Here is a 57,671-nt window from a genome sequence, read left to right on the forward strand (position 1 = left end):
CGACTTTTCTTCCTTGAGAATTTCCAGGACAATGCGCGCCTTTTCTTCGGGTGTAAACTTGCGTCTGCTGGTCGACATACAACTAAGAAACTCCTTTTTTGCTGTCTAGTTTCTATGTAGCATTATACCACTTCAATCCAGAAGTCGGAACAACAGACCCTAATGCCTTACAACATGCAATACCATCATTGACATTTCACTTTCCTCGCGGATGCTACCGCTATACAAACCCGCTGCGTCTACCGTGTAAAGGCACTATAACCTGTGAAGGTAACTTGAATTATTTTGCAAGACCAGAGGTAGTTACTCAAAAAAATAGAGCCACATTATTCTACGATGGCGATAACTTAGAGGTAGCTGCACTGTACACACCGATGTTCAAGTATGTAAACAATAGTTGGGTGTTGATTTCAGACAGTACAGAGTTCTTCGACTACTCAGCAAATATTAACACGCACTCTATGGTGCGTGGCTGTGAGTACAGATTTAACTTAGTTACCAGACGCAAAACAAGGATCGGCCTTAACGCATTTGGTACTGAGTCTGGAAATATTAATGTAGCGATCGGAACGCTTGGTTCATGGGCTAGGCCTCAGAATCAAGCGTCGTGGGGTGACTATAATCCAGACGATCTGTCTCCTAAAGTAGGCATTACTTGCTGCACAGCTTGGAATTTAGTATTCAACAGACCACGTATCTTAGCGCACAATCAAGGACTTTACTTGGGTGGATCAACTGGTTCAGTAGTTATTAGAGAAGGTTATATTAATAGACAAGTATCTACAGCAGCTAGTTCTGTAACAGACGGTTTAGTTTACAGTCATAGTGCATTACCGGTATCTAAGCAGGGTTTAACTTCAGCGCTCACAGCAGTAAATGCTGACGTATCTATCTATGACACAGTAACAGAGGGGTGGGGTGCACCGTATATGCTATTTGGCGGCCGCATTTCGATATTTACACCACATATCGAAGGCCCGAATGATATTATGATGCATGATTGGATTGTCTACAACTGCAAGTTAGATGTATACAACTGGGGTAACATCCGCAGCATGCAATTACGTTCAGGTACGTCAGTTATTTACAGTTGCGGTATGTCTAGCGATAAGGGTCATTATGTACACTTACAGGGTTCATCGTACTATAGAGATAATTCACTGTTTAATCTATTAGATGGTGTTCCTTACGACCAGTACACTAACACAGCGTTTCTCAAAATATCTAATGTGCCAACATATAAAGCAATAAATGGATTCTATGTGTCTGACTTACGAAATATTAAACAAGTAGGATTGCAAGGTGAGAATGTTGTTAAGCTACCAATCTATATGGACACATCACGTCCAGGAAATAAGGGTATAGGTTTGGGTGCCAGTAACGCTTTTGGTGCCAATAACGCTGTGCAGAGTATATCTGATTTGGTAGAGGCTATTCGGATACTTGGTTCTAACTGGAATGGTGTAATTAACTTAACCAGCAACTTAACTATTTCAGCAAGTTATGATTTCTCGGTACTGAATCATATTCAGAACATTATTTTCACTATTAACGCCGGTGTCACTTTAACTATAAGCAATAGATTTATGGTTGGTTGCAATAACATTACCTTTAACGGTGGCGGCAGTATAGTAGTTAATTCACCTTTAGTTGAGCCAAAGTTCGCAACATATTCGCCAGCTGTAAATATTAGATTGTCGAATGTAACTGTGTCTGGGTCATCGGCCATTGTTCGGGGCGACTCCATGTTTGGCAATGTAAATCTATTTGTTGAGTCTAGCGTCAATATGGCGTCTTGGACGGGCAAATATTTATACTCTACTAGCAGCTACGGGTTCTTTAATGTTGCAGTATTAACAACGAACAGAAGTGCGACTGTTAAAAGCAATGAAGCTTCTAACAACAACGTTGATGCTGCAAACTTCATAGTAGCTAACAAGATTTTTATTGCTTAATCAGGATTAGTAAAATGCATAATTTGCAATACAATTTTATTAAATGAATGGTTGGTTATATATGTAAAACATTTTTAACTTAACGCTTGATATTAGCAAGCGTATTGTCAACATCTTAAAGGCTCATGGTATTGATGCCCATTTAACACGTGAGAGCGACAAATTTGTTGAATTATCAACTCGTACAAGCTGGACAAATAAGCAAGGCGCAGCAGGGCTTAACGCTTTGCATGGCCGCTTCAATCTGCTTCAAACCGCATCTGTATTTAGTCTGTACAATATGTGTGGGTAAGGAACACCACCACCGATAAAGCGAGGTTACGATCCATGATTATCGACTGCCATAATCATCCGGACTGGTATGGGTATGATATCGAACGGTATTTGGACAATATGAAGCAATACAACATCGACAAAACCTGGCTGCTTAGCTGGGAATGCCCGGATGACGAATACAGCCCGACATACAAAAAACAGGTCCCCGACGCATCGCTGCCAGACGGCCCGATATCGTTCCGCCGCTGCGTCCGGTATGCGGAGCAGTATCCGGACAAATTCATTTTAGGCTACGCGCCCGATCCGCGCCGTCCTGATGCGATCGACAAACTCGATCATGCGATTCGGCTGTACGGCGTCCGCGTATATGGCGAGATCAAGCTGCGCATGATGTACGACAATCCGGACGCGATCCGGCTATTCCGTTTCTGCGGGGAGAAAGGGCTGCCGGTTACGGTACATATCGACTACGAGTTCGCTGCAGGGCCAGCGTATCCCCGTCCGAACTGGTGGTACGGCGGCGGCATCGACACCTTCGAGCGTGCTGTCAAGGCTTGTCCGGACACGTATTTCCTTGGCCATGCTCCCGGTTTCTGGGCACACATATCCGGCGACGACCAGTACGACAAAGTCGCCTATCCGACGGGAAAAGTCCAGCCGGGCGGCAAGGTTGGCGAAATGCTGCGCAAATACCCGAACCTGTACTGCGATATATCTGCAGGCTCGGGAGCGAGAGCGTTCAGCCGTGATCCGGAATTCGCGAGAGAGTTTATACTTGAATTCCAGGACCGCATCTTGTACGGCCGCGACTATTTCGATAACGTTCATCAGGAAGTGCTTGGGTCGCTCAATCTGCCGGATGACGTTCTTGCCAAAATATACTCAGGCAACGCCTTGAAGCTCGTTCCGTTATCCTGATGCGATACGGGTAAACGCCTCATCAGGTTAAAGGAGCCGAAAGCCCGACGCCAACATCTGCACTCATTTTTTGTTCGGCCGCGAACTGGCGGACCGGATCGGCCTCGAAGAAGCGTCGGCTATGTCGGAGCTGTTTCGGGTGTACCAATTCGGCTGCCAGGGGCCGGACTTTTTATTTTACCACTGCTTTCAACCGTGGCATTCCCGGCGCCTGAGGCCATAGCGTCTTGCATCTCTTTCATTGTTACTTCTTCATGCTGGAAGGCTGGCATGGATATCTCCTTTGTGAGCACGTTTTTACAATTTACAAATCACAAGTTGACCCTATGCAATGGGTGTTTTAATTAAAGACCGGAACGAACTCCGGCCTCGTGGTCGTATACATTAGTGTTCATTGCTTCGCTTTTTGCAAAGGGACTGGATCAGTCTGCTTGTTGCGGCGGTATTCGCTCGGAGAGATGCCGTAATACTTTTTGAACGTGCTCGTAAACGTGGAGGAGTTCAGATAGCCGGTTTTCTCTCCAATGTCGGCTACGGGCAGATCGGTGTGCTTCAACATCTCTTTCGCATGGGACAGGCGAACTTTGTTTACGTATTCGACAAAATTGATGCCGAACGTTTTTTTGAAGTAGTTGGAAAAATATTTCGGGGTCGTCTCCAGCTTCTCCGCCATATGGTCGAGATGGAGGTTTTCGCTGTAATGCTGCTCGATATATTGGGCGACGGATGCGGCGTCGAGTTTGCTTTTGGGGCCGTGGTTCGCTTTGGACGCTATGAATTTAACCGCTCCGATTAGCGCCTTTTGGATGTCTTCCTGCCGATAGGAGTATTGCAGCTTGCGGTTAAAGTCGGCCTCCAGGGCGATGATCTCGGACGTTTCCGCCTCCCCCGTCTCCATCAATTTTAGCATCCTGTAAAACATCGTTTTGGCAACGGGCACGAGCTGATGGTAGTGGATTTCCTTTTCCGCGTTGCACGCAAAAATGTCGCTCAGCATCCGGCAGCATTCGGTCTCATTTCCTGTCACAAGATAATGCGCCGCCTTCTCGATATCGTATAACGGGACGTGCACCCTCCACGTATAACGAATCGTCTGAACGTCAATTACCGGACGGTCCAAATGGACGTTGCGGTATAAAAAGCCATCCTCCGCTTCGCGATACGCTTTATGCACGTTGCCTGCCTCCGAAACGTACAAGCGGCTGACACAACAAACCGCCGCCTCGGCTGTATCTTCCCCCAACCAATCCGGCTGCGCCTTCGTAGCGAAGCTGGACAACTGCCTCACCGCTGCATCGCGGGATGCTCCGTCTGCGAGTCCGATTACCGCCACCAGCCTGCGTCCAGTCATCGGGAATACGCAAACGCTCCTCCGTAAAGCTAAGCGCAGCCCGTTTTCCAAACGTTTCGCTTTCTCCTCCAGCCTCATCGATTCCGCCTGCCCCCGCTCTCCTATCCTCCGAAGATCGATAACGGCAAGCACAAAACTCGGCTCCTTATAAAACTCCGCAAAATATTGCTGCATTCTCAGCTCGGTTTCCCGGGAAGGAGAATCGTCCAGAAGCGCGCTGTAAAAGGCGGATTTGCGCATTTCTGCAAGAAACACATCCATCTGCGATTTGATCAGGACGTTTTCCTCCTGAATTTTCGCTATACCAGTGCGGATAATCCGATAATCGGCGCCTGCTTCGCGCTGGTCCCTCAGACCGACCAGCTTGACGATGCTGCGCACCGGCCGGTACAAATAAAAGCTGAGCAGCACCGACAGCACAATCGCGCAGGCGATTGCCACGGCCATAATGTTCCGGTTCACTTCCGTGACCGCTTCCATATTGGCAAACCGGTACGGCGATTTATTAATGTACAAAAACCCGTTATAGTCGGACTTGAACAAGTTGTACTCGTAATCTTTATTTGTCAGCGTCTCCTCCGGCTTGGTTCCGCTGCTAAGCTCGCCCAGCATGTCGACCAGATCCCAATTGTCCTCTGTATTCAGCACGATATTGCGGTCCTGATCCATTACGATCAGCGACGTGCCCTGCATCATCGCCTGCTGGTTGACATGCTGCATCAGCTTCTCGTTGTTCAGAAAAATCAGGACGTTCATATTGGACGTCTGATTGCTGCCGAGCACCGGAATGAGCTTCTGCCGCATTCCTCCGAATTGTCCGGAATCCTCGTACCAGCCGGCCGGATATACCCGCAGCGGATGTTTGGCGTTCGCCTGGAGCTTCCAGTAGTCGGCGCTGTAAGTCGAATTGCCGTAGGCGTTGCGGATCAACTCCGACAGCCGGATCGTGCCGGCGGCCGTGATCGCGAGATCCGAGCTTGGATGGTAAACGATCACTTCCTCGATATATTCGATCGGGGAGAGCAGCAGCCTAATATTCGTATAGGTCATATACGCATCCGGCATGGACAGCGCGCCTTCGCCTTCCGCCTCCCAGGCGTTGTACGGGAGCAGTTGGATCGCATATATAAGTTCGTTAATATCTTTGAAGCTGTCGTCGAACACGCGGATCATATTTTTAACAACCAGCTTGTTGTTTTCACTGACCTGATTGTAGATTCCGGAGAGCGAATTTTTGTATACCAGATAGTTGGATACGAACATGATCGTCCCTACAAGCAGCAGCGCTAAGAAGATTTGTAGAAGCCCTTTGTTGACTCTCATCATCCTGAGCTTGGTCAAAGCGCCACCCCATTCCTACGCGGGGATAACCCGAGTCGTCGTCTTCTCCGCTATATTCGACAGCAGCTCGGTTATCCCTTCTCCGAGCCGAGCATGATCCCTTTGGCAAAATATCGCTGGGCGAACGGATAGATGAGGAGCACCGGAATCATGGAGATAAAAATCGTCGCGTTTTTTAACGCCTGGGGCGTGAGCGTCGCCTGGTCGATCAACCCCGTCTCGCGTGCCGTATCGAAAAACAGCATGTCGCGCAGCACAACCTGGAGCGGATACAGCGACGTGTCGTTCAAATAAATCATCGGGATAAAGAAGCTGTTCCAGTGACCCATAAAATAAAACAAACCGATGGAAGCAAGCGCCGGCTTCGAAAGCGGAATCATAATGCTGCCCAAAATGCGGTATTCCGAGGCTCCGTCGATAACCGCCGATTCCCGCAAGCTCGGAGACATCGATTCGAAGAAGCTTTTGAGGATCAACAGCTCGATCGTCCAAATGGCGTTCGGCAGCAGGATCGCCCACATCGTATCGATCAGATGCAGCTTCTGCACGATCAGATAAGTCGGAATAATCCCCCCGGTCAAAAACATCGTCAACACGATCGCGATCATAAACCATTTTCTGCCGAAAAAGGTGGGTCTCGATAAAGGATATGCCGCGATGGCTGTCATTAGCAAATTGATCAGCGTCCCGAGCCCCGTATACACGATCGTATTCCAATACGCGCGAGGAATTTTCGGGTTTTCCAGTATTTGCCTATACGCCTCGATATTAAACCCTTTCGGCCACAAAAACACTTTGTTTTGCACGATGTACGCCGTATCGCTAAAGGAGACGGCCACGATGAACAGCACCGGGTATACCGTAACGATCGCCACAAGACTTAATACAACGACCAGCACCGCATCAAACGGCGTAAACCGCTGCCTTAGCGCTCCCCCTTTTACCATAATCCCCGACCTCCCGCCCGCTTGCTGATCCGATTCGACAGCAGCAGCATGATCAGGGCGATCACCGATTCGAACAGCCCTACCGCCGCCGCGTAGCTGTAGTTCGTCTCGAGCAGCCCTTTGCGGTAGACGTAGGTAGAGAATACGTCCGCCACCTCGTAGGTCATCGGATTATACAGCAGCAGCACCTTCTCGTAGCCGATCCGGAACATCGAGCCCGATTTGATAATGAACATGATCAGTATGGTCGGCATGATGCTCGGAATCGTAATGTAGCGCATCATCTGGAACCGGCTTGCTCCATCCACCCGCGCCGCTTCGTACAGCGTCGGATCGATGCTGGCGATGGCCGCGAGGTAGATGATCGCTTCGTAGCCCATATGCTGCCAGATTTCGGACGAGACGTAGATGCTCCGGAACCATTCGGGAGCGGCGAGGAAATATTTCGCTTCCAGTCCCAGCGCCTTTAGTGCTTCGTTAACGAGGCCGTGCGTCGGGGACAAAAAGTCGATAATCATCGAGCTGACAATGACGACGGACAGAAACGCCGGCAAATAGCTGAACGTTTGCACTGTCTTTTTGAATTTGACGCTCCGCACCTCGTTCAGCATCACCGCGAACAGGATCGGGAACGGAAATGCCCAGAAAAGCGTGAACACGCCAAGCAGGAACGTGTTTTTGAACAAGAGCCAGAAGTCGGGGCTGTGAAAAAACTTCTGGAAATGCTCCAGTCCCACCCACTCGCTGCCGAGTATGCCCTGATAGACGTTGTAATCTTTAAAAGCGATGATAAGTCCGTACAGCGGGCCGTACCGGAACAACGCGTAAAACACGATGCAAGGAATAAATAAGATCAGGAGCTGCCGGTCCCGTTTCATATGCCGCCAAGCCGAAACGAGCCGGGAGTGCCGGGCGCTCTGCTTCCGCCCTCTAGCCAGCTCGGGCTGTGTCGTTTGCATGGGCTTCCTCCCAGGTCAAGAACAGGACACCCGGATTCGTACAAAGTCAGAGCATGGAAAGAAACATGATCGAAGTCTGACCTTATAACCGGCGATTGCCGCCATCCGGGTGCCGCTGACCGACTGTATCTGATTTCATTGAAAAGCATGCCGTTCTGCTAAGCGCAAGCCGCCGCTTCGGACCGAAACGTCTCGACTTGAAATCCTTCGAACGGTCAGCGCAGCAGAATTGCTCTTACTTCGTCTCGTCGTACCGTTTCTGCGCGGCATTGTAGGCGTCGATAAACTTTTTCGCGCCGAGCTTTTCCGCCGTTTGCAGCCATTCGTTCCACTGCGCTTCGCCGAATTCTTTTTTCATGACATACTTCGTGCTGAACTCGTTTGCCGCCTTGTCGAGAGCAACCCGGAGCTCCGCGAGCGTTTTCGTTTCCTCGTCCGTAAACTTCAGCTCCGGATCGGCCGCTTCGAATTTTTTCGCCTTGACGATTTTGTCCTGCGCTTCCTGCTCCTTCTCCGTGAAGTTGTAGTATACGCTCCGTTTGTCCGGACGCAGGTACATCCCTTCCAGCCACATGCCGTATTTCGATTCGAGCGCCTTGATGTCGACATTGGCCACATCTTTCAGCTCGGGATATACCGGCTTGCCGTTCGCCAGATTAAACGTTTGGCCCTCGATGCCCATTGTGACAAGCGACGATCCCGACGGGCTGGTCAAATAGTCGAGCAGCTTCAGGGCGATTTCTTTGTTTTTGCCGTTTGGCACGACGATGCCGAAGTTGCTTATTTTCGGCAGGCTGCGGATATTGCCAGTAGGTCCGACCGGATTACCGTAACGCAGGTTGTATTCCGGAATTTGCGACTTGACCTGGTTCGCGAACGCATCCAGACGTCCGATCCAGTCGAACGTTACGAACGACTTGTTATTCGTCGTCATTTTGGCCGTCCAGGAAGCGTCGGTATCGGTTATAAATTCAGGGTCCATCAGTCCTTCGTCATACAGCTTCTTCATGAAGTCGATCATATTTTTGTATTCGGGCGACGTGAACGCAAGCTTCCATGTTTTCGCCTTCTCGTCGTAATAGGCCGGGCTGCCCGAGCCGCCGATGCCCCAGCCGTAGGCCCAGTCGCGGAATATGTTTTCCTTCGTCTTCGAGGCGTACGGGTAAGACTGCGGATAAGCCGCCTTCAACTGCTTAAGCGCTGCGTAAAACTCGTCCGTATTCGTCCACTCTTTAATGTTGATCTTGTCGAAAATATCTTTGCGGTACAGGAAGCCGTGGTTGACGTCACGGTTGAGCCCGTAGATCGGCCAAGAATACATATTGTTTTTCTCGTCCGACCACGATTTCATGATCCAGTTGTTCTCCGCCGTATCGACATACAGCTTCTTGAAGTTAGGCAGCTGATTCAAGTAGGAGTTGATCGGCGTCAGCGCTCCCTGACCGCCCATCTTATTAATTTCCGCCTGCGTCTGTCCGTGGAAAATATCCGGAAGCTTGCCGGAAGCGACCACGACCTTCAGCTTGTCTTTAAACGTCTGGGCTGAATACGCCTGAATATCCAATTTAATGCCCGTACGTTTCTCGATTTCTTTCACGACCATCGAATCGCCCAAGTTCGGATTATCGCTGACCAGCATCCACGTCAGCGTAGTTGGCGTACTGACGATCGGCAGCTTGATTCCCCCGGTATCCCCGTAATCGGCTGCCGCCGCGTTTGGCTTCGGCTCCGCCGTTCCCCCTGCCGCCGGCTGCTTAACTTCCTCGGTTTTGCCTCCACACCCCGCTACGATCGATGCGGCCAGCGACATCGCCAGCACAAGCGGAGCTTTTTTCATTCCCGCCATATACCCGACTCCTCCTTTTTAACATGGCTTCGGAACCCGTTATCGGTAGTTCCTGCTTCCCCCTGTATGCAACTTCGGTCGCATATCCCCCATTATAGAGCGCTTTCGCCGGTAGTAAATAAAGCGTTTTCAACATCGTTCGTTTTTTCGCCACTCTCCTTGCGAAAACCTCAAAACCGTTTCAGCAGTAGGCATTTCAGGAAGTGGAAAATGCTAAAAAGGTAGAAAATAAGCAAATGCCGCAAGCAAAACCGGCCGGGCAGGCTCGCTTTTTTCTTTTCACAATTTCCCACAATCTTTTCATTTTTCTCCCTCAATTTGCCTGTATGCTGTAAGTGTAGTCTACGGAACACCTATACGAACTACAAGGAGGAACGACAATGAAACTGTTGACAAACTGGAAAAAGACGATACTTCCCGCTACACTGGCACTAGCCTTGCTTATTCCGGCAGCCGCATACGCCGCCGAGCAGAACGGCCAATCCGATTCTTCCGGTTCAACGCCCGGGACGAACAGCACGGCTCCGGCCAAGCCGCGCGGTAAGGACTCGATGAACTTCGGCAAAGGACGCGGCGGCTTCGGTCACGAAGGCTTCGCGATCCAGAAAGGCGGCAAACATTTGATCGGCGGCGATTCTGTGAATCAGCATAAATATATGGAGCTGCTGGCAGAGAAATATGCGCCGGATACGCTGGACAGCTGGAAGGCGGCTTTGACGGAGCAGGGAACGCTCAATCAGGAGCTGAAAACTCTGCTTCAGGATCAAGGCGTACACGACGCTTTGCAAGCGCAACGAGACGAACTGAAAGAGCAGATGAAAGCCAAACAGGACGAGCTGAAGGAGCAAATCAAGGCCAAACAGGACGAGCTCAAACAAAAGCTCGAAAGCGGCGAATTAACCAAGGAGCAGCTTCGCGAGCAGATGAAGGACGGAGCGATGTCTTTGGGCAAAGACATCAAAAAAATCGTTCCGGGCACGGTGCTTGAGGGAGACCCCGCCGCTGCGCAAGCTTCGCGGGCTAACCGCCAGGAGCTGACCGACGCGATCAAGGCGGATAATGCCGACGGCATCCGTACGGCGCTGGCGAAGCTGCTTGAAGATTTGAAGCAGTCCAATACACAGCTTGCCGCCAAGGTGGCGGAGTTGAAAACGAAAGCAACCGGCCAGCAGGTTCAGCCGCAAGCGCCAAAAATGAAGGAACGCAGCAAAGCCGGCTCGCAAAACGGCAGCGGCAGCCAAAGCGAAGCTCAGACACAAAGCTGGAAAGCGCCTAAATCCGGCGGGGCGTCGGTCTCATTGCTGTAAGTCCGATTAGGAGTGGGGACGCCCGAAAGCGTCCCTTTTCCATGTTATAATGAAAGCAGCCAACGCCCGGAAGGAGAAGGTTCCCCATGTCGTTCCGCATCCATCTCGTAGAGGACGAACAGAACTTGAACCAGGTGCTCACCACCTATTTGCAAAAGGAAGGCTGGCACGTACACAGCTTCTACAACGGGGAAGACGCTCTTGCCGCCATTCCCCTGAGACCTCACCTGTGGATTTTGGATATCATGCTCCCCGATCTGGACGGGTTCCAGCTTATACGCGCGATTAAGGCCGATTCCCCGGGTATTCCCGTTATTTTCATATCGGCGAGGGACGCGGATCTCGATCGGGTCATCGGGCTGGAGATGGGCAGTGACGACTATTTGGCAAAGCCGTTTTTGCCGAGGGAACTGGTGATCCGGACGCGTAAGCTGCTTGAGCGCATTTACAGTCTGCCTCTGCCCCAATCCCGTGCGCAGCCGGTTATCGGAAGCGCAATCGAGATCGCCCCTTACCGGATCGACGAGAGCAGAAGACTGGTCTACCTCCGGGACGAAAATATCGAGTTGACGTCCAAAGAGTTCGACTTCGTCCTGTTCATGGCCCGCAACCCGGGACAAGCGTTCGCCCGCGAACAGCTGCTGAACCAGGTTTGGGGCGAGGACTATTTTGGCACCGACCGGGTCGTCGACGACCTCGTCCGCCGAATCCGCAAAAAGCTGCCCGAGCTTCGTCTCGAGACGATATACGGATACGGGTACAGGATGGTGCAGCTGTGAACTTGAAAAACAAGCCGCTGTTTGTACAAATCTGGCTCGTCATCGCCGGCATTACGTCGGGAATTACGCTGCTCATTCTGGTCGTGATCCCGCTGTTCCTCGGCGATTTTTTTACAAGAGAAATTTACAATACGATCGAAGACGCTCAAAACTCTTTATTTGCGGGAAGGCAGCAGGACCGCTTGGCGGACCGGTGGCTCGAAGGCTCGAATACGGTCGAGCGCGACCAGCAGCAGCTCAATATCCGCACCGTCCGGCATGTGCTAATCACCGACGACGGCAAAATGGCGCCGAACCTCGCGACGCTGACCGCCGATTTCCGCCAGCAGCTGATTGCCGAAGCCCGGTCGCAGACGTCGCAGATCCAGCGTTACTCGCATGCGCTGAATAACGAGAATTTGTTTTATGTCATCCGTTCCGAATCGTACAGGGGAACGAAGCTATACGTCATGTCGTACATGTGGGACGCTCACCGCAACAAGCTTGTCCGCGAGCTGTCGTTCCGGCTTTTCCTCATCCTTGGGCTGATTATGCTGTTCAGCTGGATTCCGGCGTTGTGGCTGGCCAAATATTTGTCGCGCCCGCTCGTAAAGCTCGAAAGCTACGTCAAACATATCGCCGACCGGAACTGGAAAGAGCCGATCGAACTGGACCGCAAAGACGAAATCGGCCGGCTCGCGGTCTCCATGGAGCAAACCCGCCGGCAGCTTCTCCGGCAGGACGAGACGAAGCAGTCGTTTTTACAGCATATTTCTCATGAGCTGAAAACGCCGGTCATGGTCATTCGCAGCTATGCGCAGTCGATTCAGGACGGCATCTACCCGAAGGGCGACCTGCAGACGTCGGTCGACGTGATCGATCAGGAGGCGGAACGGCTGGAGAAGCGGATTCGCTCACTGCTTTATCTGACCAAGCTGGACTACTTGTCGACTCAGAAACAGGTGCGGCTGGAAACGGTCCGTCTCGACCGTTTGGCGGAGGAGGTCGTCGACCGTCTTCGCTGGAAGCGGCCGGAGCTGGAATGGTCGTTGCAGCTTGATCCGCTTACCGTGCGGGGGGACAGGGAGCAGTGGACGATCGCGCTGGAAAATATGCTGGATAATCAGATCCGCTATGCCGCTTCCGGCATCTCGGTATCGACCGAAGCCGTCGGACCGGGGGGCGGGGGAGGATTGTTCAAGGTCCGCAACGACGGCCCTCCAATCGAGCCGGACTTGCTGGCCGGATTGTTCGGAGAATTCCGCAAGGGCCAACACGGCGAATTCGGACTCGGACTCGCCATCGTGAAAAGGATCGCCGATCTGCATCAAGCTTCCGTTACGGCCGTTAATACGGCGGAAGGCGTGGAGTTCCGGGTCACTTTCGGTTAGACGGGCCGTCATGTGGCGAGCTTCGGTTGGCAAGCTTCGTGTTAGCGTGTCAAACCACCCTTATTTGTTACTTTCCCACCACCTTTATGCAGAGGATGCAATTATATTACGAAAAAACCCGGGGGACACATGTCCCGCGGGCTTCTTCGTCTTTGGTCTTTCGTCTTTGTCGTCTTCCGTCAGTCATCTTTCGCCGTCTAGCATCCTCCGTCTGATCGACGTCAAACCGCCTCGGCGGTCAGATCTGGCTTTCGATCGACTGGCAGCATTGCTTGATTTTCGATAATTCGTTGCGTATCGCTTCATCGGTCGTCATATTTTGCAGCTTGCCGCAGCTCTCGACAATTTTCTGCGCCTGCTGCTTGACATGTTCGCTCGCCAATGGAATTCACCTCCTGCCGTTCCACCCGTTAGGATGCACTGCCGGAGGCGGTGCTATACACAGTCGGGTCAGGGCTGAACGTCCAGGGCATAAATCACTTTAAAGCCGCATAACCATCATTTCATAGATCGGACATAAAGTTGTCTTTAATTCGCCATACCGGGAATCGTTCGGACGGCAGCCGGCGGGTTATAATGAAATCAACCGCGGAAGTTCTTATGTGTATGAGGAGGGATCCGGATGGAAGCCTTAACCGATCTTCAATATCAACCGCAGCGTACCGCCGATACGAACGATTTCGATCCATTTTATACCGAATGCAAAAATGCCTGCGATTTTCCGCTATGGCTGAAGCTGCAGCATGACATTCGCGCCGGACTGGAGCAACTGCTGGCCGAGACCGCACACGCGCTCCCCGAAGATTTCGCCGAACGGCTCAACACGATTAATAACCGGATCAGCGATTATAACAAGCATGTGCCGAGCGTATTTCTTCGCAAGCCTGTCCTGACCCCCGGCAATTGGACCGAGGAATGCGAGGACTGGCTGTAAGATTGCAAGACGCAATCGTTTCGCTACTGCGCTGTACCATGGAGTGTTAACCATTTGCATACACAAAAAAGGAGCACCATTCTCGCCGGTGCTCCTTTTGCTTGTCCGCCGCTTACGCCAAAAATCCGAGCGTCTCGTACGACTTGCCAAGCGTGCTTTTCGCATCTCCCTGCAGCCAGCGGTCTACGAGCGTATAATACACTGAGCGGAAATCGACCTCGTGCTTCAAATCCCCGTGGGCATCGAGTCGTTCCAGGCTCGGATATACGCCGTACATCCCGCCCTTCACCCCGCCTCCCATGACGAATACCGGTCCCGCCGTGCCATGATCGGTGCCGCCGCTTCCGTTCTCCTTCACCCGGCGTCCGAACTCGGAGAACGCGAGTGTAACCACCTTGCCCGCGAGACCTTGCTCCTCCAGATCGGAGTAAAAGCTGGTAACCGCCTCGTCCAGCTCCTGGAGCAGCTTAGCATGCTGCTCCTTCTCGTCCGCGTGATCATCGAAGCCGCCTAGCTGCGTGTAGAAAACGCGGGTGCCGGACCCTCCGGCGAGCAGTTGGGCGGCCACCTTCAAATCTTTGGCGATTGCCGTTTTCGGATACTCCACTTTGTGTTTGTAAGCCGATGCGAGTTCTTGGATCGCCACTACGCTTTCGTAAGCTTCCGCGCCTCTCCGGCAGGCGACCTGCAGATGAACCCCTTGGCGCTTCGGATCGTACATATCGAGAAACGACTGGGCGAGCCGGTTAAATTCAATCTTCGGCGCTTTGGGGTCGAGCAGCAATTGGTATGATTCGATCGATTGGATGACCGGCGCGTTAACGGTAGCCGACTCGAACGCCTTATTGGCGATATTTCCGATCTGAATCGCCTTTAGCGGATTGCGGTTGCCGCCGAGCGACGATTCGACGTAACGGCCGAGCCAGCCTTCCTTAATGAACTTGTCCGGCTCAGCCGTTTGCCAGATATCCATCGAACGGAAATGGGATCGGTCGGGATTCGGATATCCGACGCCCTGGACGATCGCCAGCTTCCCGGCCTCGTACATCCGGTGCAGTCCTTGCAGACTCGGATGAAGCCCGGACTTCCCGTCGAGATGCAGCACCTCGCTCTCCTTCAGAGCGAGCGTCGAGCGGGAATCGTAGTATACGCCCTGACCGTACGGGATAAGCGTATTGATACCGTCGTTGCCGCCGGACAACTGAATAACGACCAGCACGGTAGATTCTGCCGTTCCGCCGCCCCCCTCTTTACTTTCATCCTGGACCTGCGCTTCGCCGGACGGGGAGAACAGCAGCGGTCCTCCCAGTCCGAGCGTGGCGAACAGAGCCGATCCTCTCACGATAAATTCCCTTCTGGACATTTTCATGATTATCGCCTCCTTCTTAGGCTCCCCTTTGGATTTGCAACATGCTAACCGCCCGTTTCACTTCATCTGGGCTTCCGGACAAACCAGTATCAATTGAAGCAGTCCGCGCATTCCGTTTATATTGGAGGAAGCATGTACGAATGTATCGTCTGCATATTTGGCCAGCACGCTCCGGCTTCGTTCCCCGAGCCCCCACAGTCCGGTATTGCGGCTCCACAGGTCTACCCAAGCCTGAGCCCTGTCTTTACGTACGGGCGTATATGCTTCCGATTGATACATGACGTTTTTGACGCGACTGGCGATCGATTCGGCAAATTGGGAACGCGCCAGCAGCGAACTCGCGATCAGCCAGTCCGCGCCGCCTTCCCAACCGTTCACATCAGGCGGCATATACAGCTCCTGCCCCATTTTGCGCATCGTATTAATGAAACTTTTGGAGATCGGGAGATCAAGCGCCTTGATAATACCTGCTACGTACTCCGCGGGCGACTTTACGATCGTGAGCCGATATTCCGGTTTGTAGAACTCGTCCGACAGAAAGAGCGATTGAAGCACTTCTCCGATCGTTTCCTTCGCGGCAAAGTCGGCTGCCACCTCGTTCACCCATGCTTCGGGCGGGCTCGCGGTGCCGAAATATTCGAGCAGCTTACGCGCCATATAAGGAGCCAGCGCCTCCTGCCGGAACAAAACATCTACAACCGTTTGTTCATTAAAGTTGCCCGTTTCGCCGAGAACCAGCTTCAAACCGTCGTCATGATTTTTTTTGTAAAATTGCACTTTCGCCTCCTTCCGATCATAATGCCAGCCGGTAAAAGCGCGTGCCGCTTCCTGAACGTCTTCTTCGGTATAATTGCCGATCCCGAGCGTGAACAACTCCATCACTTCGCGGGCGTAATTTTCGTTCGGCGTACCCTTCCTATTATTGTTGGAATCGAGCCAAAGCATCATCGCCGGGTCTTGTCCGATCTGAAGCACCAATTTGCGGAAGTTGCCCAGCGCCATCGAGCGGAACAGATCGTTTTGGTTTCGTATAAGCTCCGTGTAGCCCACCTTCCGGTACGACGTGGCAAAATGGTTGTGCCAAAACAGCGTCATTTTTTCCGCGAGCGGCTCTCCGCTTACCGTCATCCGGTACAGCCAGTATGTCTGCTGATCCGTGATGTTGTCCGCCTTCAGTTCTTTACCGTCCGCCATAACTTCTTCGATCGGCGGCAGTTGAACCTTCTCACCGTGAATGGGCTCCCCTGCGATCAGCCGACGCACCGTTTCTTCTTTTCCGAGAGCAAGTGCCGCCTGCACATCTTCCGACGATACGTGGAAGGTTGTCCTGCTCAGCAAGTGCACCGCCTCGTTTTCCGCCCAAAGTTCTCCCATAAGCTCCCTCCTCCACACACTTACCCTTTAGATTACAACCAAGTTGTTACAAAAAAATGACTTTAGGCAAAGAGGAACCGAAAAAGGCGTTCCCCCGTAAGGAACCGCCCTTTCTATATAAATCGTACGCACAACGTCCGCCGCCCGGAGCCGCCGCCGTAATTCGGTTCACTCCCGCCAGCCTTACTCCGCCTTCAAATGGCTGTCAAAAAAACGGACCATCGCGCTGTAAAAATCAATTTTGTTTTCCTCGTTGTAGAAGCCGTGGCCTTCGTTTTCCTTCACCATGTATTCCACTTCCACGCCCCGGTTCCGGATTGCCTCCACGATCTGGTCGGACTCGGCTTTATTGACGCGAGGGTCGTTAGCGCCTTGGGCCACGAACAGCGGAGTGACGATACGGTCGGCGTGAAATACCGGCGATGCGGCCTCAAGCAGCTCCTTGTCCTTCTCCGGATGCCCGACTCTTTCGTAAAACATATTACGCATCGACTCCCAGTAAGGAGGCAGCGTCTCCAGCAGCGTGAAAATGTTGGATACGCCCACATAATCTACAGCCGCCGCATACAGGTCCGGCGTAAACGTAATTCCCGCCAACGTTGCATATCCGCCAAAGGAAGCGCCATATATTCCGATACGCTCCGGATCGGCAATTCCTTGTTGAATCGCCCATTGTACGCCGTCGGTGATATCGTCCTGAATTTTCAGGCCCCATTCTTTATCTCCCGCATCCAAAAACGCTTTGCCATACCCGGTCGACGATCTGAAGTTCACTTGAAGCACGGCATATCCGCGGTTGGCCAGCAGCTGTACTTCCGGATTGTAGCCCCATACGTCGCGCAGCCACGGTCCTCCGTGCGGATTGACGATCAATGGAAGGTTCTCCGCCGTTTTGTTGCGGGGCAGCGTCAAATAGCCGTTAATCGTCAGCCCGTCCCGGCTGGTATACGAGATCGGGTGCATGTCGGCAAGCTGGTCCGGCTTGAGCCATGGACTCAGGTTCGCAAGTTCGGTCAACTGATCCGTAACGGAATCGTAGTAATAATAAGTTCCATATGTTTTGTCGTTCGACATCGCCACGATAAACTTGGTCATATCCTCGTTGTAATCCGTTATTCCAACTTCGCTTTCGCTAACTTTCAGCTTCGATTGAACCTTCCTGAATTGCGCTTCGAACGCCTCATCAAAAAATTGATAGATCAGCTTATCCGTCATATAAGCGGCATAGAGGAGTTGATCGCGCTTCGAGTCATAGTAAGCGCCCGTAATATCGACATCCGGATTCGAGAACAGCACGTTTTCGTTTGCCTTCAAATCCAGTTTCACCAGCTCGATCTTATCCCGGCCTTTGTTGGACAACGCGTAGATCGATTGATTGTCTTTCGTGAAGGCGATCGGAAATATCGTTTCTCCGGCTTCCAGCGAGATGAAAGGCTTAAACTCTTCCTCCTCCGTATCACGGTACAGAACCGCGCCGACTACGCCGTCCGTCGCTACCGCAAGCCGGATCGCGCCGCTATGATCGGCGATCCACGTCTGAACCGCTCCCGGGTTTTTGGCGACCAGCTTCGTTTCCCCGGTCTTCACATGAAGCTTATACACGTCCATCCGGGTCGGCTCTTCTTTATTCATCATGATCAGGATCTCATCCTTGACGTTCGACAGCGTGCTAAGCGGCGTGACCTTGACACCTTGGTACGGAGTCAGGTCCTTCTCCTCGCTTCCTCCGAAGCTGGAGGAATAGATATGGAAGTTCTCGTCCCCGCCTTGATCTTTCATATACAACACTTGATCGCCTTTCCAGAAAAACGCGGCGATATCGCGGTCCGACGAGCTCGTTACCCGGACCGGCTCGCTGCTTCCATCCATCTTCCTGACGAACACATTGGAGCGCTTCTCCCATTCGGCTTTGTAAGAAATATAGTTGCCGTTGGGGGACATCTCGTAGCCGAAACTGCCGGGGTTTCTCATAAAATCTTCGACGGAGATCGGAGCGACGCCCGTGTTTGTGATGCTTGCTCCGCTCACCTTCTTGTAGTTGTCCAGCATCACGGAAACTTCCGCCAGGGTAGCTTCCCCGTTCTCCCGTAAACTTCCGTCCGGATATCCGGTCAACAGACCGAGCTTATAAGCCGACACCGTATAGTCGGTCAAGCTGTTCTCTCCAACTTCCTTGCCGAGAGCGCGGACCAGGATGCGGGCAATTTCTCCGCGCTTGATCGGGGCTTCTTGATTAGCAAGCTCATCCTCGCGGACCCAGCTCTCCGCAATTTGCCGTCTCATCGATTCCGAGCCGTGCTGATAAGTAATCGCCGATAGAGCGTAATCGATAAATTGCTTAACCGGTACGGTTGCTTCATAATCGGCATCCGCTTCATAAATTCCTTTTTGGACGAGACTTTGCGAGCTGCTTTCGTACCAGACGGCAGCCGGGTCTCCTTCGTTTGCATAGGCCGATACGGAGATCGATACAGCCATTACGGCGGATAAAGCGGCGGACACGAGCTTTTTCTTCACGGTTATCCCTCTTTCTTAGGTTAAAATTAATGTGTATACTCTATATATTAATATACACAGTATATACACGGAATTTTCTTTTGTCAAACCTTTCCCGATTGCTATTTTTATACGGATAGGAAACAAGGCAATGCGCATGCACGAAAATGGGTGATCGGCTATATACTGCAGAAAAAAATGCAAAGGAGATACGGCGTGAATAGGTACGATTATTCCCCAATTTATTATCCTTACGCTTTCAGGCAGGCCCCTGCGCTGGTCTGGACACCGGCGGCGGTCGAGGCTTAACCAGAACCTCCGGGCTTTGTGGGAACAGCATGTGTTCTGGACGCGACTTACGATTAACAGCATCATTGACCGCCTTCCGGACGAGGCCGAGACGACGAAGCGGCTTCTTAGAAACACCGACGATTTCGGAGCCGCGCTTCAACCTTTGTACGGAGCGGCTATAGCGTCCCGGTTCGCCGAGCTGTTACGGGCCCATCTAACGATAGCGGCTGAGCTCGTAAAGGCTCTACAAGCCGGCAATACCGAGGCGGCCGCCACAAGCGCTGGTACGCCCACGCAGACGAGATCGCAATCTTCTTAAGCCGCATTAATCCGTATTGGTCCAAAGCGGAATGGCAAAGCATGATGACTGAGCATTTGAAGCTGCTTACCCAAGAAGTGTCCTCCCGTTTAGCCAAAAACTATGCAGAAAATGTCGCCTTGGGCGATTCGATTCAGGCGCAAGCGCTCGACATGGCCGACGTGATGACAAGAGGAATCCTCCAGCAATTCCCTTCTGCCTTTATGCATTGATCCGGAATAAGAGCAGCACAGAAAAAGACGCCTCCATTCCCGCCTTACGGTGGTTTTGGCAGCGTCTTTGACGTCTGTTATATCGTTGCGATTAACCTTTGTATCCGCCGCTGGACGACAGGATCGTCGACAGCTTGCCCGCTGCCTCGGATTTGATCCGGTTCAGCTCTTCCGCTGTGACCGTCTTATCGTTTTTGGCTGCGAAATCGATCGATTGATTCAGCGACTCGATCAGCTGCTTCAGCAAGTCTTCATGCTTCAGTCCGGATGCTTCTACGAGCGTTTTGCCATTTTGCAGCGCATCGACGATTGTGCTGTAATCCTTATCGGCTTGAGCCGACACGCGAATGGCTGTATATGACAGCTCTTTTTCCACCAGCTTCTTGTAATCGACCTTGGCGGCCGCCGCACGATCGTCGTATCCGTTCGTTGTAATGATTTTCGACAGCTTGCCCGCCGCTTCGGATTTGATTCGGCTTATCTCTTCCGCTTCAACCGATTTATCGTTTTTGGCTGCAAAATCGATCGATTGGTTCAGCGAGGCGGTCAGCTTGTCAAGCAATTCCCCGTGCTTCAGGCCCGATGCCTCGACGAGCGTTTTACCTTGCCGCAGCGCATCGCGGATCTCGCTGTCCTTCTTGTCGGCATAAGCGGATACGCGGATAACCGTATAGGACAGCTCCTTCTCCGCCAGCTTGGTATAATCGGTCTCGACAGCGTCATACGTCGAATCGTCATAACCGTTCGTCGAGATGATTTTGGACAATTCGGAGGCCGCTTTCGACTTGATTTCGTTCAGCTCTTCCTTCGTTGTCGTCTTGTCGTTTTTGGCTGCAAAATCAATCGACTGGCTGATCGAAGCTTTCAGCTTGTCGAGCAGTTCCCCGTGCTTCAGGCCCGAAGCTTCTACGAGTGTTTTGCCTTCCTGCAGCGCATCGCGGATCACACTGTCCTGCTTGTCGGCATAAGCCGAGACGAGGATAACGACGGACGACAGCTCTCTTTTTACTATTTTATCGTAATCTACCTTGCTATATTTCGTATCGTCGTATCCGTTCGTATTAATGATCGTGGACAGCTTGCCGGCCGCTTCGGACTTGATCCGGTTCAAGTCGTCCTTCTCGATGTCCTTGTCGTTGCGTGCCGCAAAATCAATCGACTGGTTCATCGACTCTACGAGCCGGTTCAGCAGTTCCTGACTGGTCAGTCCGGAAGCTTGAACGAGGCTTTGCCCCTGGCTAAGCGCATCGCGAATCGAATAATCTTCCCGGTCGGCGATCGAAGCTACATGACCGATCACAAACGACAAGTTCTGATCTACCACTTGTTGATAGTTGACTTGCGACTTCACTTCGGCCGCAAATGCCGAACCTCCGAAGCCCGACACCGCTGAGCCGAACATCATTGCTGCCGCCAATCCTCCGACTACTACCGTTTTCTTTACCATCTTTAATGCTTTCATAACGACTCCACCCTATCCTTCTTTTATTTTTTTATCTTTTTGTATGTTGTCTCTCTCCTTCTTTATATTAGAGAATTACGGCTTCCGGAAAATCGGACCAGGGATTGTTTTTCCAGCCGGACCTTAGTCCAGTAACGGATACGACTCGGGTCTCTGGTCAGCAGGGTGCGTTTTGGCAGTCTGGCAACGGCAAACGGTTTCATTCCAAAACACCAAAAAAACCGGACGAATAACGGTACTGGCCGTTATCTCCGCCCGGCTTTCGCTCGTTTCTCCAGTTATTTCGGATTCGGAATGCGTCTTTCCAGCTGCATCAGCCGCGTTCCGTCCCGCCTTCGCTGTCTTCCCCGGCCAATCCGTCCTCGAACGCCTCTTTGGCTTCGCCGACGTCCATCTGATCCGGATACAGCACGTTCACGAAAGTTACCGTATCCGCATACTGCCGCAGCACTTCGCCAAACGTCTCGGCATTCTCGTAAGCCTCGTTATCCGGCATAACGTCTCTATCTTCGGCTGCATCCAGGTCTTCCATCCACCCATCGTCGGTCGCGAACTTATCGGTCCGCTGCGCCCGATCGTTTTGCGGTTCGAACAAGCCAATCCCCTCCTTCGCTTACAGCTGCTCCCGTTATTGTTAGCCGGCCCGGCTGGAAATATACGGCCATTCTGCCGCAATGTCGCTTGCCGATTGCTCACGCTCCACTGTGATGCGCATAAAAAGCGAAAACCCCCGGCGGAAACCCGCCGGAGGCAAGAAGCAACAATACGATTAGCAGTCGAAGTACAACGAATATTCTTGTGGATGAATGCGGATGTTGACCGATTTGGCTTCGCCGCGCTTGTATTCGATATAGTTATTGATGAAGTCCTTGGAGAATACGCCGCCTTGCGTCAAAAACTCGTTATCGGCTTCGAGCGCGTCGAGCGCGTCATCGAGTGTTGCCGGTACGCTGCGGATTTCGTTTTTCTCGGCATCCGACAGCTCGTAAATGTTCGTATCGAACGGACCGTAGCCCAGCTTGCGAGGGTCGATCTTGTTCTGAATGCCGTCCAGACCGGCCAGCAGCATAGCGGCGAAAGCCAGATACGGGTTCGCTGTGGAGTCCGGCGTACGGAACTCGACGCGGCATCCTTTTGGCGTAACGGCTGCGATCGGAATCCGGACTGCTGCGGAACGGTTGCCCTTGGAGAATACCAGGTTAACCGGAGCTTCGTAGCCAGGAACGAGACGTTTGAACGAGTTGGTGCTCGGATTCGTCAGGGCGATCAAAGCCGGAGCATGGTGCAGCACGCCGCCGATGTAATACATCGCCATTTCGCTCAGGTTGGCATAAGAGCCTTTTTCATAAAACAAAGGCGTATCGCCGTCAAAAATCGACATATGAACGTGCATGCCGGACCCGTTATCGCCGAACAGCGGCTTCGGCATAAACGTTGCCACTTTGCCGTACTGGTGAGCGGTGTTGTGCACGATATATTTATATTTAAGCAGATTGTCTGCCGTCTTGGTCAGCGTGTCGAAACGGAAGTTGATCTCGGCTTGGCCGGCAGTCGCTACTTCATGGTGGTGGCGCTCGATGCGAAGGCCCGCTTCTGCCATCAACCGGCACATTTCACTGCGGATATCTTGCTGCTTATCCATCGGTGCGACCGGAACGTAACCGCCTTTGACCGGCACTTTGAAGCCCAGGTTGCCGCCTTCTTCCTTGCGGCCGGAGTTCCATGCCGCTTCCTCGGAATCCACCTCGAAGTACGATTTGTTCATGCCATTTTCGAAACGGACATCGTCAAAAATAAAGAATTCGGATTCCGGTGCGAAAAACGCCGTCGTGCCTACACCGGACTTCTGCAAATATTCTTCAGCCTTCTGGGCGATCGAACGCGGGTCGCGGTCATAACGTTCGCCGTCCGGCGTATGGATGTCACACATAATGATCAATGTAGGATGTGCGGTGAAAGGATCTACGTAAGCCGTCTCGGTATCCGGCATCATAACCATGTCAGATTCTGCGATTCCGCGGAAACCCGGGATGGAAGAACCGTCAAAAGCGACTCCGTTTTGGAAAGTAGCTTCGTCCACCTCGCTCGCCGGCAAGCTGATGTGTTGAGCTTTTCCCGACAATCCGATAAACCGGAAATCGACCCATTCGATATTTTTTTCCTTAATCAGATGGAGCACATTTTGGACAGACATGTTAAAAGCCTCCCTATTTCCGAACATTCTCCGCATTTCCACCGGTCATTGTTCAAGTTTTGATGGTTTATGGTCCTTATTATACGACTCGACAAAAACAGCGTCAATACTTATGTAAGGTATTTTTTAATCTCATGTCAGGTATGTTTACATCGAAAGCGTTTCCGTTCACATTTTCGTCAAACTCCAAAAATTTAGCGGAGCCGGATTAGCGTCCATACCGTTTGTGCAGCTTTTGCATCCACTATATGAATGGTAGTGAGCTGCTTACATACGGCTTGAACCGAGTGGGGGTGACAACGCTGAAGCGGAGATGGACAGCCAGAAGCTGTTATTATTGCGCTGTATCGGACGGCTGCCGGAGAGTGTATACGAACAAGGATGCAAGCCCTTCGTTCCAGGCAAACCGGATTCGCGGCCCGAAGCGGTTCTCTTACGCCAGTTTATACGTGAACGGGGTCATTCAGCCGGATTGCATGTATACGGTCCGGGACGGCAAACTTACGTTTCGCAGCAAGGAGCTTCCTCCGGAAGGCGCCCCGATCGTGCTTCAGTTCGTACGGATAATGAATAAATCAAGCAAAAAAAGAAGACGCCGCACAGCAAAGCGCAGCCCCACACGCAAACGTAAACTTCGGAAAGGGGGTGAACCTATGCCAGCCAGCCTGATCAAACTGTCGATTACTGCCACTTCCAGCCAGCCGACGTTGTCCGGAGGCGATGTCGACACGACTGTCACCGCCTCCTCCTCCCAATATGTCGCCCTGGCTTCCGCCGGAACGCTGGACGATACGACCTTGACTATACTTGCCACCGCTTTTGTGGATGACACCGGTACGTCGGTTACGGCCTTCCCCGACAACCTCGGCTACTACAACTTGTATATCAACGGTGTGCTGCAGCAAAGCGGACTCTCGACGTTTACGACCAGCCAGATCGTTATTGAGGACGGAGACCAGATCAGTTCCACCACTCCGATCGTCGTTCAATTCGTTGCTTCTGCGGCTGATTCCACTCTGACGCCGCCGACCGCCTCCGCTCCAATTATTACGGTCAATACGTGATTCCTTTTTTATTGCAGGCAGCGCAGAAAAAACCTCCAATCCACTGTCGTACCGTGGTATTGGAGGTTTCTTGTTATTTAAGCCGCTATTAAGCGTGAATCGGTTCTTTTTTCGTTTCGAACGTTTTGCCGCACAACGGTGCCAGCTTCTCGAGATCCTGAAGCAGCTTCGCGAATTGATCCGGGAACAGCGACTGTACGCCGTCTCCTGTCATCGAATTGTCCGGATCGGTATGCATCTCGACGATCAAGCCGTCTGCGCCTGCCGCTACCGAAGCTTTGCACATCGTCTCAACCAGCTCGCGGCGTCCGGTGCCGTGGCTCGGGTCGGAAATGACCGGAAGATGGCTGAGCTGCTGCAATACCGGAATCGCGGTCAGATCGAGCGTATTTCGGGTGTACGTCTCAAATGTGCGGATGCCACGCTCGCAAAGCATAACATTCGGGTTGCCGCCAGCGAGAATATATTCCGCTGCGTTCAGGAATTCGTCATAAGTGGCGCTGAATCCGCGCTTCAGCAGCACCGGCGTCTGGATCGTACCCAACTTGCGAAGCAAGTCGAAATTTTGCATATTGCGTGTTCCGACCTGGAGAATGTCCGCGTGCTCTGCACACACATCGACATATTCGGGAGTCATCACCTCGGTGATCGTCAGCAACCCGTGCTTCCGTCCTGCTTCCGCCATCATCTCGAGTCCTTCCACGCCTACGCCTTGGAAGCTGTAAGGACCGGTTCTCGGCTTGAACGCGCCGCCGCGCAGCACTTGGCCGCCTGCCGCCTTCACGAGACGGGCGATCTCGTCGATCTGCTCCGGCGTCTCCACCGCGCAAGGTCCGCCCATCACGACGAGCTCGCCGCCGCCGATACGCACGCCTTTAATCTCGATGACCGTATTGTCCGGATGGAAATCGCGGCTCGCCAGCTTGTAGGACTTGGAGATCTTGATGACGTTGTCGATTCCGGACATTTGGCGGAGCTGTTCAGCGAGCTTCGGGTCGGCTTTGCCGATAATGCCGATGACGGTCTGGTCCGTTCCTTTGGATACGTGTGCTTGCACGCCGTGCTTCTCGATATGCTGGACAATCTCGGCGATGCGCTCATCGGAAACTTTGTTGGATGCGATTGCGATCATAATAAATCCCTCTCCCCTGGTTGTCTTTGTGTCCGTCCGTAATGCCGGATTCGGCAAGATTATTCGCACTTAGACGCTTCAACGCGTATTCGCTTTTAAGCTTTTATGCTTTTAATCGTTAAAGTAACTATACAAGATAAATAGGCTTTCCGTCAACCCCCTTTTTCCCGGATCGTCCATTCTTTGAAGGTAAACGACTTTATAACGAAATAGTCGCATTCCCAGCTCAACTATTCACTTCAAGAGTTCCCCTCTTTCTCTGGCACATTCGATCGATGGACTGCTTGAAAGAGGACATTTCCTTTACGCCAAACGGAAACGAAACTTCCCCGACCGTTTACTTTCAACCGGTCTGATGCATGTTAGGAATGCTGTTAGGAATGCCGATTCCGCGAAGGATGAGACAAATTCATATAATTGCGCACAAATTCAAAAAACTTATCAACATGTGAATGGATTTTTGTTCGAAAATGGAGCGAATCGGCCACTTATCCCCGGAATTATTCACTTGTCCACATTACGTCCACAGTTTTCACTTCATTTATCCACAGAATCCATCGTTTCAACTTTGTCTTCTATAATAAGTTGAACTAAATGAAAATTAAAGTCCATACCGTTCCGAAAAAATTGTTTGAGGCCTCAGACATCTTGGTTTGAGTGTCTCGGATTGGATTAGGCCTCGGATTGTTGACACTCGAAGCTTATCCTTTCGTAGCAGCTTTCCGACGAAAGCTATAAGCCTATTTCTTTTTTCCACTACATTTTGCTTAACCATGGTGTATATTTAGCTCAACTTACCCAGCGAGCCTGTCGATTCATTGAGTAGAAGGGTTAGCAGGCCGTTCCAAGTGAAAAGTTACCTTCTTCTGCTCAAACAGGTTGTCCGGAATCCCTTGATTGAATAAGGATTGTACGGTAGGGGATTCCAGACAAAACTCGCTAGAAGGTAATCTTTCCCTTTCCACTTGGTTGTCCACAATGAATCGACAGCTTCCAGCATTCGTTATCAGAAGCCGAATGCGGACGTTTGAATTTATAACGAATTCTTGTATCGTTATTCCCGTAAATCGGGATCGTTTATTTCCACTTTCGGTTCGATAACGATGCCCAGATTCGTTAAATCTGGAATAACGTCGTTTTTCAGCCATAAGCACGATCCGATTCGTTAGTCATCGAACCTGAGTGGTAGTTGTTCTCTAATCTAACGCCCTGTGAGTAAACCCTTCCCCTTCATAATTAGCGCGGTAAAGAACGTAAACTTTCTGGCAGAGAACAAGAGCTTTAACGGACACAGCGGTCGTTATTACGGTGAATTTCGATCCATTTGTTTTCTAACGGACATGGATGCAGCTATTTGGTGGGAAATGTTACTTTTAGAGGCGGTTCGGAGTAAATAAGCGCTGTGGTGACCGTTACATTTTCAAAAACGGTTTTTTAGAGAAATAACCTCCACCATGTCCGTTAGAGCATGGTTTAGCTTACATTCCGGTCTTTTCCTCGCTTTAATACGGTGAAGAACATAATATTTTTCTGATCTCATCAAAAAAAACGCCGTCGGCATAAGCCTTCGGCGTGTTTGCGTTCATTTCTATCCAAATAGAAGTTAACGGTTCGTTTCCTTCAACACCAGCGCAAGCTGATCCCGGCGCAATTTGCGCCGTTCGGTACGCTTCCTGGCGAATAACTCGAGCACATATTTGAGTGGCATATACAGCACTGCCGCCAATATCGCCCCGTCGACGATCCCGCCGGCGATCAGCTTCGCGTTGACGGCCAGCGCCTTGCCGATCCAATGTGGCAGCACGGCAAGCCATTCGTCAAACCGGTCCGGTACCAGAAGCCCGCCGACCTTCGCATTCAGGAAAGCGACCGGAATGTAGATGATTTTACCGAAGACGAAGCCGATCAAAGCTGCGGCCAGACTAGCCCGAAGCAAGTAAACGAGCGGGAAGATGAGGAAAAACGCAAGCCCGAACGTAGGCAGCGTGAACATCTCTATCGCGAGGCCGATCGAGAACCCCATGGCCACGATCGCGGCCCCGCCTTTTGCGCGCGTCAGCAGCAAGTACTGGTACTTGAACCAGCGGCCCAGTCCCCGGAAATACTTGCGCAGAAACGTATTGTTATCGGTTGTTGTTCGACGCTTGACTTGCTCCGGCACGGCTTATCATCCTATTCTTTGGTGTTTACTTTGACCGGCGGCAGCAGCTTGCTCTTATTGATCGTCCGCTTGATTCCCCATGTCTCGGGAGCTTCCGGATCGAACTGTTCCAGGTACGTAATGACTTCCTTCGTAATCGGGGTAGGCGTCGAAGCGCCCGAGGTTACGCCGACTTTGCGAATGCCGAGCAGCCATTCCTTCTGGATCTCCGATACATCGGATACCCGGTATGCTTTGGTTCCGGCAATTTCCTCCGATACTTGCGCGAGCCGGTTGGAGTTGTTGCTGCGCGGGTCGCCGACGACGATGACGAGGTCGGCCTCCTTCGCCTGCTCCGCGACCGCCTCCTGGCGAACCTGGGTCGCGAGACAAATTTCGTTGTGAATCTCGGCCTGCGGAAATTTCCCGATCAGCCGGCTCATGATGTGACGGATATCCCACTGGCTCATCGTCGTCTGGTTCGTAATAATGATCCGGTCGGCGCTAAGCTCAAGCCGGTCGATTTCCTCTTCCTTCTCGATCAGATGCACATGCTCCGGAGCGATGCCGATCGCGCCTTCCGGCTCGGGATGCCCTTTTTTGCCGATATAAATAATCTTGTACCCCTGCTCCGTCTTCTCGCGAATCAGGTCATGCGTCTTCGTGACGTCGGGACAAGTCGCATCGACGACGGTTAATCCTTTCTCTCTAGCGCGGCGGCGGACTTCGGGCGATACTCCGTGAGCGGTAAAAATAACCGTACCTTTATCGATTTGGTCCAATATTTCGAGACGGTTCTCCCCATCAAGCGTAATGATACCGTCGTCCTCAAAAGCTTCGGTGACATGACTATTATGCACAATCATACCCAATATATAGATCGGCCGGGGCAAATCGAGGTTGCGGGCCGTCTGGCGGGCCAGCACCATGGCGTCTACGACGCCGTAACAATAGCCTCTCGGAGATATTTTCAACACTTCCATCGCTAGTCATCGCCTGCTTTCGCACCGGATAGTCCGGGAAGTCAAATATTCCATCTATTATATCGCATTCATTCCGTAGAGGGAAGCGAACCGAGCAGCGGCAGCCAAACGACAAATGTGGTACCTTCTTCCTTGCGCGTCTTCACCTCGATCGACCCGCCGTGCTGATCGATAATCCATTTGGCGATCGAGAGACCGAGGCCGGTGCCGGCCTTCTTGCCGCGGGACGGATCGGCCCGGTAAAACCGTTCGAAAATATGCGGGATCTCATCCTTATCCATCCCGATCCCCGTATCGCTGATCCGGAGCCCAACTTGCCCGCCCATCCGCAAAGCATCAAGTTCGACCTTGCCTTCATCGGTATATTTGAACGCATTCTCAATCAGGATAAACATCAGCTGCTGCAAATAATCTTTGTTGCCGCTTACGGCGGCGCCCTCCAGCGGCTCCAGATCGCCGATCACCCACTCCGCGGAACGCGGCAGAAACTGTGCCCGGCGGACGACTTCGTCCAGAAGCGGCTTTAGCTCGACCGTTTCCCGGTTCATCGAAAACCCGGCATCGGCACGCGCCAGGGACAGCATATCGTTGACGAGCCGGCTCATCCGCTCCGCCTCTGAGGCGATGTCGTGCATCGCTTCCAGCGAAAGCTCCACGCTTTCCTCTCCAGCCGGTCGGGCCGGAAGATCGCCATCCGGTCTCCTGCCCTCAATCGCTGGCAACGCCTTCCACATTTTCTCAAGAAAATCGACATTGCCGCGAATCGTCGTAAGCGGCGTACGCAGCTCATGCGAAGCGTCCGACACGAACCGCCGCTGCGCCCGGTAAGCGTCATCCAGCTCCGAATACATAATCTGAATCCGCGACAACATCCCGTTAATCGTATCCGTCAGCCGGCCGATCTCATCCTTCGGCCCGTTATAGTCGATCCGCTTGTCCAAATCGGCGCTTTTCTCGATCGTGTTCGCGGCGGTGATGACGTTTTCGATCGGCTTCAGCGCCTTGCGGGACAAAAACCAGCCGGCCGAAGCAGCGAGAAAAATGGCCACTAAACCCACAAAAATAAGGATAAGCTTCAGATTATTCAAAAACTGCTCCACATCATCGACTTGGGTCGCCACCTGCAAAACACCTACCAAAGAGCCTTCGAGCACAAGCGGACTATAATACATTAGCAACTTGAACTGGCCGATTTGGATCATCTGGTACGACCCTTTGCCTTGTAGTGCTAAATTGATGTTTTCTTCTGAATAAGGCAAGTTGCTGTTCAAATTGCTCGATCGTTTGACTTGGCCCTGAATAGATATGCTCTGCATGTAAATGCCGGAAGACTTGAATTCGCGAAGATCCGGCAAGCTGTAAAGGAAACCGAATCCACGGATTTCCCGATTCACTTCTTGGGCCTGAATTACCAATTCGTTTCGCAAGTCGGTTCGCATTTTATAGGACAAAAACGTATACAGGGCAACCCCGAATACGAGAATAGTAGCAGCCAATATACCCGAATACCAAAGCGTCAACCGCAGACGTATCGACATCCGTCATTCCCCTCTCAGCACGTAGCCCGCTCCCCGAACCGTCTGAATGATCCGTTTCTCCCCGTGCTCCTCCAGCTTTTGGCGCAGCAGGGCGATGTATACCTCAAGCACGTTCGACTCGCCGCTGTAGTCGTAGCCCCATATTTTCTCCATAATCGTATCCCGCGACAGCACCCGCTTCGGATTTTGCATGAACAGGTGCAGCAGCTCGAACTCCTTGGTCGTCAGCTCGACGAGCCGCTCCGCGCGGAATACTTCCCGGGTGTCCAGATCGAGCAAAATATCATCGTACTGGATTCGATTCGTCCGCTGTTCCTCAGCCCCTCCACGGCGGCGCAGCAAGGAACGGACCCGGGCCAGCAGCTCCTCCAGGGCAAACGGCTTCACCAGATAATCATCGGCGCCGAGATCAAGCCCCTTCACCCTGTCGGCAATCTCGTCCTTCGCCGTCAACATCAGAATCGGCACCTGACTCCCGCCCTCGCGTACGCGGCGGCATACTTCCCATCCGTCCATATGCGGCATCATCACGTCCAGGATGAGCAGATTCGGCTCCAGAGCCAGCATCTGCTTCAACCCTTCCGCCCCGTTGTTCGCCGTTACGACCGAATACCCTTCGAACGCAAGCGACCGGCGCAGCATCGACGTAATTTTATCATCATCGTCTATAACCAAAATATGCTCTCTCAAGCGGCTCACCCTCCTGCCCATCCAACAGCTTCTTATCCTTCTATCGTATAATACGCCCGGATACGAACGCAAACGGCCGCATCAAAAAAAGGAAAGCAGCGGAACGTTCGTTCGTCCCGATCTGCTTTCCTCGCATCGCCCGCGTATCCGGTATTATTTGTTCATGTCGCCGAGCGTCACGGCGGTCGTCAGTTTCGAGCCGCTCCGTACGATCGTCATCGTCACTTTATCGCCGACCTTCATGCTTTTGATTTTCTCCCGGAATTTCTCGACGTTTTGAACTTTCTCGCCGTTGATGTCGATAATGACGTCACCCGGTTGAATATCTGCTTTTTCGGCAGGTCCGCCTTGCGTAATGGAGCCTACGATGACGCCGTCCGTATTTTCAAGCTTGAATTCCTGCACCCAGCTCGGCTGAATGTCTTGGATGCCGACGCCGACATAAGGAATCGGAATTTTCACGTTGTTTTTCAAGTTCTCCAGCACCGAAGTGACCGTGCTGGTCGGAATGGCGAAGCCGATTCCTTGCGCCTGGGCGCTGACCGCCGTGTTGATCCCGACAACTTGCCCTTTCAGATTGAGCAGAGGGCCTCCGGAGTTGCCCGGGTTGATCGAAGCGTCGGTTTGCAGCAAATGTTTGTATTCGCGGGTGCCTTGGTTGTCCGGGATATCGATCGGGCGTTCCTTCGCGCTCAGCACGCCTACGGTTACCGTATGGTCGAAGCCGTACGGGTTGCCGATCGCCACGACCCATTCGCCTACGGCGATATCGTCTGAGCTGCCCATTTCCAGGAAGCTGAAGTCTTTGCCGTCCTTCTTCTCGATCTTGAGCACGGCCAGGTCCAGACTGTATTCCGACCCGAGCAGCTTCGCCTTGAACGGCTCGCTGTACCCTTGAACCTCAACTTCGATTTCGTCGGCCCCGTTCAGGACGTGCTCGTTCGTCAAAATATAGCCTTCCTTGTCGAAAATAAAGCCGGAGCCCATTCCCGCGGACTGGCGCTGATTGCCGTTATTATTGGGCGTCTGCTGCCGCTGTCCGTCGCCGAAGAAGAAGTTGAAGATGTCGTTGTTCGTGCTGCTTCTCGAACGGTTGCTCGCTTTGACGTACGTGTTGATCTTAACGACAGCCGGGCTCGCGTAGTTAACGATCTCGGAAATGTTCCCCGGTCGTACGACCGAATCGAGCGCAGCGGTAGTCGCTCCTCCGTTGCCGCCGCTTCCATTCGCCTTGTTCACGATACCGGAACCGCTGCCGTTCACGGCAGAGATCGCCCCGGAGCCGCCGAACAGATCCATTTTGTCGGATGCGAACATCAGCCCCCCTACAAGTACGGCCCCAGCCATAAAAGCCGAGAAGTACGACTTGAAGGAAGATTTTTTCTTGGCGTTATTGTACTCCCACTGGTTTTGCGACGGAGCGACGGACTGCATGTGGCGGTCCTGCTCGGGCGAATAACCGAAGTACGGACGCACCGGGCGCGGCGCCGTTATCTCCACCTGCGACGTTCCCCGCTCGGATGAAGCGGTTGTCGTTTCTCCCTGCTCTTCGGGAATCGATTTGAACGGTCCGTACGAATAGTAGTACGAAGGCTTCTCGGTTTTATGATCGTTCTGCCCGTCGTCATGGGCGCTGCGGTTAGGGGTATCGTCCTGCGGCTTGAAGAAGTCGCTGTAATCGCGTTTGTTGTTGTCCATTGTAGATCTCCTCCTCCGGATTCGTTCTCCCTGGCGGTTAACGTGTGGTGCTGTTCCTTATGTCTATATATTGCACCCGCAACCTTAAACGAACCTTAAAACAAACTAAAAGGAATCTAAAAAAGCCGTGTACCCAAGGGATCTTGACACAAAGAGAGACGATACACCTGAAAACGCCGAAAAGGGGCTATACCAGCCCCTGTTCCACCTCGCGAAGCAGCTCCTTCGCTTGAGTCACCCAATGTTCTTCTACGCTCGCGTCTTTGTCGACCGGGTCCTGAAACTGGTCGATCAGCGCCCCGTACGTACGCGGGACCGCTTCCGAATCGAGTCCTTCGTTGTAAATATGTTTCAGCACAAACGGCGTGCCCATCATAATCAGCGTCCCCGGATTGGAAGTCTCGGCGCCTTCCAGACGGCCGCGGGTCACCTCGAACGGCAAGCGCAGCCATACTTTGTGCTCTTCGTCCAGCGCCCGGTCGAAGCATCCCTGCGTGTAATCCCAGTTGCCTCCGAGCGTAAATTGAAACTGCTGGACATGGTCCCTGACATGATCGAAATGGTCCGTACGGCTCTCAAGAGCGGATGGTATCGGCTTCATGGCTGGCTCCTTCGCTTTTTCCAATAGCTTGGGCCAAACCGGCATAATTTATCCCTTCTTCCATTTAAGCGTCGGGATTGCCGCTCCATCCTTTCCGGTGGGCATAGATGGCCAGCTGCGTACGATCCTCCACCTCGCACTTCATAAGGAGGTTGCTGACATGCGTTTTTACCGTTTTGATGCTGATGTGCAGCTCCTCAGATATGTCTTTGTTCGACTTGCCGTCCGCGATGAGCAGCAACACTTCCTTCTCCCGGCTGGTCAGCCCTTCACCGTTGTCTTGTCCGGACTGGGTCGATCTTTGGCGCAATCCCCGGGTCAGCGCCTGGGACACCTCGGCATTCATCACCTGCAGGCCGCGCAGCGAACTGCGGACGACGTGTGCGAGCTCGTCGGAGGAAACGGTCTTCAGCACGTAGGTAACCGCACCGGCTTCTACGGCCTGAAGCACTTTCTCATCCTCCAGGAAGCTGGTCAGCAAGATAACTTTAATCGTCGGATAAAGCCGGGTGACTTCCCTCGTCGTTTCAACTCCGTCCATAATCGGCATCATCAGATCCATCAGGATCAGATCGGGCAGATTTTCCTCGCTTGTCTCCTTCAGCCTCGTCAGTGCGTCTCTGCCGTTCGCCGCTTCGCCGGTAATAACGAAATCGCCCTCCAGCGATAAATACGTCTTCAACCCGAGCCTTACCATATCGTGATCGTCGACAATCATAATTTTCATCTGGTCCGTCATTCCGTTTGCTCCTGTTCCGTTTCAGATTGCCCGCCGCCCGATTCGTCCTCATCCATAAATTTAGGGATGCTGATCTTGATCCGGGTTCCGGCCCCGCTCTTGCTCCAGATGTCCATCTCGCCTCCCAGCTTCTGCGCCCGCTCCCGCATTGTCGACAGTCCGTAGGAGTTCATGCGGATCGAATCGCTGGAGAAGCCTTGGCCGTCATCGTTCATCTGCAGCACGTACTGATTGCCGTTATCGTGAAGCGCCAGCTCGACGTGGCGCGCCGACGCGTGCTTGACCACATTGGCCATTCCTTCCTGGACGATCAGGAACAGCTGGTGCTCGATGCCGTCGGAGAGCGGCCCGTCCAGCCGGATATCGATGCTGCCCTGCAGCCCGTTTTGCCTGCAATAATCGGGAAACCATTTGTCGAGCGCTTCGGACAGCCGTTTGCCCTCCAGCTCGATCGGCCTCAACTGGGCGATCATCCCCCGGAGCTGCTTCTGCGTCAAATTCGACATCGTAACCAACTGCTCCAGAATCGGCGCCACCGATTCGGTCTGCCCGCGCTGCACCATCTTGGCGAGCGAAGAGGCGGACATATGGATCGCGAACATTTGCTGGCTGACCGTATCGTGCAAATCCCGGGCAAGCCGCTTCCGTTCCTCGATCACCGCCGCCTCGTTCGACTCCGCCTGGAGCATCACGTTTTCTTCTCCGACCTTCTGCAGCAGCTTGACCCTCTTCTCGAGCGATGAAGCCATCACGTTAAAATCATTGTATATACGGTCGAACGGATCCATGCCCAGAGGACGGATCCTTTCTCCCAAGTTGCCGCTGGCCAGTTGCAGGATGGCCAGATGCAGCGTATCGATTTTGCGCTGATACCGGGTGACGATCATATAACAGATCGCTATGCCCGACGCTACCAGCAATAACACGTATTCAACCCAGATATTGTTGTCCGAGAGCGCATCGCGCCACAGGAGCCAGCCTGCGCCCATTCCGCCCGTTACGATCGCGAGCGCCGCCAGAAAATAACTTAACAGCTGCCATTTGATATTGCTCGATCTGCTTAACCGATTCATCCGACCCGCTTCACCCTCACATCTCCGACGAATGTGCTGACGTTGATCCGAATCCGCTTCTCGGCATCCCGATATTGGACCGTTTCTTCGTTCATATTGCGGAACAGCCCGCCTTCGCGGCGGTTGAACACGCTCATATCCCCGATAAAGGCCGAGATCCGGACGCTGACGCCCACCTGCACGTCATTGGGCACGAACACTTTTACGTCGCCGACAAAGGCGGATATGTTGATCGTCGTATCGCCGAACGGAATGTCCGCACGCGTCAGGTCGATCACCGTATCTCCGACGAAATGGGAGATGTTAAGCGGCTTCAGCTGCCAATAATCGCTTCCGATATGGATGTCGCCGATAAAATTGTGACGGTTGTCGACCCCTTTGCCGGAGCAGCCGTAGTCGTGGTGGCCGAAGTTTTCTTTCCACTCGTCCTTCCACTCGTGCTTCCATTCCCGCTTCTGCTGTCTCCAGTCCCTTCTGGCTCTGCGCCGCTCATCGCGGTCGTCGGACCAGGCCGGCGGCGGAGGCGGGGGCGGAGGGGCGAACGACGGATCGGCATGTTCGCGCGGCTCGTTCATCCGGGGATCGGGAGCATCCTGTTGATCCAGACTGGAGGAGTACGGCTGCCAGTCTTTGGGCGTGTAGGGCGGCTCCTGCTGCGGCTCCCGCCGGCGGAACAAGATCCGGAGTCCTACCAGAATCAGAATGACGGGAATCGCAAACTTGATCAGATCGGAGATGCCGAAGCCGGGAATCCATCCGAAATTGTTGTTCAGGAATACGAGTCCGAGGGCGATCATGAACAGTCCCCATATGAACCCTCCTCCTCCGCCCCGATGGAGGCTGCGCTGCGATAGAATGCCGCTCAGTCCGATAAAGATCAGCACCAACGGCCAGAAATGCGAAATGATGTATCCCAGGTCCATATCGATAATGTCGATCTGGTTCAGCAGAAACAAAACGCCGATCCCGATCAGCACGAAACCGCCGATCGCCTTGCTCCAAAAGTCGCTTCTCATGATACATTCCTCCATGCTTTGGGTTTGTCACCCTTTTCCGTACTTTCATTGTATGAGAATTCGAGCGGGAAATATAGAGTCGGCGGATTGAAATCGTTCTCGGTCTCGAGACGGATATGATACTTGGCGTTTATTGTGCTTTGACCTCCAACAGTCAACAAAAAAAGGCCGTCCCCGGATCGCTAGATCTCGGGGACAGCCCTTTGCTGTCGTATGTTTACTCGCGGTTTGCGTTTGCGTTAGCGTTCGCGTTGTTTTGCGCCGCATTTTTGTTGTTGGCGCGCGCCGTTACTTCTTCAGCAAACTCAGCGTTATTGTTTTGCTGATTGTTTTGCTGGTTTTGTTGGTTGTTTCTGTTGTTTTTCGCCATGTCCACTCACCTCCACGTATTGTATTATTTGATGGAGGGGTAGAAATTATGTAAGGGATCAGCCGAAATCCTAAACCTCAGTCCGGCTTCAGCATCGGGTCGTTCAGCATCGCCCTCAGCTGCTCCTTGCCGCGGTGGATGCGGGCTTTGACGGTGCCGAGCGGCAAATCCATCCGCTCCGCGATCTCCTTGTCTTTCAGATCGTAATAAAATTTGTATGTTAAAATTTGTCTCGTCTTCTCCTCCAGCTTGGCAATTTCCTCGAAAATAATGTTGCGCAGCACCCGGTCCTCAACCCCTTCGGATGAAGCCAGCACCATCCCGTCCTCCTCCGGCGAACAAAGCGAAACGGCAACTTTACGCTTGATCATGTTATAGGCGGTGTTGGTTGCGATTACTTTGGCCCACTGCATCAGCTTATCCCGGTCGCGCAGCGTGTCGAGCTTGCGCAAAATTTTGACCCAAGATTCCTGAACGGCATCCATCGCTTCTGACTTGTTGCGCATAATCGAATACGTTACGATGAACATCTGCTTGTAAACATCCATCAGCAATGCATCTTGCTGCTCCTTGCTGCTTTGGTCCGTTTGAATCAAGCTCGTCCACATCAGGATCATCTCCTATAGAAAAAAAGGAATAGTCCAGCAGCGATGAATGCGCTTTCCGTATGGAACATTTTAGCATATTATAGGTAAAAATAAAAGAAACGAATATCCCGTTTTCGACACGCGGAATATCCGTTTCTTCTAAATCTTGCATTATAAGGCAATAGAACTCACTTTTCGAGTGGAAACCTCGGACCAGATGTCGTTCCATTGCTGTAAAGTTTCCTCCCGAACGCGTCCTTCGCCCCGTTTGACGACAAATACGTTAACCGTTTTTTTGCCCCATTCTTTGTAAATCTGATCTTTCGTCTTGTAATACAAATCGATCTTAAAGCCTTTGATCGCAGAGCCGGTGTCGGCTACGATCCCGTATCCGTATCCGGGGATGTACAGGATCGTTCCCAAGGGGAACACCTTCGGATCGGCGGCGATCGTCGACAGCACGCCCTGCTGCACCTTGACTCCGGAGTACGTAATGCCGTATTGCGGATGTCCGGGACGTTTGCCGGTCGATTCGACTCCGGCGTAATAGCCGGTGGCTACAACCTCAACTGTCTCCAGAAACTGGGACGGATCGGCGTGAAGCATCGGGAACTGTTTATTTTTTTCGATCAGCTCTTGCCGGGACTTGAGCTTCGACAATCGTTCGATAACCGTGTCGCTGGAAGACGCGGAAGCGGAAGCGGAAGCCGTTTGCGCCGGGTCATCCGTCTGGCCGGTCTGTTCCTCCGGCGTCGCCGCGGCGCCGGTGCCGGCAGATAAGCTGGCCCGGGCTGCTGCGGACCGGGCGTATCCGCCGTCCGACCGACTTTCCATCGTCCCTCCCACTGCCAGCAGCAGCGCCATCAGCAGCGCCGCCCAAAATCGTCTGGACAGTCGTACCTTCGATGATAACATGATATGGGTTACCTCCCCTTACAAAGAAGAGGATGCCCCGATCCGGATCAGCCTATGCGAAAAATCCGTTTCCGTTATCTTTTGTGCAGCACATCCTCCTGGATCATGCGGGGAACAACATCAGCCGGAAAGCAGCCTAGGTCGCTTCCATCCCGCTTGCGGATCGAGACTGTGGCATCGCGTTCCTCGTTCTCGCCTACGACGAGCATGTAAGGAATTTTCTGAAGCTGGGCCTCCCGAATCTTGTAACCCAACTTCTCGCCGCGCAAGTCCGACTCGGCCCGAATGCCCGCCGACCGCATCCGCCGCACCGTCTCCCCGGCGTAATCGTTATATTTATCCGACACCGGAATAACGACCGCCTGCACCGGCGACAGCCATACCGGGAAAGCTCCGGCGTAATGCTCCGTCAATATGCCGATGAACCGGTCCATCGAGCCGTACACCGCACGGTGGATGACGACAGGGCGAATCTTGCGGTTCGCTTCGTCCACATAAGTGAGGTCGAACTTCTCCGGCATTTGAAAATCGAGCTGAATCGTCGCACACTGCCAGCTTCGCTTAATCGCGTCGCGGACATGGAAATCGATCTTCGGCCCGTAAAAAGCGCCGTCGCCTTCATTCAGCCGGTAGGGGACGTTACGCTTATCCAGAACGCTGCGCAGCGCCGACTCCGCCTGCTCCCAGAGCTCCTCCGAGCCCATGGACTGCTCGGGTCTTGTAGACAGCTCCATCGTATATTCAAAACCGAACGCTTCATACATATGGCCGATCAGATCGATCACCTTCCCGATCTCGTCTTCGATCTGGTCCGGCCGGGCGAAGATATGGGCATCGTCCTGACAAAACGTTCTCACCCGCATCATACCGCTCAAACTGCCGGAAAACTCGTGCCGGTGCACTTGACCGAACTCGGACATCCGGATTGGCAGATCCCGGTACGAATGCATCGCGCCTTTGTAGATGATCATATGACCCGGGCAGTTCATCGGCTTCAAGGCGAACGTCGTATCGTCAACTTCGCAGAAGTACATATTGTCGCGGTAATGGTCCCAGTGTCCCGACTCTTCCCACATCCGCCGGTTCATCATAAACGGAGTGCGCACCTCTTCATAACCGTGCTCCGCCTGCAGGCGCCGCGAATACTGCTCCAGCTCGTTGCGGATCACCGCCCCCTTCGGCAAATAAAACGGCATGCCCGGAGCTTCCTCGGAAAACATAAACAGGCCGAGCTCTTTGCCAAGCTTGCGGTGATCCCGCTTCTTCGCCTCTTCGAGCATCGCAAGGTGCTCATCCAATTGTTCCTGTTTCGGGAACGACGTTCCGTATATACGCTGCAGCATCTTGTTGTTCGCGTCTCCGCGCCAGTATGCGCCCGCCACGCTTTGCAGCTTGAACGCCTTGATCCGCCCCGTAGACGGCAAGTGCGGCCCCTGGCACAGGTCGATAAATTCCCCTTGGGCATACACCGTGATGACCGCATCTTCCGGGAGATCGCGGATCAGCTCCAGCTTCAGCGGGTCCTCCAGCTCGCCGAATATTCGCAGCGCTTCTTCCCGGCTTACTTCTCTGCGCTCGATCGGCAAGTTCTCCCGGACGATGCTTGCCATCTCCGCTTCGATCTTCCCGAGAGCGTCCGAGGACAGCGGTTCGGCCAGATCGACATCGTAATAAAAGCCGTTCTGGATAACCGGGCCGATCCCCAGCTTGACTTCCTTGTTCCCGTAAATCCGCTTGAGCGCCTGCGCCATCAGATGCGCCGTACTGTGACGATAGACCTCGAGTCCTTCCGCGCCATCCAGCGTAATAATCTCAACCTTCGCGCTGTTCTCGAGCCTGCAACTTAAATCCACTAATTTGCCGTTTACTTTGGCGGCAGCCGCAAGCTTCTTTAATGAAGAACTGATCGACCCGGCCACCTCAGCGACAGTCGTACCCGGCGCATACTCCCTTACAGACCCGTCCGGCAATTCCACTTGAATCGACATTTGATATTCCTCCCTATTGGTTTATGAGAACGAAAAAACACGCCCATCCCTCAGAAAGGGACGAGCGTGTGTCTCGTGGTTCCACCCTAAGTTCGTACCGCCGCTTCCTTCACCGGCAAGCGTGCGTTACCTTACGGCATCCGATAACGGGGATGAGGCGGCTACAGCTAGTGAGACGGGACCCCAAAATAGCGGTCCGTCCGTTCGCCATAGCGGCTGCAAAGCGGTAAATGTCCGGCTACGGCTTGAGGGGCTTTCACCTGTTCCCCTCTCTCTGGGAAGCTTTGCCGGCATTCATGTCTTTGGTCATAGCCTGTATCATTAAATGCGTGAACAACCTCATTAAGCTTTTTTGCTGCGAATCTCTTCGGTAATCATTGCCACTACGGCATCGGTCCCATGGGCCCCGATATCGCCTTCGCCGCGCTTGCGCACCGAAAGCGTTCCGTTATTCACTTCGTTCTCGCCGACTACGAGCATATAAGGAGTCTTCTCGAGCTGTGCCTCGCGGATTTTATAACCGAGCTTCTCGTTGCGCAGATCCGCTTCAGCGCGGACGCCGGCGCCAAGCAGACGCTCAACCGTTTGCTTCGCGTAGTCGTCGAATTTGTCGGATACCGGGATGACTACGGCTTGGACCGGGGACAGCCAAGTCGGCAGTGCGCCTACGAAGTTTTCCAGCAGGAACGCCGTCATTCGCTCCATCGTGCTCACGATCCCGCGGTGAATGACAACCGGACGGTGCTTGTTGCCGTCTTCGCCGACATATTCGAGGCCGAACCGCTCCGGCAGCAGGAAATCAAGCTGCGCGGTCGACAGCGTTTCTTCCTTTTTGAGCGCGGTGCGGATCTGCACATCGAGCTTCGGTCCGTAAAACGCCGCTTCGCCTTCCGCTTCGAAGTAAGGAAGGTTCATCTCCTCGACGACTTCCTTCAGCATGCGCTGGGACATTTCCCACATCGCGTCGTCCGGGAAATATTTCTCGGTGTCGTTCGGATCGCGGTACGACAGACGGAAGCGGTAGTCTTTGATTCCGAAGTCTTCGTACACTTGGCGGATCAGGCCGATGACGCGCGCAAACTCTTCCTTGATCTGATCCGGACGGCAGAAGATGTGGGCGTCGTTCAGCGTCATGGCGCGTACGCGGTGAAGACCGGTCAGCGCGCCCGACATCTCGTAGCGGTGCATCGTGCCCAGCTCGGCTACGCGGATCGGCAGATCGCGGTAGCTTCTCAGATCGCTTTTGTAAATCATCATATGGTGCGGGCAGTTCATCGGACGAAGGACGAGCTCCTCGTTGTCCAGCTCCATTTTCGGGAACATGTCTTCCTGATAGTGCTCCCAGTGGCCCGATATTTTGTACAATTCGACGCTGCCGAGCACCGGCGTATACACATGGTCGTACCCAAGCGACTCTTCCAGATCGACGATGTACCGTTCGATCAGACGGCGGAGCTTCGCGCCTTTGGGCAGCCACAGCGGCAATCCTTGGCCGACTTCCTTGGAGAACGTAAACATCTTCAAATCTTTGCCGATCCGGCGATGGTCGCGTTTCTTCGCTTCCTCGAGCAATACGAGATGCTCGTCCAGCTGCGCCTTTTTCGGGAATGCGGTCCCGTAGATGCGCTGAAGCATTTTATTTTTGGAATCTCCGCGCCAGTAAGCGCCTGCTACGCTGAGCAGCTTAAACGCCTTGATCCGTCCGGTCGAGGGCAAGTGCGGCCCCCGGCACAAATCGAAAAACTCGCCCTGATCGTAAATCGTAATGACCGAATCCTGGGGCAGATCGCGGATAAGCTCCAGCTTCAGCGGGTCCTCCATCTCTTCGAAGATGCGGATCGCTTCCTCGCGGCTTACTTCGCGGCGGACGATCGGCAAATTCTCCTGGGTGATCTTCTCCATTTCCTTCTCGATCTTCTCCAGATCTTCCGAGGAAACCGGCTGTTCCAGATCGATATCGTAGTAAAAGCCGTCTTCGATGACCGGACCGATGCCGAGCTTCACGCCTTTGTCGCCGTAAATCCGCTTAAGCGCCTGAGCCATCAAGTGCGCCGTACTGTGGCGGTATACTTCGAGTCCGTCGTCGGAATCGAGCGTCACGATTTCTACTTTCGCGTTGCCTTCGAGCTTGTGGTTCAAGTCGACGACTTTGCCGTCCACTTTACCGGCTACCGCGTTTTTTTTCAGTCCGGAGCTGATCGATCCCGCTACGTCTTCGATAGTGCTCCCGGTTTCGTATTCCCGGACCGCTCCGTCCGGCAAGGTGATCTTGATCGACATTTTCGTTTTCCTCCTGCTTGTGCCCGGTTAGGGACCGGTTGTTGGACTTGGCGAAACAACAAAAAACACGCTGATCCCGCAAGGGACGAGCGTGTTTGTTCTCGTGGTTCCACCCTAATTCGCTTCGCTGCCGGCCATGGCAGACGAAACCTTATGGCATCCGGTAACGGGGATGAGACGCTGGATTCTACTGCCGCGCCTGTCGCGGGTTCGAGCCAAAGCTGCAAAGGGGTAAATCCGCTGGTCGAACAGAAGGAGATTGCAGCGCGAGTCTCCTCTCTCTGGACAGTCTTGCAGGGATTCATGTCTTTGGTCATTGCTTATTATCGGTTTTATATGCACTCATGATACAAGATCTGTACGGGTGTGTCAATGGCCGCCAATCCGGAGTGCTTCCCCACGATTATGGATAAGACTGGTCTTTGTTCATTCCGCTCAGGACAGTTCCGCACACTTTGCAATACGTGCACACCATCGCCCGGTTCTCAAAGATTTGCATAATCGTCTTGACAATCTGCTCTTCCGGCTCCCGGGTATGAATGACGATTTTTTGCGGCGATACCGAGATGAGCGTGCTCACGATCATATCCTCGAAATTAATCTCCTTGTCGATGAGCTCCATGGTGAACCCTTCGAACTCGGAAGTATTGATCGGTTTCATCTGCTCGTTGTACATCGTAAAGTCGCTGCCGCCGTGATGCATCAGATGAGCGACCGGAATTTTCGTTTCCTGAATGTATACAAAATATTTCAGCAGCGAAATAAACTCCTGATACTGCATATCCATAATGTATTCGTCAATCGCATACTCCGCCACCTCGCGGAGCTCGCTGGTATAGTCGGCCAGCCGGAACCGGATGAAGCCGAGCAGATGCAGCCGGTTATGCTCTTCCAGATAGGCGAACAAAGCATCGGCTATTTTATGCTGCGTCCGCTGCCGCGGCTTGGGCAGACTTTCGCTTGGCTCGGGCTCGCCCAGCAGCTGCTTGCAATATTGCTCGATGGACGTTATTTCTTCCTCTTCGGTATATCGGTACGGTCCCGTGATGATCTCGCGCAGCAGACGCGGCTCCATCTCGTCCAAAATATAGGAGGCCAGCGTATCGGCTGCCATCCGGAATACCGCCGTTCCCGACTCGTCGAGCCGGAATTCGGGCAGCTCCGCCACGCACCGCAGCGTCGTATGCGTCTTGAACGTATCGCATTCGATCCGCACCGGATGACCCTTCCTATGTAAATCCCGGGCGGCAAACGACAGCTTGACGTACAGCTTGTCGATGTAGGACGCCCAATCTTTCGTTAGCGTAACGGCAAACAGCTCCACCTGACTCACTCCCTTCTTGCGACCGGTAATACGAACAGCTTCGTACCCGAAGCCTTACATACAGCGGCCGAACCAATTACGGCTTTCTAAAAGTATATGGCTGGAGCAAAGGAGATATACAAACAACAATTTGGCACCTGAACAGCGGTTATCTGATGATCCGACGAATTGATGACCACAAGCGGACGAAACAGTGTATAATGTAGGAAATATGCCTTAGGGAGGATATCAGGATGTCGCAAGCGGAACTCGCAGTGGACGCCAAAGCGGCGTTGGGAGAAGGACCGAGCTGGGACGAGCGTAACGGCTGCCTGTACTGGGTCAATATCGAAGAAAAAACGTTGCATACATACGATGTAGCCGCGCAAAAAACGGTCGCATCCATATCGGTTCCTTCCAGAATCGGTGCGGTCGTGCCGCGCAGATCGGGCGGGACGGTCATCGTTTTGGAGGACGGATTTTACGCCTGCGATCCGGCAACCGGAGAACTGATTTTTCTCGGCAATCCGGAAGGTCGCAAGCCGAACACCCGGTTCAACGACGGGAAATGCGACGCCGCCGGACGATTCTGGGCCGGCACGATGTCGTTGGACGGAACGCCCGGACAAGGCGCCTTGTATTGCCTGGAACCGGATCTGACGATCCGTACCGTACTGGAAAACGTATCGTGCTCGAACGGACTTGCCTGGAGCCCGGACAACCGCACGATGTATTATATCGACTCCCCTACGAAAAAAGTGATGGCCTACGACTATGACCTGTCCACCGGAGAGATCAGCAATCCCCGGGTAGTCGTGGAAGTAACGGAACCGGGCGCCGTCCCGGACGGGATGACCTGCGACGAGGAAGGGATGATCTGGGTCGCCCTGTGGGGAGGATACGGCATCCGCAGATGGAACCCCGCCACAGGCGAGCTTTTGCTGAAAGTGGACGTCCCGTCCGAGCAATCCAGCTCGTGTTCGTTCGCCGGTCCCGATCTGGATGAGCTGTACATTACCTCCGCACGCACCGGCATTTCAGAGGCAAGTCTGGCGAATCAGCCGCTCGCTGGCGGGCTGTACGTCTACCGGTCCGCTGTTAAAGGTTTACCTACTTACGGATTCAGCGGTTAATTATACCTACAAGCTCCGGCTAACGGATTCGTTCCGGGCCGGGGCTCTTTTTTACGGGTAAAATGCCTTGCAGAATGATTCAATGATAGCCGGATCGTATAAAAAATCCCCCACATCGAGATATCACGAAGCGGGACGATTCGTTATTCTGATTAGGGAATTGTTATCGATTAGAACCTAATAGAACCTACACAAGGGGGAAACCCGGATGCCGGCCAAAACTCCGCGTATCGTTATCGTCGGAAGCTTAAATATGGACCTCGTCATTTCTATGGAACAAATGCCGAAAGTCGGGGAAACCGTTCAAGCCCAAAGTATTCACTATATTCCCGGGGGCAAAGGCGCTAATCAAGCCGTCGGCTGTTCCCGCCTGGGCGCTCAGATCGACATGATCGGCGCCGTAGGCGGCGATCCGTTCGGCGATCAAATTATCGGTCAAATGAAACGCCATGGAGTGAATACGGAGCATATCTCTATATTGGAAGGCGTATCTACAGGTACAGCCACTATTTTCCATACCCGTCAAGATAATTGTATCGCCATCGTAGCCGGAGCTAACGAACATTGCTCAGCGGATCAAGTCTCCTCCTGCGAATCGCTTATCCGGCAAGCCGATCTGCTGCTCGTGCAGCTGGAAATTCCGCTGGAGAGCGTACGTCAAGCACTCACGATCGCCCGTTCCGCAGGAGTAAAGACGGTGCTGAACCCTGCCCCGGCCAAACCGCTGCCCGATGAGCTGATTCGGCTGGTCGATCTATTGACGCCCAACGAGACCGAATTTGCCGCTCTGAGTGGCGTAGAGCCCGATTCGGAAGCCGCCTGGCAGCAAAGCATGACCGATTGGGAGCGGCGTCATGGCCATAAGCTCGTGGTCACCCGCGGAGCGGCAGGAAGCTCGTATGTGGACGACAGCGGATCACTCGTAACCGTCCCGGCTATGAAGGTACAAGTCGTAGATACAACCGGCGCAGGCGATTCGTTTAACGCCGCTATAAGCTACGGACTCGCTCTCGGATGGACGCTCCACCAGGCGATCGCCTTTGCGGGCAAAGCCGCTTCGCTGTCGGTTACGAAGTTCGGCGCGCAGGACGGCATGCCGACGCTGGACGAGGTTATGGAAGCGGGACGGTAGTCACTCCCGGCCGGCGTATCCCGGACTATGCCGATCGTTCGATTATATGCGGATCGTCGGAAAAAGCGACAATGCGGCGATAATGAGACGAAAATGCGATATACAGCCGTACCGGTGCCAGTTACATTCAATGTAGCTGGCATCGTCCGTTTGCACGGACGTAGCGGAAAGCCCTAGCTGCTCAAGAAGTTCGCAAAAACGGTAAAAGGAAAGGAGGAAAAAGTAGTCGCGAATCGTCCCTGGTTATTGTACGATAGGGACAATTACAAGCCAGGCGAACGACTTTGCAGCACAGATTTTGAACATCCTTCGGGATATTCAACGATCGGAAGGGGCTTATTCCATGAGAAGCAGAAGGCCGATCGCGGCGGCGATCGCTATCGCATCTATCCTGACCGTTGGATCAGGCTGCCGGCAAGAGTCCCCGGTCAAGCAACCGGAAGACGTTATTACCTCACCCGGACCGGTGTCCGGCGGAAAACCCGTCCTCCGAGTGGCGACCAACGACAATTACTTTGCGGGCAACAGCTATACGGATCAATTGCCGGTATGGCAGGAAATCGAGAAACGGACCGGCGTGCAAATTGATTGGGAAGTGCTTCCCAGAGAACAATTCGGCGATTCGATTCGGCTGAGGCTGTCGAAAGGCACTGATTTGCCGGATATTTTCTACATTCCGGACAGCGATCCGGTCACGTTGGCCGGCAAGGGGACGATCGTTCCGCTGGACGATCTGATTGCCGCACATGCTCCTAACATAGCCGCCTTCCTACGGGAAAATCCGGAAATCGACAAAAAACTGCGGCTTGCGGACGGAAAACTGTATGCGCTTGCATCCGTGGTGACCGGCGTCGCTTACACCGATCCGTACGGACTGATGATCCGCAAAGATTGGCTGGACCGGCTCGGGCTGCAGGAACCGTCCACCCTGGACGAATGGTACGCCGTCTTGAAAGCGTTTAAGGAGAACGACCCGAACGGCAACGGCCTTCAGGACGAAATACCGCTGCTGCCGGATTTGGGGCTGAAAGGGTTGAAGCTGTTCGGAAGCGCCGTCGGCGGCCATCTTTTTTACAGCGACGGGTTTTACCCGGATGCGAACGGCACGGTGAAGTATGAGTGGCTGGAGCCGGAAACGAAAGAACTGGTGGAATGGTGGCGCAACTTGTATGCCGAGGGGCTGCTGGCGCCGGACTTTTTGACGAAATCGATGGATTCGTTTCTGTCCGAGGTATCGGCGGGACGTGTAGGCGCGCTTAACGGCTTCCTGAATCTGCGGCCCAAATACGAGCTCGGCAATCGCCAGGCGGGCGATCCGCATGCGGAATGGGTGATGACCGCACCGCCTAAAGCAAAGGATGGCAGCGGATTTTATGAGATATACGGCCCGGTCAGCTCCTGGTTCGGCATATCGAGCAGCAGCCCGAATCCGGAACTCGCGATCCGCTGGCTCGATTACATCTATGCGAGCGAGGAAGGCAGCCGGATCGTCAATTTCGGAGTCGAAGGGCTCAGCTATACGATGGCGGACGGCAAGCCGCGGTTTACCGAATATGCGACTAATCATCCGGACGGGTTGGACTTGACCCGGCTGCTCCGATCGTTAGGGGCGATGCCGACGCTGCCGTGGATTCGCGCAGACAAGGGACCGTTGTCGCTTCAGCCGCAGGCGATGCTCGAATCCGATCCGGTCGGCGCGGAGCTTGCCAACAAAGTGAAGCCCTATCTGATCCCGGCGATATCGCTGACGCTTCCTACTCCCGAGGAGAAGGAGACGGACGCGCTGTACGGCGCCCCGCTGCGCGCCTATGTCGAATCGGCTTTGGCCCGCTTCATTACCGGACCGGAGACGATCGACTGGGAGCGGTTCAACGCTACGGTTGTCTCACTCGGACTGGATCGCGTTCTGCAGGCGAAGCAGCGGCAGTACGACCGCCACAGGGGCGCCCCGGCGCCGTAAGCGCCGTGGACAAGGCCCGACCCGCAGGCTGAGGCTGCCATTCCAGGCAGAAGCGTCAGCCGCGAGCTGGTAGCCGCCCGGGTACCGCCTGCGCTTACCCTCGGCCGATCCTGTCTTGCAGAGCGATCCGGCGATATTCGCCCGGCGTAACGCCATATATTTTCTTGAACATACGGATAAATGAATTGACGTTCCGGTAACCGATCTCCCCGGCCACTTCGCCAATCCGGAGGTCTTCGCCGGAGCTAAGCAGCTCCTTGGCTTTGCTCATCCGGAGCGCGTTCAGGTAATCGGTGAAGGTCATGCCGGTTTTGTCCCGGAAATAGGTGGATAAATAACTGCGCGACATTTGCAACTGATCGGCGACCGTCTCCAGAGACAGATCCTGACGGTAGTGCGTCATGATGTATTCCAGAACGAAGTCTTTCACCGGGTCCTGGCGCGCTTTCTTTTCCTGGACCAGCATGCAGGCTTCCTCGGTCATATCCGCGAGCAGGCGCTCCAGCTGGCCGATTCCGGTACACTTCCCGATCCGGTCAAAGGGCGCATGACGCTCCAGGAAAATTTTCGTATCGAGCTGATAAAACAGCAGCGTTTTCTCGATCTTGGACGATATTTCTTGTGCGAACAAAGCGAAGCGATGCGCGCTCGCATGTTTCTCCTCCAGCCTGCGTATGCATTTGCCGAGCAGTTCGAAGACGCGGTCCCGCTCGCCGGCCTGCAGCTGGATCGACAGTTCCTGATCGTCCGCCGGAGCGATCAGCAAATCGGGGGCGGCAGACGAGCGTTTCGTGACGATCTGGATCTCGCTGGCCAACCGTCGTTCCAGAAGCATGTGGCAGGCCTCCTCATAAGCCGATGCGAATTCGCCGGGGCGGCATGATAACGGAGGAACTGCTATCGTCATCAGGAAAAACGTCTGGTCCCGGTCCGCAATATGCTTGAGGCGGTTCAATACGTTCAGGATATCGCCGGTATCCACTTCGCCGCTCACGAGCGTAAGCACTTGGTCGCGTTCCACTTGCAGCGTGGTCGATTCCGCGAAACCTTCGCCGAGCTGCAGAGCGATCAGCTCCCGGATATAATAGGACGCCTTCTCGCGTTCTTCGCCGGACAACCCGTCGAACCGCTCGGTGAACGTCAGGCGGAACAAGATCAGCCGGAACGGTTTATCGGTGTCGATCAGCTCGTTCAGGCTTTGCTGATACATGTTTTTCACCTTGCTCAAGTAGCCGTACGATTTGAGCAGATCGTTCTTCTGATCGAGATCGGTGCGGATTTCACGCTCGGAGCGCACGATATCGGATATTTTGTCGCTGATCCAATCGAGCTCGCGAATATTGGTCTTGGACGGCTGCGGAGAGCCCGATTTCTGGAAGCCGGAGATCATTTTGCGGATCGGACTGTTGAACTTGAGACTAAGCACGACCGCCAGGAAAAATCCGATAAGAAGCGCGCTCCCCAGAACGGAAACGAGCACTGCGTTAAGCCGGGACACTTGACCCGCGATATGAGAGAACGGAACGATATTGATATAGGTGAAGCCGGTATCGGCGCCTTTTCTGTAAAACAAGTAGTTATCGCCGCTCTTCACGTGCCCTTCTCCGGAGCCGAAAGACTGCGCAAGCGTATTCATCTCCCACGGCGCACCGTGCTGAAACAGCGGCTGGCCGTCCGGGCCCAGAATGAGGAACTGATTGTTCGGAGAGACATGGAACCGTTCGAACAGCTTTCCTGCGTCGAGAAAAGCAGCAATCGCATACGATCCGGATTTCATCAGGATGGGAAACAGCATCCCTTTATCGGAGATGCCGTTGATCGGCGAAGTGGAATAAAAGCCGGCCGCAGGGAACAGGCGGAAGGCTGAACCGCCGCTCTTCCATTGTTGCGCCCAGAAATCCGCACCGTAACGATCGCTCGCATATTGCTTCGTGAACAGATCCGGCATGCCACCGGTCCCGTTTTTCTCCAGAAAGTAAGACCGGTCGGGATTGTAGAGGACAATATTGTTCAGAAACAACAGCGGATTGCCGGTTAGCGTTTTCATTTGCTCGATCGCCTGAGCTGCCAGCGTGTAGTCGTAGACGTCCGGACTTTTGCCCAAAGCCATAACGGGCCGGCTCATGCCGAGCTGCATCAGATTAAACTCGATCAGGTTGAAATGCTTCTCGTAGCTGTCGACCGATTTGGCCAAGCCCAGCATATTGTAGCTGACGATATCCCGGTGAACGTTCGTTTTGAAAAAAGTGAACGAGAACAGATTAAACGAAAGCAGCAGCACGATCAGCAGCAGGAAGGAAGAAAGCAGTCTGACAAATAAGGAATTCCACTTCAGTGACAGCGGAACGAAGCGGTTTATCATAAGCGTTCCTCCTAGCGTTACTCAAGCGATGTAGTAATCGATTTCCATTCTATTTTATTATAGGGTCCGGGCCCGATGCCGGTCAACGGCTGAAATGGGACCCCCCGAACGAATTCATTCGACGACAACGATAAGGGGTGCCAACCATGAGTAACAAGGTATGGACGACAGCAATCAGCGTTCTGGTAGGAGCAAGTCTGCTGACCGCGTGCGGAGGCAATACGACGAGCGAAGGCAACGGGAACGGCGGCAAGGAGACAGCTAAACCGCCTGTCGAAGATCAAGTTAGCCAAGAGCCTGTCGAGCTTGTCATTCAAGATCAGGGCGGAGCTTCGGAGGAAGTATTCAACCAGTCGTACGGCGCTTTCATCAAGCAAAAATTCCCCAACTATACGATCAAATACATTCAGGCGGCGAAAGGCACGACGCTGCAAGATCTCATTGTAGCCGGTCAGCACGTGGATATTATTATCGCAGGCATTAACGGCATGCCGGACCCGCTGTTCGGGCTTGATATGAAGCTCGATATGACCGAGCTGATCAAGAAACACGGCGTCGATCTGACCAAGTTCGATTCGACGCTGATCGACGGGATCAAGACGATGGGCGACGGCAAATTGTACTTTCTGCCGGTGACGAATCTGGTTCAGGTGATGTTTTACAACAAAGGCATCTTCGACAAGTTCGGCATTCCGTATCCGAAAGACGGCATGACGTGGGACGAGGTCGGCGAGCTGAACCGGAAACTGACCCGCAGCGAAGGCGGCGTCTCCTATATGGGGTACTCGGCATCCCCCGCCCATATTCTCAATATGAGCCAGTATTCGATGCCGCTCTACGACCCGCAGAGCAAGAAACCGATGCTGACCGACGAACGGTGGCGGCTGGCGCTGGAGACGTATTTCCTGAACCAGGCGACTTCCGGATACAAGGAATGGGCCACTACGAAGAAAAAGGTGCCGTATTACACCGAGATGACCGCCTCGCAGGAGCTGGCGATGATGGTGTTCAACTCGCAGTTTCCGTTCGACGGCCCTCAGCACGTCAAGGACATCGATTGGGACCTCGTCTCGCTTCCGGTCCTGAAAGACAAGCCGAAGCTGGGCTCGCAGGCGAATCCGAAAACCTTCGCGATCACGAAAACGTCAAAAAATAAAGACGCCGCGATGGAAGTCATTAAATATATGACGTCGGCCGAGATGCAGATGAACTTCTCCAAGCAAGGGTATATGACTGTACTGAACGACGATACGATCAAAAAAGCAATCGGCACGGAAAGCCAGCACAAAGGGAAAAACTGGGGCGCTGTCTATTACAACAACTTGGCTCCGATGGCGTACAAAAGCATCTACGATACGAAAATATTGTCGTTCCTGACGCCGAATGTGCTGAAGCTCGTCACGGGCGAGACCGATCTGAACAGTGCGATTCGCAGCGCGCAGGAGCAAGCCGAGAAATATGTGGAGAGCGAGATGAAGAAATAAGTGCGGGGAGGCCCGAATATGAATCGAAACTTATCCACGCTCCCGCGGCAGGTTACGCGGAGGGCGGGGCGTCCGCAGGAAAACGGCTGGTGCATGCAGGTAGCGTCCCTGCTCGCCAACGCGGATTTTTGAGCAAGTCAGCGTCGGCGGATCGGTATGGCTTGATGATGTGGTGATCGAGAAAATCATCGAGTAAGCGGCGCGCGGCAAGGAAAAACAGAATCAGATTGATGCACGGGAGGAATTCCGATGAACGTAACCGACCTGGAACATGGCAAGCTGGGCATCTACGATGTCAACGATCAGTTGAAGCGGCATGTTTACAGCCGTTCGGCGGAAGCTTTCGCTGCGGGGGACCGGGACCGGGACGAAGTTGTTACCCTGGAGCAATTGGAACGGCGCAAAAGCCGGATGAGGAGCGCGTTTATCCAATCGCTTGGCGGTCTTCCGCCGAGCGATTGCCCGCTCGATCCGCTCCTTACCGGTACTTTACAGCGCGACGGCTATACGATCGACAAAGTAATATTCCAATCGCGGCCGAACCATTGGGTGACGGCAAACTTGTACATTCCTGCAGGAACCGGCGCGCCTTCCGCGGCGGTGCTGCACTTGTGCGGGCACAACCCTCTGGCCAAGCAGGGCGACGTGTATCAGATCGTCTCGCAGCATCTCGTTCGCGCCGGTCTGATCGTGCTGACGATCGATCCGATCGGCCAGGGTGAGCGGCTCAGCTATTACGACCGCGATACGAGCGCTACCAGGGTTGCCGCCTCCACGCGGGAGCACGAATATGCCGGCAGGCAAAGCTTGCCGCTCGGCGACTGCTCAGCCCGCTACTTCATTCACGACGCGATGCGCGCGGTCGATTATCTCTGCACGCGGCCGGAGGTCGATCCGGCGAAAATCGGGGTCACCGGCTGTTCCGGCGGCGGGATGCAGACAAGCATGATGATGCTGTGCGATCCCCGCATCGCGGCTGCCGCGCCCGCTGCCTTCATTATGAATCGCGAGTCCTATATGTACGCGGGACAGGCGCAAGACGCGGAGCAAATATGGCCAGGCCTTACGAAGCTTGGTTTCGATCATGAAGACCTGCTGATGGCTATGGCGCCGCGTCCCGCGCTCGTCTTGGCGGCGGAGTACGATTTCTTCCCGATCGAAGGAACCCGCAGAACGGTTGAGCGGACGAAACGGTTTTGGGACATGTATGGCAACTGCGGAGAAGCGGAGCTGGAATATTTCGAAGACGCCTGCGTCCATACGTATTCGCCTCCTATGGCGAAAGCGGCGGCTGTATTTTTCAGCAAACATCTGCTGGGCAAGCCGCCCGTTTGCTCGTGGGAAGGGATACAACCAATTTCCCCGGAGCTGCTTAGGTGCACGAAAAGCGGGCAGCTGCGCGGCGACAGAGTCGATGCGCACGCCATCCATGAGGCGAACTGCGGCCGGCTTGCCCTTCTGGAAGAAGCTTCAACCGCGATGCCGGAGCCGGCAAGGAAGGAGCGGGCACTCGTCTGGCTGCGCGAGCGGGTATACGGCGGGCGATCGGCCTGTCCGCTTAATACGCGGAGGGCTTTACTCGGCGAGCTGGACGAGGAGCTCAGCATCGAACGTATCCTGTGGTGGAGCCAGACGTCGCTGTTCAATCATGGGTTGCTATTCCGTTCAAGCGAATGCGAGGGGCCGGCGTCTGTCACAATCGGCCTGTGGGCGCGCGGCACGAAAAGCATCGGCCCGCGTTTTCGCTGGATTCGCGAAACGTGCAAGGCCGGCCGGGCGGTATTCGTCCTAGACGTATCCGGCGATGGAACGGTTATGCCGAACGGCGTTACGGCGGCCGGCGGCATGCACGATTTTTTCGGCACGATCCATAAGTTTGCGACCGATCTGTATTGGCTGGATGACAGCTTGGCCGCACTGCGGACGTTCGACGTCGTGCGCGCCCTCGATCTCGTTGAGTCGCTCAGCGGCGGAGAGAATCCCGACATCCGGCTGTATGCGGACGGACGGTTCGGCATGTACGCAGCATTGGCCGCGATCCTGGACGACCGGTTGAAGCAGGTCGAAACTGTGAACGGGATAAGCAGCATCGCCGACTTCGTTCGTTCGCGTGAGTACGATCCGCTGGACAGCGAAGGCATCATCATGCCCGGTATGCTCCGGTATTTCGACTTGCCGGATATAGAGCGGTGGACATAAAAGGCGTCACAATTCAAAAAGGAGGAAGGAAGGATGCGCAAAGCTTCTTGGTTGGCTATTCTGCTATTCTTATTCCTCCTTGCATGCATCGGAGGCGTTATCATGCTTAAGGACCACGAGAACAACTTGTACTTGGTATACAAAGGGGAATCTAGGGCGGTCATCGTACGGCAAAATGGCGCGATCGGCAAGGAAGCGATCGACGAGCTGCGCAGCCGGATTCGCAAAGCGACCGGAGCCGACCTGCCTGTTGTGGACGCGGAGGAACTGGAACGTCTGGACGTACCCGAGTCCCATATCCGCATCCTGGTCGGGCCCGGCCCGATGACGGAAGCGGCGGGTATACGTCCCGCCGATCTGGAGAAGGAAGCTTACCGGGTCGCGGTGAGAGACAACCGGCTCGTCCTGACGGGAGCGAGCAATGCCGCCATCTTATATGCGGTAAGTTATTTCCTCGACGAATCTATCGGTGTCCGTTACTTGTGGCCGGGCGAGCTCGGCACATACGTCCCCCGCCGGGACACGCTGGAACTGCCCGACATGGACGTGACCCGACAGCCCGAAGCGGAACAGCGGAGATTGCGGACGATCGAGAAAGGGCCGGAGATCGAGCGCTGGTTAGGCGTCCATCTGATGGGAAGCCGCAGCCAGTTTGCCTTCGGCCATGCCTTCACGGCGTGGTATGACAAATACGGGAAGGCGCATCCCGAATACTTCGCGCAGCCGCCCGCCGGCCAGAAGCAGGTCCTCTCCGAACGGGTCAAGCTGGACCTCAGCAACGAAGCGGTCGACGACGTTATTATCCGCGAATGGCAAGCGGCGGGATCGCCAGACAATTGGAACGTGTCTCCCAACGACGGAAGCGGCTTCTGCATCAGCGCAGGCTGTCTCGCGATGGACGAACCGGCCGGGCAATCGATCGACGCGATCTGGAAAGCCGAAGGCCAGCTTACCGCGCGATACGTCAAGTTTTGGAACCGGCTGCTCGGCAAGATGCGTGTGCTCAACCCTAACGTAACACTTTCAACTTACGCCTACAGCTCCTACAAGGAGCCGCCTCCCAACGGCCTGAAGCTGAAGGACGGCATGGTGATCGGCTTCGTGCACACCTTCCAGGCGTATGAACAATGGCAGGGGTGGCACGATACCGTGGCGAAGCTGTTTCTGCGCCCGAACTGGTGGCATTCGGGAGCGATCGCCCCGAACCTGATGCTGCATGCGACGGGCAACTATTTCAAGTTCGCCCAGCAGCACGGCATGATCGGCTTCGACTTTGACAGCATTATGGGGTACTGGGGGACGCAGGGACTTAACTATTACTTAATCGCCCGGCTGTCGGCGCGTCCCGAATTGTCCGTGGACGACGTTATAGCCGAATACGCGTCTGCCTTCGGCAAGGCTGCGCCGATCATTCAGGACTATATCGGCTACTGGGAGCGCTTCTCCGAGAAAACGGCCTACAACGTATCCGCCGGCAACGGTGTTACGATGGACCCGAACGGCCGGTTCGAAACCGTCGTCAGGCAGTATGACCTTCCCGGCTCCCCGCTCAACAGCGGCTGGTACACGCTTCCGTATCTGTATACGGACTCAGTGCTCGGTGAAGCGTACGCCCTCCTCGACCGAGCCGATCAGACTGTAGCCGGCGACAGTGACGATGGCGCAGAGGAAGTGAAGCAGCGCATCGCCTTTTTGCGCGAAGGGCTGCGCCATCTGGAGCTGACCCGTGAGGTGATCCGGTACGGCTATGAGAAGTCGCGTCCGGACGGAGCGACGCGGGAGCAATTTATAGCGAAAAGTGAAGAACTCGACCGGTACCGGAAAGAAATCTCCGCCAGACACGTCATCTCCTACGATGCGCTACTGTCGTCCGAGCAGCGGCGGAGCATTCCTACGGTACTGAGCCGGACAACCGGCTGGGATCGAACAACTCCCGGTGCCGGCGGCCCAAGCGGCGCTGAGCTGGACGAACAATTCCGCGGCTTGTGAGGTAGGTAGCGTGCTCCAAGTGGAAAGGGAAAGATTACCTTCTGGCGAGTTTTGTCTGGAATCCCCTACCTTACAATCCTTGTTCAATCAAGGGATTCCGGACAACCTGTTTGAGCAGAAGAAGGTAACTTTTCACTTGGAACGGCCTGCTATCACTTCTACACAAGGAATCGATTGCCTCACAAACCGCTCCTATTCGGGTCCCTGTCTCCGCTTGAAGCAGGGCAGAAAGCCTAACAGCCATTCCATTCCCGATAGGCAAACTGCGTCACTTGCAGATAAGACAAGTAAAAAGGGGACCTTCTTTCGCTTAGATCTATTAAAAGTAGAGCCGGAATGGTATGCCTGCTTCTTTACTTCCCGAAGCATCCGGTTCCATAACGCTTCATAGCCCCCTATCATCTCCTCCACACACTAAAACGCTTGCCCCTACTAATCCCTTCCAGAGAGATTAATACAGACAAGCGTTGTAGTTACTACCGTCCATTAACAGGGTAAATGCACCATTACGTGTGGTACATCCCCGTTAATCTACCTATGATATATTTACCTCATTCATCGAAATCGCACAAATCCCCAACCTAATTCTGCATCACAAAATCATTCTCAACCTTCGCATTCGCATCATCGAACACGCGCAAAATCTCATACTTCGTATTGCGCTGCGCCGGGATTTTGCCAGCCTGACGGATCAGGTCGAGCGTCGAGCCGATGTTGACCTTGTGGGTCGTGCCTGCGGCCGATACGACGTTCTCCTCGATCATCGTGCTGCCGAAATCGTTGCAGCCGAAATGGAGCGACTGCTTGCCGACCTCCGGTCCCATCGTTACCCACGACGATTGGAAGTTCGGGATGTTGTCGAGCATCAGGCGGCTGATCGCCACGTTTTTCAAGTACGCGTCGGCTCCCAGCTTCTCGGCTTTCAGATTCGTGTTGTCCGGCTGGAACGTCCACGAGATGAACGCCAGGAAGCCCGGCGACGGGTATTTATTATTAATGCAATCGTCCTGGGCTTCGCGGACGCGCAGCATGTGCAGCACGCGCTCTTCCATCGATTCCCCGAATCCGATGACCATCGTAGCCGTCGTGTTCATCCCGATCTTGTGCGCCGTGCGCATGACGTCCATCCATTCGGTCCAACTGCCCTTCAGACGGCTGATCTTGCGGCGCGTCCGGTCGTCCAGAATCTCCGCTCCGCCGCCCGGCAGCGAGTCAAGGCCGGCTTCGTGAATTTGACGAACAACTTCCTCCAGCGACAAGCCTTCGGAAACCTCCTTCATCTTCCAGATCTCGGCCGGAGAGAAGGAATGCATCGTAATATCCGGAAACCGTTTCTTGATTTCCTTTAAAATATTCGTATAATAGCTGAACGGCAAATTCGGATTCGTGCCGCCCTGCATCAATATTTCCGTTCCCCCGACATCGATCGTCTCCTGAATTTTCTGGAAGATCGTCTCGTCCGGCAGGACGTAGCCTTCCTTGGAGCCAGGCGCCCGGTAAAACGCGCAAAACCGGCAGTATACATCGCAAATGTTCGTATAGTTAACGTTCCGCCCGATCACAAACGTCGCAACCGGATCCGGATGAAATCTCAG

The 57,671-nt window shown here is 53.7% G+C and carries 45 protein-coding genes (1 of these 45 running past the window's edge); 16 read left to right on the forward strand and 29 right to left on the reverse strand.

Annotated features, from left to right (window positions below; all coding sequences use genetic code 11):
* Positions 1 to 275 precede the first annotated feature (275 nt).
* The 3 genes from PV433_RS26855 to PV433_RS26860 all read left to right on the forward strand — a co-directional run bounded on the left by PV433_RS26855 (position 276) and on the right by PV433_RS26860 (position 3,149).
* Entirely contained in the window at positions 276 to 1,955 is a 1,680-nt protein-coding gene (locus PV433_RS26855; RefSeq protein WP_332075104.1) for a hypothetical protein, read from the forward strand.
* Positions 1,956 to 2,025: 70 nt separating this feature from the next.
* Positions 2,026 to 2,247 carry an N-acetylmuramoyl-L-alanine amidase gene (locus tag PV433_RS34230; protein ID WP_442951581.1) on the forward strand — a complete coding sequence of 74 codons (222 nt, stop codon included), beginning with the start codon at positions 2,026 to 2,028 and terminating at the stop codon, positions 2,245 to 2,247.
* A 35-nt stretch (positions 2,248 to 2,282) separates the two neighbouring features.
* Complete coding sequence (locus PV433_RS26860) at positions 2,283 to 3,149, forward strand: amidohydrolase family protein (protein WP_332075105.1); 867 nt, start codon at positions 2,283 to 2,285, stop codon at positions 3,147 to 3,149.
* A 391-nt stretch (positions 3,150 to 3,540) separates the two neighbouring features.
* On the opposite strand, the gene PV433_RS26865 is transcribed toward PV433_RS26860, so the two are convergent.
* From PV433_RS26865 to PV433_RS26880, 4 genes are all read right to left on the reverse strand, one after another.
* Positions 3,541 to 5,841 (reverse strand): helix-turn-helix domain-containing protein, encoded by a 2,301-nt coding sequence (locus PV433_RS26865; RefSeq protein WP_332075106.1) that lies wholly within the window; start codon positions 5,839 to 5,841, stop codon positions 3,541 to 3,543.
* A 71-nt stretch (positions 5,842 to 5,912) separates the two neighbouring features.
* Positions 5,913 to 6,788 (reverse strand): carbohydrate ABC transporter permease, encoded by an 876-nt coding sequence (locus tag PV433_RS26870; RefSeq protein ID WP_332075107.1) that lies wholly within the window; start codon positions 6,786 to 6,788, stop codon positions 5,913 to 5,915.
* Positions 6,782 to 7,747 carry an ABC transporter permease gene (locus PV433_RS26875; protein ID WP_332075108.1) on the reverse strand — a complete coding sequence of 322 codons (966 nt, stop codon included), beginning with the start codon at positions 7,745 to 7,747 and terminating at the stop codon, positions 6,782 to 6,784. Before PV433_RS26875 ends, PV433_RS26870 begins: the two co-directional genes overlap by 7 nt.
* Positions 7,748 to 7,982: 235 nt before the next feature.
* Complete coding sequence (locus tag PV433_RS26880) at positions 7,983 to 9,593, reverse strand: extracellular solute-binding protein (RefSeq protein ID WP_332075109.1); 1,611 nt, start codon at positions 9,591 to 9,593, stop codon at positions 7,983 to 7,985.
* Between the two features lie 380 nt (positions 9,594 to 9,973).
* On the opposite strand from PV433_RS26880, the gene PV433_RS26885 reads away from it, so the two are divergent.
* The 3 genes from PV433_RS26885 to PV433_RS26895 all read left to right on the forward strand — a co-directional run bounded on the left by PV433_RS26885 (position 9,974) and on the right by PV433_RS26895 (position 13,049).
* Positions 9,974 to 10,900: a hypothetical protein gene (locus PV433_RS26885; protein ID WP_332075110.1), complete on the forward strand. Its 927-nt coding sequence runs from the start codon at positions 9,974 to 9,976 to the stop codon at positions 10,898 to 10,900.
* Between the two features lie 86 nt (positions 10,901 to 10,986).
* Entirely contained in the window at positions 10,987 to 11,679 is a 693-nt protein-coding gene (locus tag PV433_RS26890; RefSeq protein ID WP_190931365.1) for a response regulator transcription factor, read from the forward strand.
* Positions 11,676 to 13,049, forward strand: a complete 1,374-nt coding sequence (locus PV433_RS26895) for a sensor histidine kinase (protein ID WP_317891302.1) — start codon at positions 11,676 to 11,678, stop codon at positions 13,047 to 13,049. The genes PV433_RS26890 and PV433_RS26895 overlap by 4 nt, the downstream gene beginning before the upstream one ends.
* Before the next feature lie 238 nt (positions 13,050 to 13,287).
* On the opposite strand, the gene PV433_RS26900 is transcribed toward PV433_RS26895, so the two are convergent.
* Positions 13,288 to 13,431, reverse strand: coding sequence for a hypothetical protein (locus tag PV433_RS26900; RefSeq protein ID WP_190931366.1), 144 nt, complete (start codon positions 13,429 to 13,431; stop codon positions 13,288 to 13,290).
* Between the two features lie 240 nt (positions 13,432 to 13,671).
* Here PV433_RS26900 and PV433_RS26905 point away from each other — a divergent pair, with 240 nt between their 5' ends.
* A complete protein-coding gene (locus tag PV433_RS26905) occupies positions 13,672 to 13,983 on the forward strand; it encodes a hypothetical protein (protein WP_332075111.1) in 312 nt (103 codons plus the stop codon).
* 112 nt (positions 13,984 to 14,095) lie between these two features.
* Here PV433_RS26905 and PV433_RS26910 read toward each other — a convergent pair whose 3' ends face one another.
* The 3 genes from PV433_RS26910 to PV433_RS26920 form a co-directional block, all read right to left on the reverse strand.
* Entirely contained in the window at positions 14,096 to 15,352 is a 1,257-nt protein-coding gene (locus PV433_RS26910) for a DUF1501 domain-containing protein (protein WP_332075112.1), read from the reverse strand.
* Between the two features lie 57 nt (positions 15,353 to 15,409).
* On the reverse strand, positions 15,410 to 16,726 hold the full coding sequence (locus PV433_RS26915; protein WP_332075113.1) for a DUF1800 domain-containing protein: 1,317 nt from the start codon (positions 16,724 to 16,726) through the stop codon (positions 15,410 to 15,412).
* Between the two features lie 183 nt (positions 16,727 to 16,909).
* Complete coding sequence (locus tag PV433_RS26920; RefSeq protein WP_332075114.1) at positions 16,910 to 19,243, reverse strand: S9 family peptidase; 2,334 nt, start codon at positions 19,241 to 19,243, stop codon at positions 16,910 to 16,912.
* A gap of 319 nt (positions 19,244 to 19,562) precedes the next feature.
* Here PV433_RS26920 and PV433_RS26925 point away from each other — a divergent pair, with 319 nt between their 5' ends.
* Positions 19,563 to 19,832: a hypothetical protein gene (locus PV433_RS26925; RefSeq protein WP_332075115.1), complete on the forward strand. Its 270-nt coding sequence runs from the start codon at positions 19,563 to 19,565 to the stop codon at positions 19,830 to 19,832.
* Between the two features lie 41 nt (positions 19,833 to 19,873).
* Entirely contained in the window at positions 19,874 to 20,044 is a 171-nt protein-coding gene (locus tag PV433_RS26930; protein ID WP_332075116.1) for a hypothetical protein, read from the forward strand.
* A gap of 91 nt (positions 20,045 to 20,135) precedes the next feature.
* On the opposite strand, the gene PV433_RS26935 is transcribed toward PV433_RS26930, so the two are convergent.
* The 3 genes from PV433_RS26935 to glnA form a co-directional block, all read right to left on the reverse strand.
* A complete protein-coding gene (locus PV433_RS26935; protein ID WP_332075117.1) occupies positions 20,136 to 21,506 on the reverse strand; it encodes a hypothetical protein in 1,371 nt (456 codons plus the stop codon).
* 313 nt (positions 21,507 to 21,819) lie between these two features.
* Entirely contained in the window at positions 21,820 to 22,101 is a 282-nt protein-coding gene (locus tag PV433_RS26940) for a hypothetical protein (RefSeq protein WP_332075118.1), read from the reverse strand.
* 174 nt (positions 22,102 to 22,275) lie between these two features.
* Positions 22,276 to 23,700, reverse strand: a complete 1,425-nt coding sequence (gene glnA / locus PV433_RS26945; RefSeq protein ID WP_332075119.1) for a type I glutamate--ammonia ligase — start codon at positions 23,698 to 23,700, stop codon at positions 22,276 to 22,278.
* A 248-nt stretch (positions 23,701 to 23,948) separates the two neighbouring features.
* On the opposite strand from glnA, the gene PV433_RS26950 reads away from it, so the two are divergent.
* A complete protein-coding gene (locus PV433_RS26950) occupies positions 23,949 to 24,764 on the forward strand; it encodes a DUF4183 domain-containing protein (protein WP_332075120.1) in 816 nt (271 codons plus the stop codon).
* An 88-nt stretch (positions 24,765 to 24,852) separates the two neighbouring features.
* On the opposite strand, the gene aroF is transcribed toward PV433_RS26950, so the two are convergent.
* The 16 genes from aroF to ytxC all read right to left on the reverse strand — a co-directional run bounded on the left by aroF (position 24,853) and on the right by ytxC (position 43,838).
* A complete protein-coding gene (gene aroF, locus PV433_RS26955) occupies positions 24,853 to 25,896 on the reverse strand; it encodes a 3-deoxy-7-phosphoheptulonate synthase (protein WP_332075121.1) in 1,044 nt (347 codons plus the stop codon).
* Positions 25,897 to 27,499: 1,603 nt separating this feature from the next.
* A complete protein-coding gene (locus PV433_RS26960; protein WP_332075122.1) occupies positions 27,500 to 28,057 on the reverse strand; it encodes a DUF2062 domain-containing protein in 558 nt (185 codons plus the stop codon).
* 11 nt (positions 28,058 to 28,068) lie between these two features.
* Positions 28,069 to 29,019, reverse strand: coding sequence for a 4-hydroxy-3-methylbut-2-enyl diphosphate reductase (locus PV433_RS26965; protein WP_332075123.1), 951 nt, complete (start codon positions 29,017 to 29,019; stop codon positions 28,069 to 28,071).
* A 68-nt stretch (positions 29,020 to 29,087) separates the two neighbouring features.
* Positions 29,088 to 30,557: a sensor histidine kinase gene (locus PV433_RS26970; protein WP_332075124.1), complete on the reverse strand. Its 1,470-nt coding sequence runs from the start codon at positions 30,555 to 30,557 to the stop codon at positions 29,088 to 29,090.
* A 3-nt stretch (positions 30,558 to 30,560) separates the two neighbouring features.
* A complete protein-coding gene (locus PV433_RS26975; RefSeq protein WP_332075125.1) occupies positions 30,561 to 31,247 on the reverse strand; it encodes a response regulator transcription factor in 687 nt (228 codons plus the stop codon).
* Positions 31,248 to 31,400: 153 nt separating this feature from the next.
* Positions 31,401 to 32,945 (reverse strand): S1C family serine protease, encoded by a 1,545-nt coding sequence (locus PV433_RS26980; RefSeq protein ID WP_332075126.1) that lies wholly within the window; start codon positions 32,943 to 32,945, stop codon positions 31,401 to 31,403.
* A gap of 187 nt (positions 32,946 to 33,132) precedes the next feature.
* The gene (locus PV433_RS26985; protein ID WP_332075127.1) at positions 33,133 to 33,546 is read right to left on the reverse strand and encodes a YugN family protein; all 414 of its coding nucleotides are present in this window, start codon (positions 33,544 to 33,546) and stop codon (positions 33,133 to 33,135) included.
* Positions 33,547 to 33,610: 64 nt separating this feature from the next.
* Positions 33,611 to 34,285 carry a response regulator transcription factor gene (locus tag PV433_RS26990; protein ID WP_332075128.1) on the reverse strand — a complete coding sequence of 225 codons (675 nt, stop codon included), beginning with the start codon at positions 34,283 to 34,285 and terminating at the stop codon, positions 33,611 to 33,613.
* Positions 34,282 to 35,358, reverse strand: a complete 1,077-nt coding sequence (locus tag PV433_RS26995; RefSeq protein WP_332075129.1) for a HAMP domain-containing sensor histidine kinase — start codon at positions 35,356 to 35,358, stop codon at positions 34,282 to 34,284. The genes PV433_RS26990 and PV433_RS26995 overlap by 4 nt, the downstream gene beginning before the upstream one ends.
* On the reverse strand, positions 35,355 to 36,374 hold the full coding sequence (liaF, locus tag PV433_RS27000; protein ID WP_332075130.1) for a cell wall-active antibiotics response protein LiaF: 1,020 nt from the start codon (positions 36,372 to 36,374) through the stop codon (positions 35,355 to 35,357). Before liaF ends, PV433_RS26995 begins: the two co-directional genes overlap by 4 nt.
* 217 nt (positions 36,375 to 36,591) lie before the next feature.
* Positions 36,592 to 36,744, reverse strand: a complete 153-nt coding sequence (locus PV433_RS27005) for a hypothetical protein (RefSeq protein WP_332075131.1) — start codon at positions 36,742 to 36,744, stop codon at positions 36,592 to 36,594.
* A 77-nt stretch (positions 36,745 to 36,821) separates the two neighbouring features.
* Positions 36,822 to 37,352: an RNA polymerase sigma factor gene (locus tag PV433_RS27010; protein WP_332075132.1), complete on the reverse strand. Its 531-nt coding sequence runs from the start codon at positions 37,350 to 37,352 to the stop codon at positions 36,822 to 36,824.
* A 150-nt stretch (positions 37,353 to 37,502) separates the two neighbouring features.
* A complete protein-coding gene (locus PV433_RS27015; RefSeq protein WP_332075133.1) occupies positions 37,503 to 38,246 on the reverse strand; it encodes a 3D domain-containing protein in 744 nt (247 codons plus the stop codon).
* Positions 38,247 to 38,320: 74 nt separating this feature from the next.
* Positions 38,321 to 40,234 (reverse strand): threonine--tRNA ligase, encoded by a 1,914-nt coding sequence (thrS, locus tag PV433_RS27020; protein ID WP_332075134.1) that lies wholly within the window; start codon positions 40,232 to 40,234, stop codon positions 38,321 to 38,323.
* Positions 40,235 to 40,576: 342 nt separating this feature from the next.
* Positions 40,577 to 42,514 carry a threonine--tRNA ligase gene (gene thrS, locus PV433_RS27025; protein ID WP_332075135.1) on the reverse strand — a complete coding sequence of 646 codons (1,938 nt, stop codon included), beginning with the start codon at positions 42,512 to 42,514 and terminating at the stop codon, positions 40,577 to 40,579.
* 403 nt (positions 42,515 to 42,917) lie between these two features.
* Positions 42,918 to 43,838 (reverse strand): putative sporulation protein YtxC, encoded by a 921-nt coding sequence (ytxC, locus tag PV433_RS27030; protein ID WP_332075136.1) that lies wholly within the window; start codon positions 43,836 to 43,838, stop codon positions 42,918 to 42,920.
* Positions 43,839 to 44,071: 233 nt separating this feature from the next.
* Between ytxC and PV433_RS27035 the strand changes: the two genes are divergently transcribed.
* The 3 genes from PV433_RS27035 (at position 44,072) to PV433_RS27045 (ending at position 48,042) form a co-directional block, all read left to right on the forward strand.
* Positions 44,072 to 44,950, forward strand: a complete 879-nt coding sequence (locus PV433_RS27035; RefSeq protein WP_332075137.1) for an SMP-30/gluconolactonase/LRE family protein — start codon at positions 44,072 to 44,074, stop codon at positions 44,948 to 44,950.
* A 208-nt stretch (positions 44,951 to 45,158) separates the two neighbouring features.
* Positions 45,159 to 46,082 carry a ribokinase gene (gene rbsK / locus PV433_RS27040; protein ID WP_332075138.1) on the forward strand — a complete coding sequence of 308 codons (924 nt, stop codon included), beginning with the start codon at positions 45,159 to 45,161 and terminating at the stop codon, positions 46,080 to 46,082.
* A gap of 343 nt (positions 46,083 to 46,425) precedes the next feature.
* Positions 46,426 to 48,042, forward strand: coding sequence for an extracellular solute-binding protein (locus PV433_RS27045; RefSeq protein WP_332075139.1), 1,617 nt, complete (start codon positions 46,426 to 46,428; stop codon positions 48,040 to 48,042).
* Between the two features lie 94 nt (positions 48,043 to 48,136).
* Here PV433_RS27045 and PV433_RS27050 read toward each other — a convergent pair whose 3' ends face one another.
* A complete protein-coding gene (locus tag PV433_RS27050; protein WP_332075140.1) occupies positions 48,137 to 50,404 on the reverse strand; it encodes a helix-turn-helix domain-containing protein in 2,268 nt (755 codons plus the stop codon).
* A 146-nt stretch (positions 50,405 to 50,550) separates the two neighbouring features.
* On the opposite strand from PV433_RS27050, the gene PV433_RS27055 reads away from it, so the two are divergent.
* The 3 genes from PV433_RS27055 (at position 50,551) to PV433_RS27065 (ending at position 56,076) form a co-directional block, all read left to right on the forward strand.
* Positions 50,551 to 51,888, forward strand: a complete 1,338-nt coding sequence (locus PV433_RS27055) for an ABC transporter substrate-binding protein (protein ID WP_332075141.1) — start codon at positions 50,551 to 50,553, stop codon at positions 51,886 to 51,888.
* Between the two features lie 249 nt (positions 51,889 to 52,137).
* Positions 52,138 to 54,087, forward strand: coding sequence for an alpha/beta hydrolase family protein (locus PV433_RS27060; RefSeq protein WP_332075142.1), 1,950 nt, complete (start codon positions 52,138 to 52,140; stop codon positions 54,085 to 54,087).
* A 102-nt stretch (positions 54,088 to 54,189) separates the two neighbouring features.
* Complete coding sequence (locus PV433_RS27065) at positions 54,190 to 56,076, forward strand: DUF4838 domain-containing protein (protein ID WP_332075143.1); 1,887 nt, start codon at positions 54,190 to 54,192, stop codon at positions 56,074 to 56,076.
* A 581-nt stretch (positions 56,077 to 56,657) separates the two neighbouring features.
* On the opposite strand, the gene mqnC is transcribed toward PV433_RS27065, so the two are convergent.
* Positions 56,658 to 57,671 carry the 3' portion of a cyclic dehypoxanthinyl futalosine synthase gene (gene mqnC / locus PV433_RS27070; RefSeq protein ID WP_332075144.1) on the reverse strand. 126 nt of this gene lie beyond the right edge of the window, so 1,014 of the gene's 1,140 nt are visible here — the last part of the coding sequence; the start codon falls outside the window, past its right edge — the gene reads right to left on this strand; its stop codon occupies positions 56,658 to 56,660.

Source organism: Paenibacillus sp. GYB004, from assembly GCF_036577605.1.
GTDB lineage: Bacteria > Bacillota > Bacilli > Paenibacillales > NBRC-103111 > Paenibacillus_AB > Paenibacillus_AB oceani.

Bases quoted from the DNA above. Each gene is read 5' to 3' on its own strand.
- PV433_RS26860 (WP_332075105.1), top strand. From the start codon at position 2,283: ATGATTATCGACTGCCATAATCATCCGGACTGGTATGGGTATGATATC.
- PV433_RS26870 (WP_332075107.1), bottom strand. From the start codon at position 6,788: ATGGTAAAAGGGGGAGCGCTAAGGCAGCGGTTTACGCCGTTTGATGCG.
- PV433_RS26875 (WP_332075108.1), bottom strand. From the start codon at position 7,747: ATGCAAACGACACAGCCCGAGCTGGCTAGAGGGCGGAAGCAGAGCGCC.
- PV433_RS26880 (WP_332075109.1), bottom strand. From the start codon at position 9,593: ATGGCGGGAATGAAAAAAGCTCCGCTTGTGCTGGCGATGTCGCTGGCC.
- PV433_RS26885 (WP_332075110.1), top strand. From the start codon at position 9,974: ATGAAACTGTTGACAAACTGGAAAAAGACGATACTTCCCGCTACACTG.
- PV433_RS26890 (WP_190931365.1), top strand. From the start codon at position 10,987: ATGTCGTTCCGCATCCATCTCGTAGAGGACGAACAGAACTTGAACCAG.
- PV433_RS26905 (WP_332075111.1), top strand. From the start codon at position 13,672: ATGGAAGCCTTAACCGATCTTCAATATCAACCGCAGCGTACCGCCGAT.
- PV433_RS26910 (WP_332075112.1), bottom strand. From the start codon at position 15,352: ATGAAAATGTCCAGAAGGGAATTTATCGTGAGAGGATCGGCTCTGTTC.
- PV433_RS26915 (WP_332075113.1), bottom strand. From the start codon at position 16,726: ATGGGAGAACTTTGGGCGGAAAACGAGGCGGTGCACTTGCTGAGCAGG.
- PV433_RS26930 (WP_332075116.1), top strand. From the start codon at position 19,874: ATGATGACTGAGCATTTGAAGCTGCTTACCCAAGAAGTGTCCTCCCGT.
- PV433_RS26935 (WP_332075117.1), bottom strand. From the start codon at position 21,506: ATGAAAGCATTAAAGATGGTAAAGAAAACGGTAGTAGTCGGAGGATTG.
- glnA (WP_332075119.1), bottom strand. From the start codon at position 23,700: ATGTCTGTCCAAAATGTGCTCCATCTGATTAAGGAAAAAAATATCGAA.
- PV433_RS26950 (WP_332075120.1), top strand. From the start codon at position 23,949: ATGAATGGTAGTGAGCTGCTTACATACGGCTTGAACCGAGTGGGGGTG.
- aroF (WP_332075121.1), bottom strand. From the start codon at position 25,896: ATGATCGCAATCGCATCCAACAAAGTTTCCGATGAGCGCATCGCCGAG.
- PV433_RS26965 (WP_332075123.1), bottom strand. From the start codon at position 29,019: ATGGAAGTGTTGAAAATATCTCCGAGAGGCTATTGTTACGGCGTCGTA.
- PV433_RS26970 (WP_332075124.1), bottom strand. From the start codon at position 30,557: ATGTCGATACGTCTGCGGTTGACGCTTTGGTATTCGGGTATATTGGCT.
- PV433_RS26980 (WP_332075126.1), bottom strand. From the start codon at position 32,945: ATGGACAACAACAAACGCGATTACAGCGACTTCTTCAAGCCGCAGGAC.
- PV433_RS26985 (WP_332075127.1), bottom strand. From the start codon at position 33,546: ATGAAGCCGATACCATCCGCTCTTGAGAGCCGTACGGACCATTTCGAT.
- PV433_RS26990 (WP_332075128.1), bottom strand. From the start codon at position 34,285: ATGACGGACCAGATGAAAATTATGATTGTCGACGATCACGATATGGTA.
- PV433_RS26995 (WP_332075129.1), bottom strand. From the start codon at position 35,358: ATGAATCGGTTAAGCAGATCGAGCAATATCAAATGGCAGCTGTTAAGT.
- liaF (WP_332075130.1), bottom strand. From the start codon at position 36,374: ATGAGAAGCGACTTTTGGAGCAAGGCGATCGGCGGTTTCGTGCTGATC.
- PV433_RS27005 (WP_332075131.1), bottom strand. From the start codon at position 36,744: ATGGCGAAAAACAACAGAAACAACCAACAAAACCAGCAAAACAATCAG.
- PV433_RS27010 (WP_332075132.1), bottom strand. From the start codon at position 37,352: ATGTGGACGAGCTTGATTCAAACGGACCAAAGCAGCAAGGAGCAGCAA.
- PV433_RS27015 (WP_332075133.1), bottom strand. From the start codon at position 38,246: ATGTTATCATCGAAGGTACGACTGTCCAGACGATTTTGGGCGGCGCTG.
- thrS (WP_332075134.1), bottom strand. From the start codon at position 40,234: ATGTCGATTCAAGTGGAATTGCCGGACGGGTCTGTAAGGGAGTATGCG.
- thrS (WP_332075135.1), bottom strand. From the start codon at position 42,514: ATGTCGATCAAGATCACCTTGCCGGACGGAGCGGTCCGGGAATACGAA.
- PV433_RS27035 (WP_332075137.1), top strand. From the start codon at position 44,072: ATGTCGCAAGCGGAACTCGCAGTGGACGCCAAAGCGGCGTTGGGAGAA.
- rbsK (WP_332075138.1), top strand. From the start codon at position 45,159: ATGCCGGCCAAAACTCCGCGTATCGTTATCGTCGGAAGCTTAAATATG.
- PV433_RS27045 (WP_332075139.1), top strand. From the start codon at position 46,426: ATGAGAAGCAGAAGGCCGATCGCGGCGGCGATCGCTATCGCATCTATC.
- PV433_RS27050 (WP_332075140.1), bottom strand. From the start codon at position 50,404: ATGATAAACCGCTTCGTTCCGCTGTCACTGAAGTGGAATTCCTTATTT.
- PV433_RS27055 (WP_332075141.1), top strand. From the start codon at position 50,551: ATGAGTAACAAGGTATGGACGACAGCAATCAGCGTTCTGGTAGGAGCA.
- PV433_RS27060 (WP_332075142.1), top strand. From the start codon at position 52,138: ATGAACGTAACCGACCTGGAACATGGCAAGCTGGGCATCTACGATGTC.
- PV433_RS27065 (WP_332075143.1), top strand. From the start codon at position 54,190: ATGCTTAAGGACCACGAGAACAACTTGTACTTGGTATACAAAGGGGAA.